48 protein-coding genes (2 of these 48 cut by a window edge) are annotated in these 55,492 nt (G+C 68.3%); 16 read left to right on the top strand and 32 right to left on the bottom strand.

Annotated features, from left to right (window positions below):
- Window positions 1-330, bottom strand: the start of a protein-coding gene (locus tag AC0IZS_RS04365; RefSeq protein ID WP_471634523.1) for a hydroxymethylglutaryl-CoA lyase. Its footprint begins 624 nt before the window's first position; 330 of the gene's 954 nt are visible here — the first part of the coding sequence; it begins with the start codon at window positions 328-330; its stop codon lies beyond the left edge, outside the window.
- A 132-nt stretch (window positions 331-462) separates the two neighbouring features.
- On the opposite strand from AC0IZS_RS04365, the gene AC0IZS_RS04360 reads away from it, so the two are divergent.
- Complete coding sequence (locus AC0IZS_RS04360; RefSeq protein WP_471634522.1) at window positions 463-1,383, top strand: LysR family transcriptional regulator; 921 nt, start codon at window positions 463-465, stop codon at window positions 1,381-1,383.
- On the opposite strand, the gene AC0IZS_RS04355 is transcribed toward AC0IZS_RS04360, so the two are convergent.
- Both AC0IZS_RS04355 and argC read right to left on the bottom strand, forming a co-directional pair.
- The gene (locus AC0IZS_RS04355; protein ID WP_471634521.1) at window positions 1,378-2,373 is read right to left on the bottom strand and encodes a 2-dehydropantoate 2-reductase; all 996 of its coding nucleotides are present in this window, start codon (window positions 2,371-2,373) and stop codon (window positions 1,378-1,380) included. The genes AC0IZS_RS04360 and AC0IZS_RS04355 overlap by 6 nt on opposite strands.
- A gap of 104 nt (window positions 2,374-2,477) precedes the next feature.
- Window positions 2,478-3,419 (bottom strand): N-acetyl-gamma-glutamyl-phosphate reductase, encoded by a 942-nt coding sequence (argC, locus tag AC0IZS_RS04350; protein WP_471634520.1) that lies wholly within the window; start codon window positions 3,417-3,419, stop codon window positions 2,478-2,480.
- 109 nt (window positions 3,420-3,528) lie between these two features.
- Here argC and AC0IZS_RS04345 point away from each other — a divergent pair, with 109 nt between their 5' ends.
- The gene (locus AC0IZS_RS04345) at window positions 3,529-4,419 is read left to right on the top strand and encodes a LysR family transcriptional regulator (protein WP_471634519.1); all 891 of its coding nucleotides are present in this window, start codon (window positions 3,529-3,531) and stop codon (window positions 4,417-4,419) included.
- Window positions 4,420-4,588: 169 nt separating this feature from the next.
- Here AC0IZS_RS04345 and AC0IZS_RS04340 read toward each other — a convergent pair whose 3' ends face one another.
- The gene (locus AC0IZS_RS04340; protein ID WP_471634518.1) at window positions 4,589-5,089 is read right to left on the bottom strand and encodes an HU family DNA-binding protein; all 501 of its coding nucleotides are present in this window, start codon (window positions 5,087-5,089) and stop codon (window positions 4,589-4,591) included.
- Between the two features lie 171 nt (window positions 5,090-5,260).
- On the bottom strand, window positions 5,261-6,025 hold the full coding sequence (locus AC0IZS_RS04335) for an AraC family transcriptional regulator (protein WP_471634517.1): 765 nt from the start codon (window positions 6,023-6,025) through the stop codon (window positions 5,261-5,263).
- A 110-nt stretch (window positions 6,026-6,135) separates the two neighbouring features.
- Here AC0IZS_RS04335 and AC0IZS_RS04330 point away from each other — a divergent pair, with 110 nt between their 5' ends.
- A complete protein-coding gene (locus AC0IZS_RS04330; protein WP_471634516.1) occupies window positions 6,136-6,966 on the top strand; it encodes a sulfite exporter TauE/SafE family protein in 831 nt (276 codons plus the stop codon).
- Here the strand turns inward: AC0IZS_RS04330 and AC0IZS_RS04325 are convergent.
- The 4 genes from AC0IZS_RS04325 to AC0IZS_RS04310 form a co-directional block, all read right to left on the bottom strand.
- Window positions 6,956-8,758, bottom strand: a complete 1,803-nt coding sequence (locus AC0IZS_RS04325; protein ID WP_471634515.1) for a feruloyl-CoA synthase — start codon at window positions 8,756-8,758, stop codon at window positions 6,956-6,958. The two genes, AC0IZS_RS04330 and AC0IZS_RS04325, sit on opposite strands and share 11 nt — an antisense overlap.
- Window positions 8,759-8,786: 28 nt before the next feature.
- Window positions 8,787-9,728: a 3-hydroxyacyl-CoA dehydrogenase NAD-binding domain-containing protein gene (locus AC0IZS_RS04320; protein ID WP_471634514.1), complete on the bottom strand. Its 942-nt coding sequence runs from the start codon at window positions 9,726-9,728 to the stop codon at window positions 8,787-8,789.
- A gap of 14 nt (window positions 9,729-9,742) precedes the next feature.
- On the bottom strand, window positions 9,743-10,738 hold the full coding sequence (locus AC0IZS_RS04315) for a Bug family tripartite tricarboxylate transporter substrate binding protein (RefSeq protein ID WP_471639462.1): 996 nt from the start codon (window positions 10,736-10,738) through the stop codon (window positions 9,743-9,745).
- Between the two features lie 79 nt (window positions 10,739-10,817).
- Window positions 10,818-11,741 carry a beta-keto acid cleavage family enzyme gene (locus AC0IZS_RS04310; protein ID WP_471634513.1) on the bottom strand — a complete coding sequence of 308 codons (924 nt, stop codon included), beginning with the start codon at window positions 11,739-11,741 and terminating at the stop codon, window positions 10,818-10,820.
- Between the two features lie 129 nt (window positions 11,742-11,870).
- Between AC0IZS_RS04310 and AC0IZS_RS04305 the strand changes: the two genes are divergently transcribed.
- Window positions 11,871-12,563: a Crp/Fnr family transcriptional regulator gene (locus AC0IZS_RS04305; protein WP_471634512.1), complete on the top strand. Its 693-nt coding sequence runs from the start codon at window positions 11,871-11,873 to the stop codon at window positions 12,561-12,563.
- Here the strand turns inward: AC0IZS_RS04305 and AC0IZS_RS04300 are convergent.
- From AC0IZS_RS04300 to AC0IZS_RS04285, 4 genes are all read right to left on the bottom strand, one after another.
- On the bottom strand, window positions 12,544-13,350 hold the full coding sequence (locus AC0IZS_RS04300; protein WP_471634511.1) for an alpha/beta fold hydrolase: 807 nt from the start codon (window positions 13,348-13,350) through the stop codon (window positions 12,544-12,546). The genes AC0IZS_RS04305 and AC0IZS_RS04300 overlap by 20 nt on opposite strands.
- A complete protein-coding gene (locus AC0IZS_RS04295) occupies window positions 13,347-14,894 on the bottom strand; it encodes a benzoate-CoA ligase family protein (protein WP_471634510.1) in 1,548 nt (515 codons plus the stop codon). The genes AC0IZS_RS04300 and AC0IZS_RS04295 overlap by 4 nt, the downstream gene beginning before the upstream one ends.
- A gap of 63 nt (window positions 14,895-14,957) precedes the next feature.
- Window positions 14,958-16,508 (bottom strand): 3,4-dehydroadipyl-CoA semialdehyde dehydrogenase, encoded by a 1,551-nt coding sequence (locus AC0IZS_RS04290; protein WP_471634509.1) that lies wholly within the window; start codon window positions 16,506-16,508, stop codon window positions 14,958-14,960.
- A 31-nt stretch (window positions 16,509-16,539) separates the two neighbouring features.
- Window positions 16,540-17,034, bottom strand: a complete 495-nt coding sequence (locus AC0IZS_RS04285) for a 4-hydroxylaminobenzoate lyase (protein ID WP_471634508.1) — start codon at window positions 17,032-17,034, stop codon at window positions 16,540-16,542.
- A gap of 209 nt (window positions 17,035-17,243) precedes the next feature.
- Here AC0IZS_RS04285 and AC0IZS_RS04280 point away from each other — a divergent pair, with 209 nt between their 5' ends.
- The 4 genes from AC0IZS_RS04280 (at window position 17,244) to boxA (ending at window position 22,996) form a co-directional block, all read left to right on the top strand.
- Window positions 17,244-18,182, top strand: coding sequence for a helix-turn-helix transcriptional regulator (locus AC0IZS_RS04280; protein WP_471634507.1), 939 nt, complete (start codon window positions 17,244-17,246; stop codon window positions 18,180-18,182).
- A gap of 181 nt (window positions 18,183-18,363) precedes the next feature.
- Window positions 18,364-20,037 (top strand): 2,3-epoxybenzoyl-CoA dihydrolase, encoded by a 1,674-nt coding sequence (gene boxC / locus AC0IZS_RS04275; RefSeq protein ID WP_471634506.1) that lies wholly within the window; start codon window positions 18,364-18,366, stop codon window positions 20,035-20,037.
- 30 nt (window positions 20,038-20,067) lie between these two features.
- Window positions 20,068-21,495, top strand: coding sequence for a benzoyl-CoA 2,3-epoxidase subunit BoxB (boxB, locus tag AC0IZS_RS04270; RefSeq protein WP_471634505.1), 1,428 nt, complete (start codon window positions 20,068-20,070; stop codon window positions 21,493-21,495).
- Window positions 21,496-21,721: 226 nt separating this feature from the next.
- Window positions 21,722-22,996 (top strand): benzoyl-CoA 2,3-epoxidase subunit BoxA, encoded by a 1,275-nt coding sequence (gene boxA, locus AC0IZS_RS04265; protein ID WP_471634504.1) that lies wholly within the window; start codon window positions 21,722-21,724, stop codon window positions 22,994-22,996.
- 3 nt (window positions 22,997-22,999) lie between these two features.
- Here the strand turns inward: boxA and AC0IZS_RS04260 are convergent, their stop codons facing one another.
- The 3 genes from AC0IZS_RS04260 to AC0IZS_RS04250 all read right to left on the bottom strand — a co-directional run bounded on the left by AC0IZS_RS04260 (window position 23,000) and on the right by AC0IZS_RS04250 (window position 26,380).
- Window positions 23,000-23,773 (bottom strand): SGNH/GDSL hydrolase family protein, encoded by a 774-nt coding sequence (locus AC0IZS_RS04260; protein WP_471634503.1) that lies wholly within the window; start codon window positions 23,771-23,773, stop codon window positions 23,000-23,002.
- Window positions 23,774-23,901: 128 nt separating this feature from the next.
- A complete protein-coding gene (locus AC0IZS_RS04255) occupies window positions 23,902-25,311 on the bottom strand; it encodes an SPOR domain-containing protein (protein ID WP_471634502.1) in 1,410 nt (469 codons plus the stop codon).
- Between the two features lie 73 nt (window positions 25,312-25,384).
- On the bottom strand, window positions 25,385-26,380 hold the full coding sequence (locus AC0IZS_RS04250) for a YcjF family protein (protein ID WP_471634501.1): 996 nt from the start codon (window positions 26,378-26,380) through the stop codon (window positions 25,385-25,387).
- Window positions 26,381-26,555: 175 nt separating this feature from the next.
- Here AC0IZS_RS04250 and AC0IZS_RS04245 point away from each other — a divergent pair, with 175 nt between their 5' ends.
- Window positions 26,556-27,209, top strand: coding sequence for a DsbA family oxidoreductase (locus tag AC0IZS_RS04245; RefSeq protein WP_471634500.1), 654 nt, complete (start codon window positions 26,556-26,558; stop codon window positions 27,207-27,209).
- 24 nt (window positions 27,210-27,233) lie between these two features.
- Here the strand turns inward: AC0IZS_RS04245 and AC0IZS_RS04240 are convergent, their stop codons facing one another.
- From AC0IZS_RS04240 to AC0IZS_RS04230, 3 genes are all read right to left on the bottom strand, one after another.
- The gene (locus AC0IZS_RS04240) at window positions 27,234-27,716 is read right to left on the bottom strand and encodes a CreA family protein (protein WP_471639461.1); all 483 of its coding nucleotides are present in this window, start codon (window positions 27,714-27,716) and stop codon (window positions 27,234-27,236) included.
- Window positions 27,716-30,295 carry a cyanophycin synthetase gene (cphA, locus tag AC0IZS_RS04235; protein WP_471634499.1) on the bottom strand — a complete coding sequence of 860 codons (2,580 nt, stop codon included), beginning with the start codon at window positions 30,293-30,295 and terminating at the stop codon, window positions 27,716-27,718. The genes AC0IZS_RS04240 and cphA overlap by 1 nt, the downstream gene beginning before the upstream one ends.
- A 72-nt stretch (window positions 30,296-30,367) precedes the next feature.
- On the bottom strand, window positions 30,368-32,575 hold the full coding sequence (locus AC0IZS_RS04230) for a cyanophycin synthetase (protein ID WP_471634498.1): 2,208 nt from the start codon (window positions 32,573-32,575) through the stop codon (window positions 30,368-30,370).
- A 232-nt stretch (window positions 32,576-32,807) separates the two neighbouring features.
- On the opposite strand from AC0IZS_RS04230, the gene AC0IZS_RS04225 reads away from it, so the two are divergent.
- From AC0IZS_RS04225 to AC0IZS_RS04215, 3 genes are all read left to right on the top strand, one after another.
- Complete coding sequence (locus AC0IZS_RS04225) at window positions 32,808-35,096, top strand: cyanophycin metabolism-associated ABC transporter (RefSeq protein WP_471634497.1); 2,289 nt, start codon at window positions 32,808-32,810, stop codon at window positions 35,094-35,096.
- Between the two features lie 30 nt (window positions 35,097-35,126).
- Window positions 35,127-35,621 (top strand): cyanophycin metabolism-associated DUF1854 family protein, encoded by a 495-nt coding sequence (locus AC0IZS_RS04220; protein ID WP_471634496.1) that lies wholly within the window; start codon window positions 35,127-35,129, stop codon window positions 35,619-35,621.
- Window positions 35,622-35,824: 203 nt separating this feature from the next.
- On the top strand, window positions 35,825-36,256 hold the full coding sequence (locus tag AC0IZS_RS04215) for a hypothetical protein (protein ID WP_471634495.1): 432 nt from the start codon (window positions 35,825-35,827) through the stop codon (window positions 36,254-36,256).
- A gap of 78 nt (window positions 36,257-36,334) precedes the next feature.
- On the opposite strand, the gene AC0IZS_RS04210 is transcribed toward AC0IZS_RS04215, so the two are convergent.
- The 4 genes from AC0IZS_RS04210 to AC0IZS_RS04195 form a co-directional block, all read right to left on the bottom strand.
- Window positions 36,335-36,688: an EF-hand domain-containing protein gene (locus AC0IZS_RS04210; protein WP_471634494.1), complete on the bottom strand. Its 354-nt coding sequence runs from the start codon at window positions 36,686-36,688 to the stop codon at window positions 36,335-36,337.
- Window positions 36,689-36,829: 141 nt separating this feature from the next.
- A complete protein-coding gene (locus AC0IZS_RS04205; protein WP_471634493.1) occupies window positions 36,830-37,747 on the bottom strand; it encodes a 5'-nucleotidase in 918 nt (305 codons plus the stop codon).
- A 7-nt stretch (window positions 37,748-37,754) separates the two neighbouring features.
- Window positions 37,755-38,987 (bottom strand): type II secretion system inner membrane protein GspF, encoded by a 1,233-nt coding sequence (gene gspF, locus AC0IZS_RS04200; RefSeq protein ID WP_471634492.1) that lies wholly within the window; start codon window positions 38,985-38,987, stop codon window positions 37,755-37,757.
- Window positions 38,988-39,118: 131 nt separating this feature from the next.
- Window positions 39,119-40,147 carry an LLM class flavin-dependent oxidoreductase gene (locus tag AC0IZS_RS04195; RefSeq protein ID WP_471634491.1) on the bottom strand — a complete coding sequence of 343 codons (1,029 nt, stop codon included), beginning with the start codon at window positions 40,145-40,147 and terminating at the stop codon, window positions 39,119-39,121.
- 201 nt (window positions 40,148-40,348) lie between these two features.
- On the opposite strand from AC0IZS_RS04195, the gene AC0IZS_RS04190 reads away from it, so the two are divergent.
- A complete protein-coding gene (locus AC0IZS_RS04190; protein ID WP_057201687.1) occupies window positions 40,349-40,834 on the top strand; it encodes a CZB domain-containing protein in 486 nt (161 codons plus the stop codon).
- 42 nt (window positions 40,835-40,876) lie between these two features.
- On the opposite strand, the gene ruvC is transcribed toward AC0IZS_RS04190, so the two are convergent.
- Genes ruvC through AC0IZS_RS04175 form a run of 3 tightly spaced genes read right to left on the bottom strand, consistent with a single transcriptional unit; the run spans window position 40,877 to window position 43,168 of the window.
- Complete coding sequence (gene ruvC / locus AC0IZS_RS04185) at window positions 40,877-41,425, bottom strand: crossover junction endodeoxyribonuclease RuvC (RefSeq protein WP_057201688.1); 549 nt, start codon at window positions 41,423-41,425, stop codon at window positions 40,877-40,879.
- Entirely contained in the window at window positions 41,422-42,414 is a 993-nt protein-coding gene (locus AC0IZS_RS04180) for a phosphatidate cytidylyltransferase (protein ID WP_057201689.1), read from the bottom strand. The genes ruvC and AC0IZS_RS04180 overlap by 4 nt, the downstream gene beginning before the upstream one ends.
- Window position 42,415: 1 nt before the next feature.
- Window positions 42,416-43,168, bottom strand: coding sequence for a lysophospholipid acyltransferase family protein (locus AC0IZS_RS04175; protein ID WP_471634490.1), 753 nt, complete (start codon window positions 43,166-43,168; stop codon window positions 42,416-42,418).
- 137 nt (window positions 43,169-43,305) lie between these two features.
- Between AC0IZS_RS04175 and AC0IZS_RS04170 the strand changes: the two genes are divergently transcribed.
- The gene (locus tag AC0IZS_RS04170) at window positions 43,306-44,307 is read left to right on the top strand and encodes a LacI family DNA-binding transcriptional regulator (RefSeq protein WP_471634489.1); all 1,002 of its coding nucleotides are present in this window, start codon (window positions 43,306-43,308) and stop codon (window positions 44,305-44,307) included.
- 160 nt (window positions 44,308-44,467) lie between these two features.
- Here AC0IZS_RS04170 and AC0IZS_RS04165 read toward each other — a convergent pair whose 3' ends face one another.
- From AC0IZS_RS04165 to AC0IZS_RS04155, 3 genes are read right to left on the bottom strand one after another with little or no spacing between them, the layout of a single operon-like run.
- A complete protein-coding gene (locus AC0IZS_RS04165) occupies window positions 44,468-45,544 on the bottom strand; it encodes a GGDEF domain-containing protein (protein ID WP_471634488.1) in 1,077 nt (358 codons plus the stop codon).
- Window positions 45,538-49,167 carry an EAL domain-containing protein gene (locus AC0IZS_RS04160; protein WP_471634487.1) on the bottom strand — a complete coding sequence of 1,210 codons (3,630 nt, stop codon included), beginning with the start codon at window positions 49,165-49,167 and terminating at the stop codon, window positions 45,538-45,540. Before AC0IZS_RS04160 ends, AC0IZS_RS04165 begins: the two co-directional genes overlap by 7 nt.
- A gap of 11 nt (window positions 49,168-49,178) precedes the next feature.
- Window positions 49,179-50,741, bottom strand: a complete 1,563-nt coding sequence (locus AC0IZS_RS04155; protein ID WP_471634486.1) for a methyl-accepting chemotaxis protein — start codon at window positions 50,739-50,741, stop codon at window positions 49,179-49,181.
- A gap of 232 nt (window positions 50,742-50,973) precedes the next feature.
- Between AC0IZS_RS04155 and AC0IZS_RS04150 the strand changes: the two genes are divergently transcribed.
- The gene (locus AC0IZS_RS04150) at window positions 50,974-51,882 is read left to right on the top strand and encodes a LysR family transcriptional regulator (RefSeq protein ID WP_471634485.1); all 909 of its coding nucleotides are present in this window, start codon (window positions 50,974-50,976) and stop codon (window positions 51,880-51,882) included.
- 234 nt (window positions 51,883-52,116) lie between these two features.
- Here AC0IZS_RS04150 and AC0IZS_RS04145 read toward each other — a convergent pair whose 3' ends face one another.
- Window positions 52,117-53,028 carry an AraC family transcriptional regulator gene (locus tag AC0IZS_RS04145; protein ID WP_471634484.1) on the bottom strand — a complete coding sequence of 304 codons (912 nt, stop codon included), beginning with the start codon at window positions 53,026-53,028 and terminating at the stop codon, window positions 52,117-52,119.
- A gap of 74 nt (window positions 53,029-53,102) precedes the next feature.
- On the opposite strand from AC0IZS_RS04145, the gene AC0IZS_RS04140 reads away from it, so the two are divergent.
- On the top strand, window positions 53,103-54,515 hold the full coding sequence (locus tag AC0IZS_RS04140; protein ID WP_471634483.1) for a cytochrome P450: 1,413 nt from the start codon (window positions 53,103-53,105) through the stop codon (window positions 54,513-54,515).
- 66 nt (window positions 54,516-54,581) lie between these two features.
- Here the strand turns inward: AC0IZS_RS04140 and AC0IZS_RS04135 are convergent, their stop codons facing one another.
- Window positions 54,582-54,989 (bottom strand): hypothetical protein, encoded by a 408-nt coding sequence (locus AC0IZS_RS04135; protein ID WP_471634482.1) that lies wholly within the window; start codon window positions 54,987-54,989, stop codon window positions 54,582-54,584.
- Between the two features lie 93 nt (window positions 54,990-55,082).
- Window positions 55,083-55,492, bottom strand: partial view of a monofunctional biosynthetic peptidoglycan transglycosylase gene (gene mtgA / locus AC0IZS_RS04130; RefSeq protein ID WP_471634481.1) — the 3' portion only. The gene runs 325 nt beyond the window's last position; the window shows 410 of its 735 coding nt (coding positions 326-735); the start codon falls outside the window, past its right edge — the gene reads right to left on this strand; it ends in the stop codon at window positions 55,083-55,085.

The raw sequence follows: 55,492 nt of genomic DNA, 5'->3' as shown, positions 1-55,492 counted from the left end.
GCTGGCCGACAGCGGCACGATCATCAGGTCGGCACCGCCCGCGATGGCGCTTTCGGCACCGCGCAGGTTGGGCACCAGCACCGAGGCGAACAGCCCCGGCAGGGTCTTGGCGAAGGCCAGCAGCTCGGCCGTGTCGGCCAGTTGCGGCAGCAGCCGGGCTGGCACGAAGGAGCCCACCTCGATCTCGCGCTGGCCGGCTGCGTGGGCAGCGCGTATCCATGCGCGCTTGTGCTCGGTGGTCAGGATGGTGGCAATGCTCTGCAGGCCATCGCGCAGACCGACTTCGCGGATGACGGCAGTGCGCGGCAGGCGCTCGCTCGTGGGGGGCATGGGGTGTCTCCAAATGGGGCGCACTGCAATGTGGGCTCTCGGATGGGACTGTAGGCATTCCCGATGCATTGATAAAGCGGTATTCTGGAAGCGATAACGTTCCCGTTGGGAACGGCAGGAGCACCCATCCCCATGCGCGACCTGGACCTGACCACCCTGCGGCTGTTCGTGGCCGTCTGCGAGGCGCGCAACATCGCCCGCGCTGCCCAGTTGCACCACATCGTGCCCTCGGCCATCAGCAAGCGCCTGGCGTTGCTCGAGCAGGCCGTGGGCAACACCCTGATCGAACGGCGCCGCCGCGGCGTGGTGCCCACGGGGGCCGGCGAGATCCTGCTGGAGCATGCCCGGGCCATGCTGGCAGCGGCCGACCGCGTGGGGCGCGACATGGCGGCCTACGGCAACGGCATCACGGGGCAGGTGCGTATCCTGGCCACGGTGTCGTCGATCGCGGAGTTCCTGCCCGACGACATTGCCTCGTTCCTGCAGGTGCCCGCGCACCGCGACATCCGCATCGACATCGAGGAAGCGGTCAGCAGCGAACTGGTGCGCGGCCTGCGCGAAGGCGTGGTGCCCGTGGGCGTGTGCTGGGATGCGGCGGACCTGGCCGGCCTGCAGACGCGCAGCTACCGGCGTGACCACCTGGCCATCATCACCCCGCTGTCGCATCCGCTGGCCCGGCGCAGGCGCTGCGCGTTCGAGGACACGCTGGGCTTCGACCAGGTGGGCCTGCCCGCATCGACGGCGGTGCATACCATGCTGGCGCGGGCTGCGGCCATCATCGGGCGGCCCATCAACTACCGGGCGGTGGTCAGCACTTTCGATGCCTCGATGCGCTGCGTGCGCGCCGGCCTGGGCATCGCCGTGGTGCCGCGCGAGGTGGCCGAACCGGTGGCCGCCAGCCTGGGCATCCGCGTGCTGCCGCTCACGGACGACTGGGCGCAGCGGCGCTTTGCCATCTGCTTCAACGATGAAAAGCGGCTCTCACCGGCCGCGCGCATGCTGGTGGAGCATTTGCACCAGCTGGCTGTGGCTGCAGGCGGCAAGGCTTCATGAGGCCTGGGTAGCCTGCGGGTACAGCCCGCGCACGCGGGCGAACAGGCGCACCAGGCCCAGCAGGGCATCGATGTTCGGCGAGGGCTCGGCCACCCGGTGGCCGATCTCCTGCACCGCTGCCACGATGGCGTCGATCTCCAGCGCACGGCCGGCCTCCACGTCCTGCAGCATCGAGGTCTTGAAGGCGCCGAGCTTGCGCGTGAGGGCATGGCGCTCCTCGGGGCTCTGCGCGATCGGGCAGCCGATGCGTGCGCCGATGCGGCCGGCCTCCTGCATGGCCGCCGTGCAGAAGCCGCGCACCAGCTCGTCGTCGAGCAGGCGGTTTACGGTGGCACCGGTGATGGCCGAGACCGGGTTCATGGTCATGTTGCCCCACAGCTTGTACCAGATGTCGTAGCGCACGTCGGCCGAGTGCGTGGCCTCGAAGCCCGCATGCGCGAGCAGGTCGGCCAGGCGCTGCACGCGCTCGCTGCGCCCGCCGCCGGGCTCGCCGAGGACCATGCCGCGCCCCATGCGGTGCTGCACCAGCCCGGGTTCGGGCGTGGAGGTGGCGGCATGCACCACGCAGCCCACCACGTGGTGCAAAGGGATGGCGCTGGCGATGCGGCCGCCCGGGTCCACGCTGGCCAGCGGCTCATCGCCCCAGCCCGGCAGGCCCTGGCAGAACCACCAGGGCACGCCGTTCATGGCGGGCAGCACCAGCGTCTCGGGCCCCAGCAGCGGCGCGATGCCCTGCGCCACGCCTGCCAGCGCCGGGCCCTTGACGGCAATGACCACCAGGTCCTGCACGCCCAGGTCCGCCGGCCGGTCCGTGGCGTGCGCTGGTGCCTGCACCAGCCCGTCCGCGGTCTGCAGGCGCCAGCCGTGGTCCTTGAGCGCGGCCAGCGTGGCGCCGCGCGCCACGGCACTCACCTGGGCACCGCCGGCCGCTGCCAGCCGGGTGCCGATGAATCCGCCGATGGCGCCCGCGCCGATGATGCAGACCTTCATGGATGTTGCCTCTGGTAGTGGATGAGGCGCGCGAGTTTGCCCGGCTTCGCGGCGCCACACAATCAACCATTTCTGGGGGATTGATTAGCACAGCTGAATAGTGCTCAGGCCCTCGCCATGCGCTCCAGCATCAGGTCCAGGTTCTGCACCGCCGCGCCCGAGGCCCCTTTGCCCAGGTTGTCGAACACGGCGGCGAGCAGCACCTGGCCGTGCTGCTGGTTGGCGAACACGGACAGGCGCAACTGGTTGCTGTTGTTCAGCGCCTCGGGGTCCAGGTGTTCGGTGGACGCGGCCTCGGCCAGCCCCGTCACCTCGACATGGCGCTGGCCTGCATAGTGCTGCGCCAGGGCTTGGTGGATCTTCTCGGCGGTAGTGGCTGCGGGCAAGCTGCGCAGCTGCAGGGGAATGGTCAGCACGATGCCCTGGCGAAAGGCGCCATAGGCCGGCAGGAAGAAGGGGCGCGCCGACAGGCCCGCATAGCGCTCGATCTCCGGGGTGTGCTTGTGCGCCAGGCGCAGACCATAGACCTGGAAGGCGGGCGCCTTGGCGCCCGGTGCCTCGTGCTCCTGCACGCGCGCTCGCCCGCCGCCGGAGTAGCCCGACACGGCGTGGATCGACAGGGGATGGTCCGCCGGCACCAGGCCGGCCTGCACCAGCGGGCGCAGCAGCGCGATGGCGCCCGTGGGGTAGCAACCGGGGTTGGTCACGCGCCGGGCATCGGCAATGCGCTCGGCCTGGCCGGCGTCCATCTCGGGAAAGCCGTAGACCCAGCCAGCATCGGTGCGGTGGGCAGAGCTTGCGTCGATCACGCGCACGGCCGGGTTGGTGACCGAGGCGGCCGCCTCGCGCGCCGGGCCGTCGGGCAGGCACAGCACGGCGATGTCGCTGGCGTTGATGGCCTCGGCGCGCCGCGCGGGGTCTTTGCGGTCCTGCTCGGGCAGGGTCAGCAGGCGCAGGTCGGTGCGGCCGTGCAGGCGTTCATGGATCTGCAGGCCGGTCGTGCCCTGGTCACCATCGATGAAGACGAGGGGTGCGTTGCTGTTCATGCGGGATGCTCCTGGTGCGTGCCAAATGGGGGATGCGCAATCTTCCGCCGCTGCATAAAATTTGAAAAGTTGAATTTCACAACCATCAACATCAGGATTTCTGAACGACATGCGTGAACTGAACCTCGACCGATTGCGCACCCTCGTCACCATCGCCGACCTGGGATCGTTTGCCGAAGCCGCGCGCGTGCTGCACCTGGCGGCCCCCACGGTGAGCCTGCACATGGCCGACCTGGAGGCGCAGGTGGGCGCGCCGCTGCTGTTGCGCAAGCGCGGCGAAGTGCGCGCCACCGGCGTAGGTGAGGCCCTGGTCGAGCGCGCTCGGCGCCTGCTGGCCGATGCCGATGAAACCTTGGCCATGGTGCAGCGCCAGGTGCAGGGCCTGGCGGGTCGCGTGCGACTGGGGGCGTCCACCGGTGCCATCGCCCACCTGCTGCCGCAGGCGCTGGAGGTGCTGGGCCAGCAGCACCCGGACATCGATGTGCAGGTGGCGGTGCTGACCTCGCAGGACACCATGGCCCGGCTGGCCGGCGGCACGCTGGACGTGGGCCTGGTGGCGTTGCCCCAGTCGATCACCGTGCAGGGGGTGCAGGTGGAGCCCTGGCGGCGCGACCCGGTCATGGCCTTCGTACCCGCGAAGTGGCCGGCGCCCACGCGCGCCACGCCGCACTGGCTGGCGGGCCAGCCGCTGATCCTCAACGACGAGGGCACCAGCCTGTCGCGCCTGACCGGTGAATGGTTCGCGCTGGCGGGCGAGCAGCCCACGGCGCGCATAGAGCTCAATTACAACGATGCCATCAAGAGCCTGGTGGCCGCTGGCTACGGCGCCACGCTGCTGCCGCACGAGGCCGCAGTCGGCACGCCGCCCGATCCGCGCATCCGCATGCTGGCCCTGCGCCCGGCGCTGTGGCGGCCCCTGGGCCTGGCCCACCGGGCAGGCCCGATGGAGAAAGCCACGCAGCATGTGCTGGACGTGCTGAGGCTGCAGCGCCAGGTGTGATCGAAAGGGATGGGGACGCTCAAGAAAAAAGCCCAGGCAATGCATTGGCGCATCGCCTGGGCTTTTGATCAGAAACCTGGAGCCACTGCTTCGGGAGCACCCGTTGCAGGCCTCTTTGTTTCTCTGCGTCCGTGCTGCCGGGGCTGCACGGGCGCAGGGAAGGGGCCGATCAGGCCGTTGCGTCCTTGAGCTTCTTGAGCGCGCGGGTCTTGATCTTCACGGCAGCGGGCTTGGCCGGGAACCAACGCTCGGCACCGGTGAAGGGGTCCTTGCCGAAGCGCTTCTTCTTCGCCGCCACTTGCTGCAGGCCGATCTTGAGCACGCCAGGCAGCGTGAATTCGCCAGAGCCCTTCTTGTGTACGGAGCCCAGGATGGCGGCTTCGAGCGCTGCCAGCACGGCCTTGGTGGCCTTGGGTTCCACGCCCGACTGCTCGGCCAGGTGGGCCACCAGGGTCGTCTTGTTGAAGGCGGTCTTGATGGGCTTGAGCGCTGCAGGCGTTGCCGCTGCGGCGGGTGCAGCCTTCTTCGCTGCGGGGGCTGCGGCCTTCTTGGCAGCAGGCGCTGCCTTCTTGGCGACAGGTGCCGCGGCCTTCTTGGCCACGGGTGCTGCAGCCTTCTTCGCTGCGGGGGCTGCCTTTGCGACAGCGGTGGTTTTCTTTGCAGTTGCCATGATGATGATTCTTTGTTTTCGAGAGTTGCAATGGGCCCCCTCGGATGAGCAAGGAGGTGCGCGATTTTAGAAGCACTGCGCGCACGAATGCTATAGGACAAGACCGCAGAACCTCAGCGGCCTTTGCATGGCGTGATTTTTACAACGCTTGCGCAGCCGTTTTGCGCGCCCTCACGCCACCAGGAACTCCGAGGGCGGGCGTCCCAGGCGCTTCCTGAACATGGTGGAAAAGGCACCGGGGCTTTCATAACCGAGGTCCAGCGCGATGGCGGTCACGGCGTCGCCGCGCGACAGGCGCGACAGCGCTGCCAGCAGGCAGGCCTGCTGGCGCCACGCGCCGAACGACATGCCGGTCTGCAGGCGAAAGAAGCGGGTGAAGTTGCGCTCGCTCTTGTGCAACTGCCGCGCCCAGTCGGCGGGCGGTGCATGCACATGCGGCTGGTGCAGAAAGCCCGCACACAGCGCGGCCAGCGCCGCATCGTGCGGCATGGGCGCGAAGAAAGGCAGGGTCGGCGCGCGCTGCAGTTCATGCAGGATCAACTGCGCCAGGGCGCCGTCGCGCCCGCGCTCTTCGTACTTGGCCGGCAGCCCGGCCGAGTCCAGCAGCAGCTGGCGCAGCAGCGGCGAGACCTGCAGCACCTCGCATTGCAGCGCATGCCGCGGTGCGGCGCGCGGCTCGATGTAGAGGCTGCAGGTGCTCACGCCCACCATGCGCACGCGGTGCGGCTTGCCGGCCGGTATCCACACACCGCTGCTGGTCGGCACGACCCAGGCGCCATCGTCTGTGCCGACTTCCATGATCCCCGTGGCGCCGTAGAGGAACTGCGCGCGCCGGTGGCTGTGCGTGTCGAGCAGGGTGCCTGCGGGGTAGTCGGTGGCGATGGCCAGGACCGGGCGGTCCACGGCGTCGACGGTGTGCAGGGGCGTATTGCGCATGCTCCGGGGTGCTTTGGCTGAAATGCAAACATTATTGACCTGGCGGCGAAAGCCGGCCAAGGCCCGCGCCCCTAAGCTGGTCTCCTGTCTTGCAGCAATGGGATGTGCGCATGGAGTTCTACCTTGTCCTGGCCGTGTTCGGCACATTGGCTGGCGTCACCACCGTGCTCTTCGGCTTCGGTGGCGGCTTCGTTGTTGTGCCCGTGCTGTACCGCACGCTGGTGCATCTGCACGGGGCGGATAGCGCCGTCGGCCAGTCGGCCATGCAGGTTGCGGTGGCCACCTCCACCTGCGTGATGATCGTCGGCGCAGGCTTGGCGACATGGCGCCACCACCGCGCGGGCAATGTGGACTGGGCGCAGGTGCGGCCGCTGCTGGCCTGCATCGCCGTTGGCGCGGTGGCGGGGGCGGCTGCTGCCAGCGTGCTGCGCAGCGACTGGGTGCGCTGGGCCTTCGTCGTCTACCTGGTGCTCACCATCCTCGACGGGCTGCTGCGCCCGGGCTTCATCCGGCCGCGCGTGGCGCAGGCGGCGCATGCGGCCAGGCCGCGGCCCTCGGGTTCGCTCACGGCCCTGCTCGGGCTGGCCATCGGTGCGGTGGCTGCGTTCCTGGGCGTGGGCGGCAGCGTGATGACGGTGCCGCTCATGCGCCGGCGCGGCGCCCCCATGGTGCAGGCCACGGCCGCGGCCAACCCGCTGTCGCTGCCGGTGGCGCTGGCCGGCACCGCGACCTACGTGCTGCTGGCCTGGGACCAGCCCGTGCCGCTGGGCGCCTGGCATGCCGGCTTCGTGGACCTGCGGGCCTTTGCCGTGCTGGTCGTGGGCTCCTGGATCGGCATCCGCCTGGGCGGGCGCTTCGTGGGCCGCCTGCCCGACGGGCTGCACGCCAAGGTCTACCTGGCGCTGCTCGCGCTGGTGCTGCTGGCCATGCTCATGCGCTGACGACCACGTCCGCACGCGGCGGTGTCGCGTGCAGGGCGTGTACGTCGTCCTCGCGCTGGGCCAGCACCGCGCCCTGGTTGATGTAACCCTTGTCGGTGATCTCGCCTGCGTCTGCATCGGGCGGCGTGCGCAGCACCAGCGCCCGTGTGGGGCATTGCGAAGAGCCTGCACCCGCATCGCGCCGGGCCTGCATCACGGTGCGCAGGGCCTGCTCGAGCCGCTGGGCGTCGCCCGCGCCGGCGGCCGACGGGAAGACCAGCATGCCGACCTCGTCGCGGTCGTGCCCGGTGAGCACGATGTCCTGCACCAGCGGCGCCAGCTGCGAGACCAGTTCCACGCGCAGCGTGCCCACCGAGACCCAGCTGCCGGTGGACAGCTTGAAGTCCTCGGCCACCCGGCCGTTGAAGACCACGCCGCGCTCAGGCCGCTCGGCGTCGACCAGAGTGCCTGCATCGCCGATGCGGTAGAAGCCTTCCTCGTCGAACGCTGCCGCCGTCTCGCGTGGCGCATGGCGGTAGCCCGGGAACACCGACACGCCCTTGACCCGCATCTCCAGCTTGCCGCCATTGGGCACCAGCTTGAGCGTGAGCCCGGGCAGCGGTGCGCCGATGCAGCCCGCGCCCTGCATGCGCCAATGGGCCGTGGTGATCGCCGGGGCCGTCTCGGTCGCGCCCCAGGAGGTGGTGAGCCACAGCGGCTGCGTGGGCCGGGCGCGCGCGGCCACGGCTTCGAGCCGCTGCCAGGTGGAGGGTGCGAGCGCCGCCGCCGCGTAGAAGGCCAGGCGCAGGCGCGAGAACACCTCGGCGGCCAGGGCCGGGTCGGCCTCCAGCGCGGGCAGCAGCATGTCGAAGCCGCGCGGCACGTTGAACAGCAGCGTGGGCCGCACCTCGCGCAGGTTGCGCACGGTCTTCTCGATCAGGCCGGGTGCGGGCCGGCCCTCGTCGATGTAGAGCGCGCCGCCGTGGCACAGCACCATGTTCAGGTTGTGGTTGCCGCCGAAGGTGTGGCTCCAGGGCAGCCAGTCCACCAGCACCGGCTTCTCGTGGTCGAGAAATCGCCAGGTCTGCGCAATCATCTGCTGGTTGGCGCAAAGCATGCGGTGCGTGTTGATCACCACCTTGGGCCGGCCGGTGGAGCCCGAGGTCAGCAGGTACTTGGCATGGCCGTCGGGCGTGATGGCCTCGAAGGCCTGTACCACCGCGGGCGTTTCCCGGCCCGCGAGCAGTTGCGCAAATCCGAGGGCGCCCGGGACCTCCTGGGCGTTGCGGCTGAAGACCTGAACGGCGCTGCCGCCATGGCCCGAAAGGGCCGGTGCATAGGCGCGGGCATCCGAGGCATAGACCAGGCAGGGGTCGAGCGCCGCCAGCATGCTGTACAGGCGCCCGGGGTCGCGCGAGCGTGCATAGGCGCTCGACAGCGAGCAGGGCGTGCGGCCGACGTGCATGGCGGCCAGCATCAGCACCGCATGGTCCACCGCGTTGTCCGAGAGGATGGCGATGGGCCGGCCCGCGGGCAGGTCCATGTCGAGCAGCGACTGGGCCACCGCGCCCACGGCCTGGCGCAGCTGGGCATAGGTCAGGCGGCGCCAGCCCTCGCCGCTGTCGTCGCGCTCGGCCAGGGCCAGCGCATCGGGTCTCTCGCGCGCCCACCGCTCCAGCCACTCGCCCACGCAGCGCGCGTAGGGGCCCAGCGGCTCGGGCGAGTGCAGGGTGAATGCGCCATCGGCGAGGGGCGTGAGCACGGTGCCGGGTGGCGCCAGCTCGGCAGGGTCGTCGACGAAATCGGGGTGCATCGTGTTGTCTCTGGTGTCGTTCTTGTGTTCAGTCCAGGTGGCCGGATGACTGCTTGGCCCGGATCAGGTCCAGCAGCAGGGCGTCGCGCGTGCGCGCCAGGTCCTCCGTGCTGCGCTCGCCCAGTTCCTCGACCACGCCCTGCACCACCTGCTGCTTCAAGGCCTCGGTCATCGCGGGGGTGCCCAGGTCCTGCCACCAGCTCTCGATGGGTCCGCCCAGGTGGGCCAACACATGGGCCACGCCGCCGGCGCCGCCCGACAGGTGCAGGTTCATGAACGGGCCCATCAGCGCCCAGCGCAGGCCGGGGCCGTGGGCAATGGCGGTGTCGATGTCGGCCACCGTGGCCACGCCTTCGTTCACCAGGTGGAAGGCCTCGCGCCACAGCGCGGCCTGCAGCCGGTTGGCGATGTGGCCCTTGATCTCGCGGCGCACGTGGATGGGGCGCTTGCCGATGGCGGTGTAGAACGCCATCGCGCGCTCGATGGCCTCGGGCGCGGTCTTTTCCCCACCGCCCACCTCCACCAGCGGGATCATGTGCGGCGGGTTGAACGGGTGGCCCAGCACCACGCGCCCGGGCCGCGCGCAGGATTGCTGCATGTCCGTGACCGACAGGCCCGATGAACTCGACGCCAGGATGGCGTGCGCCGGTGCGGCGGCATCGATCTGGCGGAACAGCTCGGCCTTGAAGTCGATGCGTTCGGGCCCGCTCTCCTGCACGAAGTCGGCTGCGGCCACTGCATCCTCCAACCGGGCGTGGAAGGCCAGGCGGTCCAGGCGGGCGCCCGGCGCCAGCCCCTGGCGCTCCAGCGTGGGCCAGTGCGCGGCCACGGCCTCGCGCAGGCGCTCTTCGGCACCGGGCGAGGGGTCGGTGGCGTCCACGTCCAGCCCGCGCGCCAGGAAGTAGGCGGCCCAGCTGGCGCCGATGACGCCGGTGGCCACCACGGCGACGCGCTTCACGGTCGAATCCATGCGGGAGGCTCCTTTCAGGATTCGGCGGTGAAGCCGATTTTCTTGACCAGAGGACCCCAGCGCTCGAACTCGGCCTGCTGGGAGGCCGCCATTTCTGCTGCGGTGGAGCCCTGGGCGATGAGCCCGACCACGGCCAGGCTGTCGATGACCGACTTTTCCTTGATGGCCGCGTTGATCGCGGCATTGGCCGCGGCCACCACGGCAGCCGGCGTCTTGGCTGGCGCGTAGAAGCCGAACCATTCCTCGGTGGTCAGTTCGGGGAAGCCCTGTTCGGCAAAGGTCGCGACCTCGGGCGAGAACGGCGAGCGTGCCTTGCCCGAGGTGGCGATCAGGCGCAGCTTGCCGGCCTTGTGGTTGGGGATGAAGTCGCCGCTCGGCGTCACCATCGAGGCGATCTGTCCGCCCACCACGTCGGTCACGCCGGGGATGGAACCCCGGTAGGGCACATGCTTCAAATCCACGCCGTTGTTCAGGCCCAGCAGCGCGCCGATGAAGTGCGGCGTGGAGCCCGCTGCGGGCGAGCCGTAGTTGGCCTGGCCCGGATTGGCCTTGGCCCAGGCCAGGAAGTCCCGCACGTTCTTTACCGACGCCGGCACCAGCGGCCCCACGGCCAGGCCGTGGTGCATGATGGCCGCGATGGACACCGGCACGAAGTCCTTCACCGGGTCGTAGCTCAGCTTGCTGTAGATGTGCGGGTAGATCGAGGTGCATGAGAACGGCGAGAGCGCGAGCACGCTGCCATCGGCCGGCGCGCCGCGCAGCGACTCCAGCGCGATGCGGCCACCCGCGCCGGGCTTGTTTTCCACCACCGCCGCGTTGCGCGTGTAGGCCGAGCCCGCGAGCTTTTCGCCCACGCGGCGCGCCACGCTGTCGCCCGAACTGCCGGCCGGAAAGCCATAGAAGATCTTGACCTGCTCCAGCGTCTGCGCCAGCGCTGCCAGCGGTGACAGGGCGCCCAGCGCCGCTGCGGCGCCCACGTGGCCCAGGAACTGGCGGCGGGTGTTCGTCATCGTCATCGTCATCTTGTGCATCTGTGTCTCCTCGATGGGGTGGGAAAGTCGGCGTATGGTGGAGCGGGAATCGCTGCGGTCAAGCTGGGGCAAACTCGGGGCGCGGGCCGCCCACGCGCGGCAGGCCCATCAGCGCGCGGGCTTCTGCCGGTGTGGCGGGCTCCATGTCCAGCTCGCGGATGATGCGCACGATGCGTTCCGTGAGCTGCACGTTGGTGGCCAGCTCGCCGTGGCGAAAGTACAGGTTGTCCTCCAGCCCCACGCGCGCATGCCCGCCCAACAGCAGGGCGGCGACGTTGGCTTCGAGCTGCGAGGGGCCGATGCCGCTAACGCAGAAAAGGCTGTTCCTGGGCAAGGTGTCTACCATCATCTGCAGAAAGCGCGGCGAGTAAGGCATGGCGTTCTGGAAAGCGCGGTGTACGTTCATCACCAGGTTGATGAAGTGCGGGCCCTCATCGTCGTGGCCCTCCTCGATCAGCGTCGTGGTGTCCTGAAGGATGTGCGTGGGGCTGAACACCTCCCACTCGGGCTTGATGCCGCGCGCCTTCATGCCGGCGGCCAGCTCACGGCCCCGGCTCAGTGGCGTGTCCATCAGGATCTCGCGGCCGTCGAAGCTCAGGTTCAGCGTGGTCGCGTCCAACGTACACATCTCGGCCCCGGCATCCATGCCCTTGACGCGTTCCTCCCAGGCGATCTCCCAGCGGCCGCCGGGCAGGGGCTTGACCATGTCGCCGTGTACGCCGCCACCCGTGGAGTTGTTGAGCACAATGCTGCAGCCCTTGGCGCGGATGCGGCTGTTGATGTCGCGGTAGACGTCGGGGTTGCAGGTGGCGCCGTCGTCGGGCCGGCGTGCATGGATGGCCACCACGCTGGCGCCGGCGTTCCAGCAGCGCTCCACGTCGTCGGCGATCTCGGCCGGCTGCGTGGGCAGGTGGGGGTTCTGCGACTTGTGGGCCATGCCGCCCGTGGGGGCGATGGTGACTATGACTTTGCGCTTGCTCATCGGGGTCCTGGTGGAGAATTGCGGGGTGCTCCGCATTGTTTTTCTGGGCACCTTTCCACTCAGTCATCGCGATGACATTTGAGGGCAGGGTATACGCGGGGCCAGTGTTTTTTCCGGGAGAAACCCACTTTGTCACCCCCTGCGACACGGCCTTCCACCACCAGCCTGCTGGCTGCGTCGGCCTGGTTCCCGCTGCTCGATGCACCCGCGCAGCAGCGCGTGCTCGACGACGTGCGCGAGGTGGAAGTGACCGCGGGCGGTGCGCTGTGCCGCCGCGGCGATGTGCCCCTGCACTGGTACGGTGCCATCGAGGGTCTGCTCAAGTGGTCCGTCACCTCGCCCGATGGCCGCGCCGTGACCCTGGGCGGCCTGTCGGCCGGCAGCTGGTTTGGCGAGGGCACGCTGCTGCGCGCCCTGCCGCGCACAGCCGACATCATCGCCCTGCGGCCCAGCCGCGTGGCGGTGTTGCCGGTGGAGACCTTTGCGTGGCTGCACGCCACAGAGCGCAGCTTCGACCACTTTCTGCTGCGCCAGATCAACGAGCGCATGCACTGGTTCCTGGGCACCTTCACGGCCCACCACCTGCTCGACACCGACAGCCAGGTGGCGCGCGCGCTGGCCGGCCTGTTTCACCCGTTTCTCTACCCCGGCATGGACCGGCACCTGCAGATATCGCAGGAGGAGATCGCCAACCTCACGGGCGTCTCGCGCCAGCGCTGCAATGCGGCCTTGAAGCGGCTGCAGGAGTCGGGCATTTTGCAGATCGAGTACGGCGGCATCACCGTGCTCGACCTGCCGGGGCTCAGGCGCTACGTGGAGTGAGCAGAAAGTCCGTGGCCGCGGCGATCACGGCCTCGGGCTGGTCGCGGTGCGGCGAATGGCCGCAGGTGGGCAGCTCCAGCAGCGTTGTGCCCGGCACCCGGCGCGCGATCCCGCGGATCTGTTCCAGCGTGCCGTATTCGTCGTCCACGCCCTGGATGGCGAGCACCGGCGCGCGGATGGCACCGATCTCGGCCTCGATGTTCCACTGCCGAAAGGGCGGGTGCAGCCAGATGCGGTTCCAGCCCCAGAAGGCCGAGTCCGCGTCGTCGTGGTAGCGCCCCAGCTTTGCGGGCAGGTCGGTGTTCCGATAGGCCTCGCGTGCCAGCTCGATGTTCGTGATGGTCACGTCTTCCACGAAGATGTGCGGTGCCATCAGCACCAGGCCGCGCACGGCTTCGGGAAAGCGTGCCGCGTAGAGCAGCGCGATCGATCCGCCATCGCTGTGGCCCAGCAGCCAGGGCGCCTCGGTTATTCCCAGCGCGTCGAAGAACGCCGGCAGCACCTCGTGCGCCTGGCGGTGCATGAAGTCCACGTCCCAGGTTTCGTCGGTTTCGCGCGCCGTGGAGCGGCCATAGGCCGGGCGCGAGAACACCAGGCCGCGAACACCGGCGGCGGCGCACAGGCGCTCGGGGAAATCCTTCCACATCGCCACGGAGCCCAGGCCCTCGTGCAGGAAGACGAGCAGCGGGGCATCGCTGCGCTCGGGCGCGATCCACTGGTGCTCGATTTGCACCGTGCGACCACGCCAGGTGATGGTGGCGAATTGCGTGGTGGCCGCCTGCGTCACGCGCGCGCCTCCTTCTCGCGCAGGCGAAAGCGCTGGATCTTGCCGGTGGCGGTCTTGGGCAGCTCGTCGATGAACTCGATGTAGCGCGGGTACTTGTAGGCCGCCAGCCGTTCCTTGACGAAAGCCTGCAGGGACTGCGCGTCCACCTGCTGGCCCTGCTTGAGCACCACGTAGGCCTTGGTCTTGGTCAGGCCCTCGCCGTCCTGCACGCCGATCACGGCCGATTCGAGCACGGCGGGGTGCTGCATCAGCGTGGCCTCCACCTCGAAGGGCGAGACATAGATGCCGCTGACCTTGAGCATGTCGTCGCTGCGGCCGGCATAGGTGTAGTAGCCGTCGGTGTCGCGCGTGTACTTGTCGCCGCTCTTGGTCCAGCCGCCCTGGAAGGTCTCGCGCGACTTCTCGCGGTTGGCCCAGTACATCAGCGCCGCGCTCGGGCCGCGGATGTACAGGTCGCCCACCTCGCCGTCGGGCACGGGCCGGCCGTCCTCGCCGCGCAGCTCCACCTCGTAGCCCTCCACCGGTTTGCCGGTGGTGCCATAGCGCACATCGCCCGGGCGGTTGGAGATGAAGATGTGCAGCATCTCGGTGGAGCCGATGCCGTCGATGATCTCGCAGCCGAAATGCGCCTTGAAGCGCTGGGCGATCTCGCCGGGCAGCGCCTCGCCGGCCGAGGAGCACATGCGCAGCGCCACCGCCTCGCGCGCCGGCAGCGCGGGCGAGGCCAGCATGCCGGCAAAACCCGTGGGTGCGCCGAAGAACACCGTGGGTCGGTGCTGCGTCCAGCGGCGGAAAGTGGCATCGGGCGTGGGCCGCTCGGCCATCAGCACCACGGTGGCACCCACCGAGAGCGGGAAGGTCAGCGCATTGCCCAGGCCGTAGGCGAAGTACATCTTGGCGGCCGAGAAGCAGACGTCGTCCTCGGTCAGGCCGAGCACCGGCTTGCCATAGAGCTCGGCCGTCCACCACAGGTTGGCATGGGTGTGCACCGTGCCCTTGGGCTTGCCGGTGGAGCCCGAGGAATAGAGCCAGAAGCCCGGGTCGTCCGCTGCGGTGTTCACCGGGGCTGCGAGCGGCTGGGCCTGCGCCAGGGTGTCCTCGAAGTCCCGGGCACCTTCTGGCAGCGGCCCGGTGGGCTGGGAGACGAGCAGCGTGCTCACCTCGTGCGGCGCGCGTCCCATGGCGTCCTGCAGCACCGCCAGCAGCGCGCCCGAGACGATGGCCGCCTGCGCGCGGCTGTGGTCCAGCATGTAGGCGTAGTCGTCCGCCGTGAGCAGCGTGTTCACCGCCACCGGCACCACGCCGGCAACCAGGCAGCCCAGGAAGGCCACGGGCCAGTCGCTGCTGTCGTGCATGAGCAGCAGCACGCGCTCTTCACGGCGCACGCCAGCGCTGGCGAGGGCCGATGCCAGGCGCCGGGCGCGGTCTTCGAGCGCGCCGTAGCCGAGGCTGCCGCGGTCATCGATGTAGGCCGTGCGCTGCGCGCGGTCCCGGTTCAGTTCGAACAGGTGCTGGGCAAAATTGAATCGTGGGGGCAGGCTCATGGTGTTGTCTCCTTGGGGCCTCTCGGGTCGGGTGCGCGTTGCGTGTCGCGCCTTGTGGGGATGTCAGAGTCCCAGTGCCGCCAGCACGCCGGGGCTGGCCTGCACGGCAGTGCGCTGGTGGTAGAAATCGAGCGCGCGCAAGCCGCCCAGTTCGGCACCGCCACCCGCACGGCCCGGGCCGCCGTGCTGCGACATGGGCATCACATTGCCGTGGCCGCTGTGCGCCTGCGCCACGTCGGGCGTGACCATGTGCACGCGGCCATGGCTGGCGGCCACGGCCAGGGCGGTGCGCGCCAGTGCGGTCTCGTCACTGCCATAGAGCGAGGTGACCAGCGAACCCTGGCCCCGGTGCGCCAGCGCGATGGCATGCGCGCTGTCGCGGTAGGGCAGCAGCGTGGCCACGGGGCCGAAGACCTCCACCTCGTGCACCGCCTGCGCCGCATCGGCATCGCGCGCGCCCAGCAGCACCGGGCCGATGCAGGCGGCCACCGCCGGGTCGGCATCCACCAGCGGTCGGTCGCGCCCGTCGTGCAGCACCTGGGCCTGTGCCTGCAGCGCGGCCAGGCCTTCGCGCACGGCCGCCAACTGTGCTCGGCTCACGAGCGAGCCCATGCGCACGCCCTCGTTGCGCGGGTTGCCCACGCTGATGCCAGCCAGTTTGGCGCCAATGGCCTCGGCTGCAGCGTCGTACACCTCGGCCGGCACCAGGATGCGGCGGATGGCCGTGCACTTCTGGCCCGACTTCACCGTCATCTCGCGCACCACCTCGCGCACCAGCAGGTTGAAGGCCTCGCTGCCCGGGGCCTCGCCCGGCAGCAGCACGGCGCTGTTGAGGCTGTCGGCCTCGATGTTGGCGCGCACCGAGCGCTGGGCCACGGCCGGGTGCGAGCGGATCACGCCCGCCGTTTCGGCCGAGCCGGTGAACGACACCACGTCGAAGGGCTGCAGCTGGTCCATGAGCCCGGCCGAGCTGCCGGCGATGACCGACAGCGCGCCCGCGGGCAGCACGCCCGCGTCCACGACATCCTTGACCATGCGCTGGGTGAGCCAGGCCGTGGCCGTGGCGGGCTTGACGATGACCGGAACGCCCGAGAGCAGGGCCGGCGCGGCTTTTTCCCACAGCCCCCAGGACGGGAAGTTGAAGGCGTTGATGAACAGCGCCACGCCCTGTGTGGGCACCGACAGGTGCTGCGACTGGAAGGCCGGGTCCTTGCCCAGCCGGGTCGCATCGCCGTCGCGCAGGGCGCGGGCATCGCCCAGGGCGTCGCCCCATTTGGCGTACTGGCCCAGGGTGAAGATTGCGCCGTCGATGTCCACGCCCGAATCGTTCTTCACCGTTCCCGCATTGGCGGTGGCGATCTCGTAGTACGCCTCGCGGTGGGCGAGCAGCACCTTGACGATGGCGGCCAGCAGCGCGGCGCGCTCACGGTAGGTCAGTGCGCGCAGGGCCGCTCCGCCTTGCTGGCGGGCAAAGGTGAATGCCTCGGCCAGGTCGAGCCCGGTGGCGTCCACCCGCACCAGTTCGTTGCCCAGCACCGGGTCGAACAGCGGCACGCCGTTGCCGGTACCTGCCTGCCAGCGGCCGGCAGCGTAGTTGGAGAGAAGTTCGGTCATGGGTATATGGAAGAGGATGGGCGAGCGGATTTCAGGTGCGCGTGAACTGGATCTGGCCTTCGGGCAGCAGGTAGAGCACCAGGGCGCGGCCGAGGGCCACGGTAGGGCGGTGGGCGGTGCCGGGGCCGTAGACGCACCAGCCTGCGGGCCGGCCATCGAAGGTGGCGCTGCTGCCCTCGGTGGGCATGATCAGGTCGATCTCGCCGTTCGGGTGCGTGTGGTGCGGGCCCGCCAGGTCCTGCATGTCGACCACGTCGACCGAAAAGCGGTGCAGCGCGTCCTCGGCCTTGAACACCCGGCCATACCGGATGCCACCGCCCTCGCGCTCGCACAGCCAGCCCTCGGCCACCCCGGTGAGGCAGGCGTCGCGCAGTTGCGCATAGGTGGGACTGCCGGCACCGTGCGTGGTGTTGAGCCACTGGTCCAGCGCCGCATCGAGCGGGCGGCCTTCGAGCTGCGCGGTCAGGTCGGCCAGCAGGGCATGGAAGGCATCCTTGCTGGAGGGGGCGGTGGCGGGCGTCATCATGGTGGCGGGCTTTCAAGGGAAAGGCGGGCTGGGCAGGGCGTGTGTGCGCCGCTTGCCATGGAAAATGATTGCCTTGCAGGAATGTGTGACGTGCAGTATCTTGCGTGCATCTGGAAGATAAACCCCTGGATGATCTTCGTCAAGCACTATAGTGCATATTTATCGGGCTGCCGGACCGCAGACAATCGGTGGTGTGAACAAGGACGCGCATGAATGAGCAAGACGACGCAGTGCTGGCCACTGCGCCCATCGACGGCAACGGCGCTGCGGCGCCGGGCGGCGAAGCCCGCAACCCGCTGCTGACGGCGCTGGGCGAGCGCGTGCGCAACCTGCGCGCGCAGCGCGGGCTCACGCGCAAGGCCGTGGCTATCGCGGCCGACGTGTCCGAGCGCCACCTGGCCAACCTGGAATACGGCACGGGCAATGCCTCCATCCTGGTGCTGCAGCAGGTGGCGGGCGCGCTGCACTGCTCGCTGGCAGAGCTGGTGGGCGATGTCACGACCAGTTCGCCCGAGTGGCTGCTGATCCGCGAACTGCTCGAAAACCGCAGCGAGGCCGACCTGCGCCGTGTGCGCCTGGCGCTGGGCGAGTTGCTGGGCACGGCCTCGGTCGACCCGGCCCGGCACAGCCGCATCGCCCTGGTGGGCCTGCGCGGCGCGGGCAAGTCCACGCTGGGCCAGATGCTGGCGGACGACCTGGAGCTGCCCTTCGTGGAGCTGAGCCGCGAGATCGAGAAGCTCGCCGGCTGCAGCGTGCGCGAGATCCACGACCTCTATGGCACCAATGCCTACCGCCGCTACGAGCGCCGCGCGCTGGAGGAGACCATCCAGATCTACAGTGAGGTGGTCATCGCCACCCCGGGCGGCATCGTGTCGGACCCGGCCACCTTCAATGAGCTGCTGGCCCACTGCACCACGGTCTGGCTGCAGGCCGCGCCCGAAGAGCACATGGGTCGCGTGGCCGCGCAGGGCGACACCCGCCCCATGGCTGCCAGCAAGGAGGCCATGGACGACCTGCGCCGCATCCTGAGCGGGCGCGCTGCCTTCTATTCGAAGGCCGACCTGTCGGTGGATACCAGTGGCAAGAGCCTGGCCCAGGCCTTTCAGGGCCTGCGGTCCGCCGCCAGGCAGTCGATGAACGCTTCCTGAGCGTCTGACCCCGCCGCTCGCGGGGCGGAGTCGCCACATCTTTCGCAACGAAAAAAAGCATTCCAGGCATTGACGCGTCCGTAAACATGCATCATGATGCATGTCATCGAAATCAAAAGCTGCATTATTTTTCTTGTTCTGAGGTTTGCAGCCGCTACTACCGGCCCCACAGGAGACATCCATGACTGCCACCACCACCAGCGCCCCGGCGCGCGTCGACTACCGTACCGAACCGGGCCAGTACCGCCACTGGTCGCTCAGCGTTGACGGGGCCATCGCCCGCCTGTCGCTCAACATCGCCGAAGACGGCGGCATCCGCCCCGGCTACAAGCTCAAGCTCAACAGCTACGACCTGGGCGTGGACATCGAGCTCAACGATGCGGTCAACCGCGTGCGCTTCGAGCACCCTGAAGTGCGCACCGTGGTTGTCACCAGCGGCAAGGACCGCATCTTCTGCTCGGGCGCCAACATCTTCATGCTGGGTGTCTCCAGCCACGCCTGGAAGGTGAACTTCTGCAAGTTCACCAACGAGACGCGCAATGGCCTGGAAGATTCGTCGAAGCACTCGGGCCTGAAATTCCTGGCCGCCGTCAATGGCGCCTGCGCCGGCGGCGGCTACGAGCTGGCCCTGGCCTGCGACGAGATCCTGCTGGTGGATGACCGCTCGTCGGCCGTCTCGCTGCCCGAGGTGCCGCTCTTGGGCGTGCTGCCCGGCACCGGTGGCCTGACCCGCGTGACCGACAAGCGCCATGTGCGCCACGACCTGGCCGACATCTTCTGCACCAGCGTGGAAGGCGTGCGCGGGCAGCGCGCGGTGGAATGGCGCCTGGTGGACGCGGTGGCCAAGCCCGCCCAGTTCGCCGCGGCCGTGCAGGACCGTGCCGTACAGCTCGCCGCGGGCAGCGACCGCCCGGCCGGTGCCAAGGGCGTGGCCCTGACCCGCCTGCAGCGCGAGGACGGTGCCGACAGCCTGGGCTACTCGCATGTGCAGGTGCAGATCGACCGTACCAAGCGCACCGCCACGCTCACCGTGAAGGCACCCAGCGGCGCGCAGCCTGCCGACATCGCCGCCATCGAGGCGGCCGGTACCGCCTGGTGGCCGCTGGCCCTGGCGCGCGAGCTCGATGACGCCATCCTGAACCTGCGCACCAACGAACTCGACATCGGCACCTGGCTGCTCAAGACTGAGGGCGATGCCAAGGCCGTGCTCGCCTCCGACGCGGTGATGCTGGCCCACCAGGACCACTGGCTGGTGCGCGAGACCATCGGTGCGCTGCGCCGCGCGCTGGCGCGCCTGGATGTGTCCTCGCGCACCCTGTTCGCGGTGGTGCAGGAGGGCTCGTGCTTCGCTGGCACCCTGGCCGAGCTGGCCTTCGCGGCCGACCGCAGCTACATGCTGGCCCTGCCCGACGATGCCGACCGAGCGCCAAGGCTCACGCTCAACGAATTCAACTTCGGCTTCTTCCCCATGGTCAACGACCAGAGCCGCCTGCAGCGCCGCTTCTACGAAGAGGCCGCGCCGCTGGACGCCGCGCGCGCCGCGGCTGGCAAGCCGCTCGACGCCGACGAGGCCCTGGCCCTGGGCCTGGTCACCGCCGCGCCCGACGACATCGACTGGGACGACGAGCTGCGCATGGCCATCGAGGAGCGCGCCGCCATGTCGCCCGACGCCCTCACCGGTCTGGAGGCCAACCTGCGCTTTGCCAGCAAGGAGAACATGGCCACGCGCATCTTCGGCCGGCTCACCGCCTGGCAGAACTGGATCTTCAACCGCCCCAACGCCGTGGGCGACAAGGGTGCGCTCAAGGTCTACGGCACCGGCGAGAAGGCCGGCTTTGATCTCAACCGCGTCTGAACCGCAGTCCGAACCATCCAAGGAGCAACGATGAGCACGATCAACTACAGCGAGAAGATCCCCAACAACGTCAACCTCGGCGAAGACCGCACGCTGCAGCGTGCGCTCGAAGGCTGGCAGCCCAACTTCATCAACTGGTGGGACGACGTGGGCCCCGACGGTTCGACCAACCACGAGGTCTACCTGCGCACCGCCGTGAGCGTGGACCCGCAGGGCTGGGCCCAGTTCGGCCACGTGAAGATGCGCGACTACCGCTGGGGCATCTTTTTGAACCCGGGCGACGCCAACCGCGAGATCCACTTCGGCGACCACAAGGGCGAGAAGGCCTGGCAGGACGTGCCCGGCGAGCACCGCGCCAACCTGCGCCGCATCATCGTCACGCAGGGCGACACCGAGCCCGCGTCGGTCGAGCAGCAGCGCCACCTGGGCCTCACGGCGCCCAGCATGTACGACCTGCGCAACCTGTTCCAGATCAACGTGGAAGAAGGCCGCCACCTGTGGGCCATGGTCTACCTGCTGCACAAGCACTTCGGCCGCGATGGCCGCGAAGAGGCCGAGGCCCTGCTGCAGCGCACCTCGGGCGATGAAAACAACCCGCGCATCCTGGGGGCCTTCAACGAGGCCACACCCGACTGGCTGGCGTTCTTCATGTTCACCTACTTCACGGACCGCGACGGCAAGTTCCAGCTCTCGGCGCTGGCCGAGAGCGCGTTCGACCCGCTGGCGCGCACCACCAAGTTCATGCTGACCGAAGAGGCGCACCACATGTTCGTGGGCGAGAGCGGCGTCTCGCGCGTGCTGGCCCGCACTGCCCAGGTGATGAACGAGCTCAAGACCGACGACCCGCAGAAGGTGCGCGCCGCCGGCGCCATCGATCTCGGTACCGTGCAGCGCTACCTGAACTTCCACTACAGCGTCACCATCGACCTGTTCGGTGCCGACCAGTCCAGCAACGCCGCCATCTTCTACAGCTCGGGCCTCAAGGGCCGCTACGAAGAAGGCAAGCGCACCGACGACCACGTGCTCAAGGGCCAGACCTACAAGGTGCTGGAGGTCAAGGACGGCCAGCTCGTCGAGAAGGACGTGCCCATGCTCAACGCGCTCAACGAAGTTCTGCGCGACGACTTCATCAAGGACTCGGTCGCCGGCGTGGGCCGCTGGAACAAGGTGCTCGAAAAGGCTGGCATCCCCACCCGCCTGGTGGTGCCGCACAAGGCCTTCAATCGCCAGATCGGTGCGCTCGCGGGCATCAAGATGTCGCCCGAAGGCCGCGTGGTCAACGAGATGGAGTGGGCCGCCAAGAAGGACGAGTGGCTGCCCAGCCCCGAGGACTTCGCCTTCGTGGCCTCGTTGATGGGCCGCGTGGTCGAGCCCGGCCAATTCGCCGGCTGGATCGCGCCGCCGGTGATGGGCATCAACCGCCAGCCGGTCGATTTCGAGTACGTGCGTTTCGGCTGATGGACAACGAAGCGCCCTCGGCGTATGAACGAGGGCAGGGATGAGGGCAGGCCCCACGAAGACCACCCGCCCCATCCCGACCCCCTGGTCGGGGGTGATTAAGAGCGGATAACAAAACTCAGCGAAGCGGTTCTGGCTAGGCGCTGCGCCGCAGGCAGTACGTTAGTACGACAAGGCGCAGCAACGACGCTAGAAGAGTTTTGTTAGCCGCTCTAAGGAGAACCATATGGACATGGCCGTTGAAGCCGGGGTCATCAAGCAGCACCTGATCGACCCGGAAATCTGCATCCGCTGCAACACCTGCGAGGCGACCTGCCCCGTCAATGCGATCACCCACGACGATAACAACTATGTCGTGCGCGCCGACATCTGCAATGGCTGCATGGCCTGCATCTCGCCGTGCCCCACGGGCTCCATCGACAACTGGCGCACCATGCCGCTGGTGCGTGCCTATTCGATTGAGGAGCAGCTGACCTGGGAGTCGCTGCCCGCCGAGCTCAGCCCCGAGGAACTGGCCGTCGCCGGTGCTGATGCCGAGACCACGCAGGCACCCTCAGCGGTATCTGTTGCCGTAGCCACCGCCGAGCCCGGCGTGCAGCTCCAGCCGCCCCTGCACCGGGGTGCCACGGTGCCACCCTGGTCTGCCGCGCACGCCTACACCAACCTCTACCCGCCCAAGGCGCCGACCACGGCCACCGTGGTCGGCAACTTCAACTGCACCGAGGCGGGCTTCGAGAGCGAAACGCACCATGTGGTGCTCGACTTCGGTAGCCTGCCCTTCCCCGTGCTGGAGGGGCAGTCCATCGGCATCGTCCCCCCGGGCACCGACGCCCTGGGCAAGCGCCACCATGCGCGCCAGTATTCGATTGCCAGCGCGCGCAATGGCGAGCGGCCGGGCTACAACAACCTGGCGCTCACCGTGAAGCGCGTCACTTCCGACCATGACGGCACACCCGTGCGCGGAGTGGCCTCCAACTACATCTGCGACCTCCAGGTGGGCGACAAGGTGGAGGTGGTGGGGCCGTTCGGCCACTCCTTCCTCATGCCCAACCACCCCAAGTCGCATGTGGTGATGATCTGCACCGGCACCGGCAGCGCGCCCATGCGCGCCATGACCGAGTGGCGCCGCCGCCTGCGCAAGAGCGGCAAGTTCGAGGGCGGCAAGCTCATGCTGTTCTTTGGCGCGCGCACGCAGCAGGAGCTGCCGTACTTCGGTCCGCTGCAAAGCCTGCCCAAGGACTTCATCGACATCAACCTGGCCTTCTCGCGCACCCCGGGCCAGCCCCGGCGCTATGTGCAGGACCTGATGCGCGAGCGTGCGCCCGATCTGGCCGAATTGCTCAGGGACGGCAACAGCCACTTCTATGTCTGTGGCCTGAAAAGCATGGAGGAGGGTGTGGTGCTCGCCCTGCGCGACGTGGCGGCCGATGCAGGCCTGGACTGGGAGGCCCTGGCGGCCACCCTGGCGCGCGAAGGGCGCCTGCACCTGGAGACTTATTGAGGCCTACGTGTCTGTCAAGCTGGCCAGGCCCTCCTGCCGGACCAGCTCCTCGTACCACTGCTGGTAGCCCGCGCTGCTCGGGTGCAGGCCGTCGGCGGCGTTGAGTTCGTCGGCCCGCTGCACGAAGGGGTCCTGCGCGCGCGGTTTGAGCAGTCGGATATAGCGCACGCCGCTGTCGAGCGCCACCGTCTGCGCGGTGGCATGCAGGCGCTTGGAGCGGCTGTCCATGAACCACGAGACCGGCGGCACGAAGAGGGGGGCGTGGCCGACGTTGCCGCAGGGCATCAGCACCACCTGCTTGCCGCGCGCCTTGGCCGTGCGGATGGCCTGCTCCATGTGGCCGTGCAACTGCTGCTCCGAAGTCAGCCGGATCACGTCGTTGCCGCCGGCCAGCACCAGCACCAGGTCGTAGCCGGTGTTGGCACGCTCCAGTTGCGCCTGCACGTCCTCGAACTTGGCGCCATTGGCGGCCAGGTTGTCGATCTGCCAGCGCGGATGGGCGGCGCCGATGCGCCCCGCCAGGCTGTCCTCGGGGCGGGCCGCACCAGTCCCCACCGCCGTGCTGTCGCCGACCACCAGGATGCGCCGCTCGGGCTGGGCCGGCTGCGCGGTGTAGGGGCGCGATGCCTTGGCCAGGTCCGACGCCGTCACCAGGCGCCAGGGCGCGCAGCCCGTGAGCAGCAGGGCGCCGGCCGCGATGGCCGCAAGGGTCCACCCACGGGGCCGCATGCCGTGGACGGGGGGCTGGTGTGCAGGGGTGGGCTGGGGCAGGGGCATGGGGCGGCTTTGCAGGAGACACAGGTCGGTACTGCAGAGTACGCGCCGAAACCGGCGCTGGATGTCGGCTGCCTCAATGCCTGCGCGTAGGACGCGGGGCCATGCGGGTTCGCTCTTGCGCGCAGGGCCTATTTCTTGAACACCACGGCCTCCAGCCCCATGCGCTGGATGGTCTGCGCCGCCGTGTCAGCCTCGGCCTTGGAGTCGAAGGGGCCCACGCGCACGCGGATGCGGGTGCCCTTGGCGCTTTCCAGCGGCTGGCGGAAGGCCGGCAGGCCCTCATTGAGCAGGCGCGACTGCGTCTTGCGCGCATTGGCCTCTTCGGCGAACAGGCCCACGTTGATGTAGAAGCCCGGTGCGCTGCCCACCATGGCGAGTTCGGGGTCGCTGGCCACCGATGCGGGCGGCTGGGTCGGTGCCGGCGTGGATGCCGGCCTGGCGGCCTTGCTGGCGGCGACGGGCGCGGCGGGTTTGGACGCCGGGGTGGCCGGGCTGCCAGCCTTGGCCTTGGTGCCTGCAGCGGATGTGGCTGCCGCGGACGCTGGATCGGCCGACGGTGCCGCTTTGCTGGCGGGGGCGGGGGCGGCCGGTGCCATCGCCTTGGCGGCGGAAGCGGCAGCGGTCGCCGGTGGCGCGGCTTTGGCTGCCGGCAGCGCCGCTGGCACGGGCGGCGCAGTGGCGACGGGGCTGCTGGCCGGCTGGCGGCGTGATGCCGCGGCGGGCGCGGCCACGGGAGCGGGTGCGGACGCCACGGCGGTGCTGCCCGCGGGCGCGGAGGAGGCTGCCTGCGCGCTGGCGGGGGCAGCGGCGCTGGGCGGTGCCACTGCTTCCGATGGGGCGGGCGGCGCGGATGCCGTGCTGCGCAGTACCGACACGGCGGCCAGCCCGGAGGTGGGGTTGGATGCCGGGGCCGCAGGAGAAGGAGGGGCCGATGTGGCCGGGGCGGCCCTGCCGGCAGGCTCCGCCGTGCTACCCGGCGGGAACAGCATGTAGGCCAGCAGGGCCGTGGCCACCACCACCACATGGCCGATGACCACGGTGCTCAGCCGTTGGCGCGAACTGGCCTGGCGCTCCAGTAGCGCCGCAGCCTCGGGCACGGTGCGCGATGCCGACAGCGCGCGCGCGATGCGCTTGCGGATTTCGGTGTGCAGCACGGCATTGGCGAACAGCCCCGGCACTGCGCAACTGAACAGCGCGATGGCGCCCAGGATGCCCCATTCCACCGGTTGGGGCCAGTGAAGGAACTGCCGGCCCAGGCCGAACACCAAGAGCGCCAGGCCCTCGGCCGCAGCCACGTAGACCAGGGCGGCACCCCAGAGCTGGCGAAACACCAGCCAGCTCAGCGTGGTCAGCGCGGCCGGCCAGTTCCAGGTGGTGGTCGTGCGCCCTGCGTCATCGAAGCGCGCGAAGATCGGCAGGTAGTGCTCGGCATTCACCGGGCCCAGGGCCACCCGGTACAGCGCGGTCATGGCGTTGTCCGACGGAGAGTCCAGCGACATGGGTGCAATGGCGTTGGCAGGGTCCAGTGTCAGGGGCATGCCCGATTCTGGCACGGGCTGCGGGCTGCGCAAAAGGGGGAAGTGGCTGCCTGAATCACCCCACGGGTGCCGATCAGACGCCTCCGCGCACCATGGACATGACCTTGGCCGCATCGAGCGTGGCGGCCTTTTCGCGGATCTGCGGCAGGTACTGGGCCTGCAGGTCCTTGGCCGGGCCGAGCATGCTCTGGAAGCTCTCGCGCAGCACGGCCGTGCTCATCATGCGGCCGCCTGCGTAGTAGCGTTTGGCCACCTGGCCCAGTGCGTAGGTGGTGGCGAACGAGAAGGCCATGCCCGTGGCCGCCTGGCCGATGCCGCCGATGGTGCGGCCCGCCACCTTGCCCAGCAGGCCGCCGAGCAGCTTGCGGCCGAACTGCTCTATGTACTGCGAGGCCATGCCCACGCCGGCCGCGGCGATGAAGTCCTTGATGTGGCCCTGGTCCAGCTCCACGCCATGGGCCTTGCCGACGGCGTAGACCATCTTGACCTGCATGGGGATGATGGCCATCGACGCCCAGGACTGGGGCAGCAGCTCCAGCGCGCCGCACAGCAGCGCGTAGTTCAGGATGCTCTTGTCCAACTCGGCGTCGGAGACCTGTGCCGCAGCGCCGCGCACGGGCAGGGCCGCCGCGGCCGCCGTGCCCACAGCCACGGGCGCCAGGCCGCGCGCGATGGGGGCCGCGCGCTCGGCCACTTCCACGAGGGCATCGGCCTGCTGCTCGAAGGCGGCGGTTTCGCCTTCGCCCAGCTGCAGCCAGCCCTTGAGCTGCGCCAGGAAGGCGCGCTCGGCCTCGGTCTGGCGCCCGTCCACATCGCAGACGCAGACCGCCATTTCGTAGGCCAGCTGGCGCAGGCCCGGCTCGGCCAGCGCGGTGGCAGCGGCCTGGGCGCTGGTGCGTTGCAGCAGCACGTCCTGGACCAGGCGCGGCAGGTCGATGGCCGGTGCGTCGTGTGCCAGCGATTGGGCGATGCGCCGGATCTCCTCGCGCTCGCTGTCGCCCTTGTGGCCGTCGGCGAAGGCGGCGAACAGGGCGATGGTGAGGATGGCTTGTTGCTGGTCGAGTTGCATGGTGGCGTGGCTCCTGAGGAAGCCATGGGTGGCGGGACAGGTGTGCAGTGTGGCAAACAAGGGCTTTTCCATCGCGCCGGTGGGGGCTTGCGGGATGGTCAATGGCCGTACCGCTGCAAGGGCGCGCCAATCGTCCTAGGATGTTGGCCATCCCATTTGACGTCCTGGTGACCGCATGACCACAGCCCTCAAGATCGATTTCGTCTCCGACGTTTCCTGCCCCTGGTGCATCATCGGCCTCAAGTCGCTGGAGCAGGCGGCCGAGCGCCTTGCGGGCGAAGTCGCACTCGACCTGCACTTCCAGCCCTTCGAGCTCAACCCCCAGATGGCCCCCGAAGGCCAGGACATCGCCGAGCACCTGCACGAGAAATACGGCGCCACGCCCGAGCAAAGCCAGAAGAACCGCGACGCCATCGCCGCGCGCGGTGCGGCCCTGGGCTTCACCTTCAACATGGCGCAGCGCAGCCGCATCTACAACACCTTCGACGCCCACCGCCTGCTGCACTGGGCCGAGGAAGAGGGGGACAAGCAGCCCGCGCTCAAGCACGCACTGTTCAAGGCCTACTTCACCGACGGCCAGAGCCCTGGCGACCACGAAGTGCTGGCCCGCGTGGCCGCCGGGGTGGGGCTCGACGAGGCCGAGGCCCGGGCCGTGCTGGCGTCGGATCGGTATGCCGACGAGGTGCGTGAACGCGAGCAGTTCTACCTGCAGCAGGGCATCCACTCGGTGCCGGCCATCATCATCAACGACCGCCACCTGATCTCGGGCGGCCAGCCGCCCGAAGTGTTCGAGCAGGCCTTGCGGCAAATAGCTTCCGGCAAGGCATGACAAAGGGCGCCGCGGCGCCCTTTGTCATTTCAGCGGGATCGGTGTTGCCCGGTCCACCGGCACGGCCGTCACGCTGTTCTGCGGCGAGCCGTCCACCAGCTTTTCGGAGTAGGTCAGGTAGACCAGCGTGTTGCGCGCCGGGTCGACCATGCGCACCACGCGCAAGCGCTTGAACAGGATGGACAGGCGCTCGCTGAACACCTCCTCCTGCTTGCGCAGCGGCGCGGGGAAGCTCACCGGCCCGGTCTGGCGGCAGGCGATGGAGGCTTCGGAGCGGTCCTCGGCCAGGCCCAGCGATCCCTTGATGCCGCCCGTGCGGGCGCGCGAGACATAGCAGGTCACACCCGCCACGGCCGGGTCGTCGTAGGCCTCGACGATGATGTCGTGGTCGCGGCCCAGCAGCTTGAAGGCCGTGTCCACCGTGCCGATCTTGTCCGGTGCGGCCGCAGCAACGCCTGCCAGCAGGGCAAGGGCGGCCAGGGCCGCCATGCGCAAGGCGCCGCGCATCATGCGGTGGCCCCGGCGCCGGCGCAGCGCTTGGCCAGATGGGCCAGGGCTTCCTCGACCTGGTCGACCAGCACCAGGCACAGGTCGCCCGGTTGCAGGCGGGAAAGGGCCGTGTCGATGGCGATGAACTCGCCGCGGATCTCTTCCACATGCGTGGTGCGTGCCGCGCCGGCCAGGCCTTCGCGCAGCAAGGCCATCACTTCGCCGTCGCCACGGCCGCGCTGGGCCGCGTCCTGGTACAGGATCACGTCGTCGAACGCAGCCCCCAGGATCACGGTCTGCTCGCGGATGTCCTCATCGCGCCGGTCGCCGGCACCGCTGATGACCACGCTGCGGCGCTTGCCGGGCAGGGCGTCCACGGCGGCCACCAGGGCGCGCATGGCGTCGGGGTTGTGGCCGTAGTCGGCGATCACCGTGGCGCCGTTGTAGTCCATGATGTTGAAGCGGCCCGGCGCGTTGTCGCTGTCGTTCACGAAGCCCGACAGGCCGCGGCGGATGGTCTGCCACGGCAGGCCCGCGCCCCAGGCGGCGGCCACCGAGGCCATGACGTTCTCCACCTGGAAGCCGATGCGGCCGTTGCGCGTGATGGGCACGTCGCGCAGGTGGATGGTCTCGCGCCACGAGCCTTCGGAGGCCACGATGGAATCGCCGTCCACATACACGGTGCGGTTGCCCTGGGCACGGTGCGTGGCCATCACGGGGTGGTGGCGGTCGGTCGCGAAGAAGATGATCTTGCCCGGGCAGGCCGGCGCCATGGCCGCCACGATGGGGTCGGCGGCATTGAGCACGCCATAGCCGTCGGTGGCCACGTTCTGCACGATCACGCGCTTGAGCACGGCCAGGTCTTCCACCGTGGTGATGTAGTTCAGCCCCAGGTGGTCGCCCGCGCCGATGTTGGTGACCACCGCCACCTGGCAGCGGTCGAAGCCCAGGCCCTCGCGCAGGATGCCGCCGCGCGCGGTCTCGAACACGGCCGCATCCACCTCGGGGTGCAGCAGCACGTTGCGCGCGCTCTTGGGGCCACTGCAGTCGCCGCTGTCGATCTGGCGGCCGTTGACGTACACGCCGTCGGTGTTGGTCATGCCCACGCGCAGGCCCTGGGCCGTGAACAGGTGGGCGATCAGGCGCGCCGTGGTGGTCTTGCCGTTGGTGCCCGTGACGGCCACCGTCGGGATGCGGCCATCGTCGCCATGGGCGTACAGGCGGTCCACCATGGCCTGGCCCACGTTGCGCGGCTTGCCGTACGACGGCGCCAGGTGCATGCGCAGGCCGGGCGCGGCATTCACTTCGACGAAGCCGCCGCCTTGTTCTTCCAGCGGGCGCAGCACGGTCTCGGCGACCATGTCCACGCCGCAGATGTGCAGGCCGACCATCTGCGCAGCGGCGATGGCGCGCGCCGCCACCTCGGGGTGTACGTCGTCGGTCACATCGGTGGCGGTGCCACCGGTGGACAGGTTGGCGTTGTTGCGCAGGATCACGCGCTGGCCCTTGGGGGGCACGGATTCGGGCGTCAGGTCCTGGGCCGCCAGGCGGGCCACGGCGATCTCGTCCAGGCGGATCTTGGTCAGCGAGGTGGCATGGCCTTCGCCGCGGCGCGGGTCCAGGTTGACCTGCTCGACCAGCTCGCGCACGGTGTGCTGGCCGTCGCCCAGCACCTGGGGCGGCTCGCGGCGCGCTGCGGCCACGAGCTGGTCGCCCACCACCAGCAGGCGAAAGTCGTGGCCGGGCAGAAAGCGCTCGACCATCACCGTGCCGTACTCGGCGGCATTGCGGTAGGCGGCGTCGAGCTGGGCGCGGTCGGTGATGTTCACCGTCACGCCCTTGCCCTGGTTGCCGTCCTGCGGCTTGACGACCACGGGCAGGCCCACCTTCTGGGCCACTTCCCAGGCCTCGTCCAGGCTTTCGACGGGCTTGCCCAGGGGCACGGGCACGCCGGCCGCATGCAGCAGGCGCTTGGTCAGGTCCTTGTCCTGGCCGATGGATTCGGCCACCGCACTGGTGGAATCGATCTCGGCGGCCTGGATGCGGCGCTGCTTGGAACCCCAGCCGAACTGCACCAGGCTGCCGCGCGTGAGGCGCCGGTAGGGAATGCCGCGTGCGACGGCTGCGTCCACGATGGAGCCGGTGCTCGGGCCCAGGCGCTCGTCCTCGTCGAGCTCGCGCAGGGCGGCCACGGTCTTGTCGGCATCGAACGTGCCCTGGCCGAGGGCGGCCTGGATCAGTTGCTGGGCGTCCTCGAAGGCCTGGCGGCCCACGGCCTCCTCGCTGTACTCCACCACCACCTGGTAGATACCGGCATCGGTGGTGGCCGTGGTACGCGCAAAGGTCACGGGGCAGCCGGCCTGGGCCTGCAGCGCCAGCGCGGCGATCTGCAGCACGTGGGCCAGCGAGATGTCGCCGTCACCGCCTTCGGGGTGCAGCGCACCGATGGCGGGGAACAGGGCGCGCAGGCGCGCTTCGAAGCCGTCCATCCGGCGGATGGCGCGCTCGCTCTCGGCGCAGGCCACGACGGCCTCGATGGCCATGTGGCGGCTCCAGAGGTTGGGGCCACGCAGGGCCCGGGTGCGGGATACATCCATGGAAATTCTCTTTCTCAGTGTCCGTCGGGGCGTGCAGGCCCCGGAGTCATCGCGGTATTCGGTTTCTCGGGCTCAAGTGCGCAGACCGGGTGGTGGCGGCAGGTCCGGCTCGAAGGTCTTGATGCCCGCGCCGATCAGGTCGGGCGCGATGTCCAGGGCCCAGGCGGCGCCCACGGCGGCCAGCAGGGCCTCGGTGTCGGGCACCACGCCATTGCGGCCGAAGGTCAGCTCCGCCAGCGTGCCCAGCACATGCTCGGCGCTGCCGGTGGCCAGCACCACGCGGCCGTTCTTCACCAGCACGGCACGACCGTTGTCCTTGGCGCGGTGTTCGGCAATCGCGGGCAGGGCAGGGTCCTGCGCGTACAGCACCACGTCGCCATCGCACAGGCGGGCCAGGTCCACCACCTGTTCCACGGCGGCGTTGAGCACGGCCGCGCCATCGGCGAGCACCACGTCCACCTGGGTGCGCAGCACCTTGGTCATCTGGTCCTGCTCATGCACGTCGAATTCGGCCAGGCTGGCCACGCCGTCCATGTCGGTGACCACACCCACCTTGCAGCGGTCGTAGGCCAGGCCGTCGCGCAGGATGGTGCGTGCGTCGTTCTCGATCACGGCGGCCTGCACCATCTGGTTCATCAGCAGGCGGTGGGCGGCCTCCCAGTGGGCGCTGTCGGTGGTGTCCACGTGGCGGCGGTCCAGGAACAGGCCGTCGCGGCAGGCCACGCCGGTGTGGCGGCCGCCCAGGTGCAGCAGCCAGGCCACGAGGCGGGCGATGGTGGCGGTGTTGCGCGTACCGGCCACGCCCACCACGGGGATGCGGCCGGCCGTGCCTTCGGCATGGTCCTCGGCCGGGAACAGGTGCTCGACGATGGCCTGGCCCACGGGGCGGGGGGCGCCCACGGCGGGTTTGAGGTGCATCAGCAGGCCGGGGCCGGCGTTGACTTCGACGATGGCGCCACCCTGCGCGTGCAGCGGCTTGGAGATGTCGAGCGCCACCATGTCGATGCCCGCGATATCCAGGCCCACCACCTTGGCGGCGAGCTGGGCGATGTAGGCGACCTCGGGGTGTACGTCGTCCGTGCAGTCCACGGCCACGTTGCCATTGCGTTGCACCACGATGGTCCGGCCGGCGGCAGGCACGGAGCCCGCATCCAGGTCCTGGCGCTTGAGTTCCAGCTGCACCTTGGTGTCGGTGGCCAGGTCGATGATCTCGAGCGGGTACTCCTCCTCGTAGCCGCGGCGCGGGTCGGAGTTGAGCTGGCTGTCGATCAGCTCCTTGACCGTGGAGCGGCCGTTGCCGGTGATGCTGACCACTTCGCCGCGCGCGGCGGCCACCACCTTGCCACCGACCACCAGCAGGCGGTGTTCATCGCCGGGGATGAAGCTTTCGACCATCACGTCGCTGCCCTCGGGGTAGGCCACGTGGTAGGCCGCCTCGATGTCTGCCTGCTTGCTCAGGTCCAGCGTCACGCCGCGGCCATGGTTGCCGTCCGAGGGCTTGACCACCACGGGCAGGCCGATGTCCTGCGCCGCTTCCCAGGCTTCTGCGGGGCTGTTGACCACCTGGCCTTCGGGGATGGGCACGCCGCAGGCCTTGAGCAGGCCCTTGGTCAGGTCCTTGTCGCTGGCGATGCCTTCGGCGATGGCGCTGGTGAATTCGGTCTCCGCCGTCCAGATGCGGCGCTGGCTGGCGCCGTAGCCCAGCTGCACCAGGTTGCCGTCGTTCAGGCGGATGTGGGGGATGCTGCGGTCGGTGGCGGCCGTGACGATGCAGGCCGTGCTGGGGCCCAGGTACTGGTCGTCCACCTCGGTGCGCACGCGCGCCACGGCGGCAGCCACGTCGAAGGGCTCGTCGTTGATGGCCGACATCAGCAAGCGGTGGCCCTGGGCCAGGGCCACGCGGGCCACCTGCTCGTCACGCGCCCGGAACACCATGCGGTACACGCCGCGCTGCGAGGTGCTGCGCGTCTGGCCGAAGCCGGTGGGCATGCCGGCCAGGTTGAGCAGCTCGATCACGATGTGCTCCAGCACGTGGCCGCACCAGGTGCCTTCCTCCAGGCGCTGCAGGAAGCCGCCGCGCTCGCCCACGCCGCAGTGGTGCTCGATGAGTGCCGGCAGCCAGGCCGTCAGGCGGTCGTTCAGGCCGGGCAGGGTGTGGGAGGGGTGGTCTTCCAGCACACCCAGGTCCAGCCAGACTTCCAGCACGGGCCGGTAGGTCCAGATGTTGGGTCCACGCAGGTAATTGATGCGAAGCAGTTGGATGTCGTTGAATTTCGCCATGGATTGCAGCGGGTAGGGGGTTCCGGCCTTTCGGGGCTGTGCGGGGGAGGACAACGAGAATATGGGGGAACATTGTGCTCCACTCGGATGGCAGCGGCAGCTGTCAGCCAAGGGGCAGTCGCAGACGTTACAGGTGGATGCCTTGGCGTCCTTGCGTGCAGTATCGGGGAGAATTCGCGCTGTGGCGCAATCGGTGACCGCTGGCTGCCAGGGGCGCAAATACCAATCCAACATGCAACATCACCATTCTGTGGACGCCTCCGGTGTCTTTTCCGGCCCCCAGGGGGCCGATCTGTGGGCCATGCTCGCTTCCCAAGAGAACGTGCTGGCCACGTTACAGGTTGACCTGAGCGGTGAACTGCGCTTCGCCACGGGCTGGGTGGTGGTGACTTCCGAGCGCCTCTTGGCCTGCGAGCCCGGGACCAGCGCCTGGCGCGTATGGCCGCGCGCCCCGGGCCTGACGCTGCGCATGCAGGACCACGGGGGCATCGGCTCCCTGGAGCTGCACGATGCCGATGCGCGCCTGGCGTTGTGGCGCTTCACCCTGGGCCAGCATGCCCAGGCGCTGCGCCTGGTGCAGCGCTTCGAGCAGCCCGCCGGCGCCGCGCAAGCGGACGAAGCCACCTGCCCGCAGTGCCACGCCCCCCTGCCGCCCGATACCGAGGAGTGCCCGGCCTGCGCGCGCGCCCAGCCGCCCCAGACCTCCACCTGGGTGCTGCTGCGCCTGTGGCGCTTTGCCCGGCCCTACCGCAAGCAGCTGGCCGCCGGTTTTGGGCTGACCCTGGCGTCCACGGCGGCCACGCTGGTGCCGCCCTACCTGACCATCCCGCTGATGGACGACATCCTGATCCCGTTCCAGAACGGGCAGAAGATCGAGCCCAGCCTGGTGCTGCTGTACCTCAGCGGGCTGCTGGCGTCGGCCCTGGCGGCCTGGGGCCTGTCCTGGGCGCGCACCTACATCCTGGCGCTGGTGTCCGAGCGCATCGGCGCCGACCTGCGCACCACCACCTACGAGCACCTGCTGCGCCTGTCGCTCGACTACTTCGGCGGCAAGCGCACCGGCGACCTGATGGCTCGCATCGGCTCGGAGACCGACCGCATCAACGTTTTCCTTTCGTTGCATGCCCTGGATTTCGTGACCGACGTGCTCATGATCATGATGACGGCTGCCATCCTGTTCTCCATCAACCCCTGGCTGGCGCTGGTCACGCTGGTGCCGCTGCCTTTCATCGCCTGGATGATCCACACCGTGCGCGACCGCCTGCGCACCGGCTTCGAGAAGATCGACCGCGTCTGGTCCGAGGTGACCAACGTGCTGGCCGACACCATCCCCGGCATCCGTGTGGTCAAGGCCTTCGCCCAGGAAAAGCGCGAGGCCCAGCGCTTTCGCGACGCCAACCAGCACAACCTGGAGGTCAACGACAAGCTCAACAAGACCTGGTCGCTGTTCACCCCCACGGTGTCGCTGCTCACCGAAATCGGCCTGCTCGTGGTCTGGGGCTTTGGTATCTGGCTGGTCTCGCGCAACCAGATCACGGTGGGGGTGCTCACCGCCTTCATCGCCTACATCGGGCGCTTCTACAGCCGGCTCGACTCCATGAGCCGCATCGTCTCGGTCACGCAGAAGGCGGCCGCCGGCGCCAAGCGCATCTTCGACATTCTGGACCACGTGAGCAACGTGCCCGACCCGGCCCAGCCGGTCAAGGTGGACAAGGTGCAGGGCGCCATCGCCATGCGCAACGTGGGTTTCCGCTACGGCAGCCGTGCCGTCATCAAGGGGCTGGACCTCGATATCCGCCCCGGCGAAATGATTGGTCTGGTGGGCCACAGCGGCTCGGGCAAGAGCACGCTGGTGAACCTGATCAGCCGCTTCTACGACGTGAGCGATGGCTCCATCCAGGTCGATGGCGTGGACATCCGCCGCTTTGCCGTGGCCGACTACCGGCGCCACATCGGCCTGGTGCTGCAGGAGCCGTTCCTGTTCTTCGGCACCATTGCCGAGAACATCGCCTACGGCAAGCCCGAGGCCACGCGCGAGGAGATCGTGGCCGCGGCCCGCGCGGCCCACGCGCATGAATTCATCCTGCGCCTGCCGCACGGCTACGACTCGCTGGTGGGCGAGCGCGGCCAGGGCCTGTCGGGCGGGGAGCGCCAGCGCATCAGCATTGCGCGCGCGCTGCTGATCGACCCGCGCATCCTGATCCTGGACGAAGCCACCTCGGCCGTGGACACCGAGACCGAGAAGGAAATCCAGAAGGCCCTGGACAACCTGGTGCAGGGCCGCACCACGATCGCCATCGCCCACCGCCTGTCCACCCTGCGCAAGGCCGACCGCCTGGTGGTGATGGACCGCGGCGAGGTGGTGGAGGTGGGGCCGCACGACGAACTCATGGACAAGCAGGGCGCCTACTGGCGCCTGTATGAAGCCCAGGCCCGCCGTGCCGAAGAGGACGCCCAGGCCGCCGGCGTGATCATCGACAGCAGCCTGCTGCACCCGGCCCACCCTGCGGGCAGCGCCTGAGCGCCCCCTTCGACGGACAACGACACCGCCATGACCGATCTGACGACCCCTTCCCCGACCCGCCCGCTGCAGCTGCTCCGCAACGCCCATGGGCGCCTGGTGCTCACCCTGCCGGACGGCACCGTACACGAGGGCGTGGTGCCCGTGCGCGCCTTTCCCATCGCCGCCCCGGCCGAAGGCCTGTCCCTGGTGGGCAGCGACGGCCACGAACTGGTGTGGCTGGACCGCTTCGACCAGTTGCCCCCGGCCGGGCGTACCCTGGTCGAGGAAGAGCTGGCGGTGCGGGAGTTTGTGCCCACTATCGAAAAAATAGTTGCGGTATCGAGTTTTTCGACCCCCAGCACCTGGGATGTGGAAACCGACCGCGGCCCCGTGCGCCTGGTGCTCAAGGCCGAAGAAGACATCCGCCGGCTCGGCGGGCGCACCCGGCTGCTCATTGCCGCGGGCGAGGGCGTGCAGTTCAAGGTACCCGACACCACGCTGCTGGATCGGCAGTCGCGCCGCTTCCTCGAGCGCTTTCTCTGAGGCCTGTCGCGCCAGCCCGCCGCCTGCTTTTTGCGGGCGGCGGGCTTTTTTTTGCCTGAAGAACGCTTAAAAACTAGGGGTAAACCCTTGGTTTTGGGCTTAAGGGCAAAAAAGACCTCAATTTCCCCTTTTGTTTGCCGTTATGAATGTACGAAGAGTCCGGAAGTGCCTCTGTTCGTTCCATCCACAACCTGGGGCCAGCCATGCAAATGCCACCTGTCGATCGATCGCCGACCTGGCGTCCTCCGGGCGCCGATTTGTATTCCACCGGCGCCTCGGGGGCGCCGCCGATACGCCCTGTCAACGCACCACTGCCCGTCGAGTCCATGGACCGGCTGGGGGAGGGGGCCATCGTGCGCGAGCCGGACAAGCCCTCGGCACCCGACGCACCGAACCGCGACTGGACCGAGGTGAAGAAGAAGGAAACGGTGGAAGAGCCGCCCGAACCGCCGCCGGAGCCCATCTACAAGCAATTGCTCGAATTCATCCAGTCGATGTGGCGCGCCAGCGGCAGCGCCGTGGAAATGGCGCAGGACATCAACAAGGTGACCCTGCAGGAGCGCCTTGCCCAGCAGGTCAAGAACGAACCCCTGACCTACTCGGACCCCAAGGTCAAGCGCACGGCAGGGTTGTGAACCGGGTGGCGGGCTGAGGCGCAGCGACGGCGCCAGGGGTCATTGGGTATTTTTGCTACCGAAACGGTAGCGGTTGGGTCAGGGAGCGCTGGCTGCAGGAGCGGGTGCAGCGGGCGCCTGTTGTTTGGCGCGGTCCCGTTCGGCGCGGTACTTGGCCGCAAAAGTGCGCACTTCCTCGTACGAAACAAAACCATCGCGGTCGGTATCGGCCTCATCGAAGGCATTGGACAGGCGCGGGAACAGTTTCACTTCGGTCCGGCTGAGCTTGCCGTCGCCGTTGAAATCCAGCATCTTGAACTCGCGGATGGCCTTGGCTTCGCCCTTGGACAGGCCTTCGGTGTCCGCCGGTGGCGGCGCCACCGGTGCCTGGGCCAGGGCCATGCTGCTGCCCAGCAGGGCTGCTGCGCCCCATGCCAATAGGTTCATCTTCATGCGTTCTGTTCTCTGTTCCTGTTGCGGGACCATGCTCGCACAGATGCGGGCGCACGGTGTTCATTGCAACCGGTCAGAGGCCTTCTTTCGCGGCAAGTTGCACACCATTGCACAACTTTGCATGCCGCTGGGGGCAGCCCTTCAATCCGCCAGCAGCGTGACGGGGTTGGACACCCCGCTGTTCACATGGCCCGCGGGCACATGCAACGAGGCCGAGGTGACATGGCCGGTCTGGTCGTCGAAGAAGAAGTCGGGCTCGAACTCGCGCAGGAACTCCCCCTTCTGCAGGCCGCCGAGGAACATCGCCTCATCGACCGCGATGTCCCAGTCCATCAGCGTTCGGATGGCGCGCTCGTGGGCGGGCGCGCTGCGCGCCGTGACCAGCGCGGTGCGGATGCGCATGCCCGTGCCGCCCGCATGCTGCAGCCGGTGCAGGGCGGCCAGCAGAGGCTTGAAGGGGCCGTCGGGCAGGGGCTGCGCCGCCTTGTCGCTCTCGTGCCGCTGGAAGGCAGCCAGCCCTTCGGCCTGGTAGACACGCTCGGCCTCGTCCGAGAACAGCACGGCATCGCCGTCGAAGGCAATGCGCACTTCATTCGGGTTGGAGTCGCCGGCGCGCACCGACTCGGTCAGCACGCGCGCCGCCGGGTAGCCCAGGTGCAGGGCCTGGCGCACGTCGGCTTCATTGGCCGAAAGGAACAAATGCGCCCCCAGCGGGCGCAGGTAGCGGAACGGGTCGCGCCCCTGGGTGAAAACGCCGCGCTGCACCATGGGCAGCCCATGGGCCAGGCAGGAGCGGAAGACGCGCATGCCGCTGACCGGGTCATTGCGCGAGAGCAGCACCACCTCCACCCACTGGTGCTCGGTGGTGTTGAAGGCCAGCAGCTTGCGCACCAGAGAAAAGGCCACGCCCGGTGCTGCCGGAATGTCGATGCGCTGGCGCTGCATGGCCACGTAGGCGCGGTCGTCCTTGTCGTCGAAGACGCGGTTCTCTTCCTCGAAATTGAACAGCGCCCGCGAGGAGATCGCGACCACCAGCTTGTCGTCCAGGGTGACGGCCATGGCGTGTCTACTTGACGAACTGGTTGAGCTGGATGATGGGCAGCATCACGGCCAGCACAATAGCCATGACCACCAGGCCCATGGCCACGATCAGCAGCGGTTCCAGAATGGTCGCCAGCTGCATGGAGCGGCGCTGCACCTCCACCGACAGCTGCGTGGCGGCGCGCTGCAGCATCACCGGCAACTGACCCGTCTGCTCGCCCAGGCGCGCGAACATCGACAGCAGGCCCGGAAAACGCTTCTTCTGCGCCAGGGCCGAGGCCAGCGGCGCACCCTCGCGCACCAGCACCAGGGCATCGAGTGCGTCGGCGCGCAGGGCGCGGTTGTTCAGGGTTTCGGCTGCGGCCTGCAGGGCGCGCAGGATGGGCACGCCAGCGCTGGCCAGCATGGCCAGCGTGCTGGCAAAGCGCGCCGCGTTGTAGCCGCGCGCCAGCTTGCCCACCAGGGGCAGGTTGAGCCAGGCGGCGTCGAAGCGCTCGCGCACGCTCTCGGACTTCAGCGACCAGCGCAGGCCCAGGGCCCCGACGACCATCACACCGAACATCGCCAGTCCATAGTTGCGCACCAGGGCGCTGATGCCCAGCATCACCGTGGTGATGAAGGGCAGGGCGCGCTTGGAGCCTGCGAACACGCTGGCCACCTGGGGCACTACATAGCCCAGCAGGAACATCACGATGGCGATCGCCACCAGGGTCACGATGGCCGGGTAGAGCGCGGCGCCCACCAGTTTGGCCTTGAGGGCCTGGCGGTCTTCGAGATCGTCGGCCAGGCGTTCGAGCACCAGGCCCAGGTTGCCGCTGTGCTCGCCGGCGCCGATCACGGCGCAGTAGATGTCGGAAAACTCGCGCGGGTGCTGGCCCAGCGCACGGGCGAAAGTGGCGCCGGCATTCACCTCGGCGCGCAGTGCGGCCACCAGGTGGCGCTGGCGGTCATCGTCGGCCTCGTCCGAGAGGGCGCTCAGGGCGCGCTCCAGCGGCAGGCCCGAGCTCACCAGCCCGGCGATCTGCCGCGTCCAGATGGCCAGGCCGGTGGCGTTGAACACCGGCCGGGTGAACAGGCTGCGGTTCCAGCCCTGGGCAGAGCCGTCCCGGGACTGGCCGGTCTGGACCTGCTCCACTGCAATCGGCACCAGGGCCTGCGCGCGCAACTGCGTGCGGGCGGACTTGGCGGTGTCGGCCTCCATCAGGCCTTTGCGGGTCTGGCCCTGGGCGTCCAGGGCTTCAAAGGAAAAAGCGGGCATGCAGGTGGTGGGTGGGCGGTTGCGAAGTGCACAAATGCACCGTCATCAGCCCACGATGGTAGCGGCAACCGGCACTCGCTACCGTGACGCACCACCCCCGAGGGTTACAAGTCGGCTACCCAAGCCGATTCTCAGGCCGCCACGGCGCTGTCCAGCGCCGCATGGGCCTGCGCCGCGATCTCCAGCGAACGCAGCCGCAATGCGGGGTCGTAGACGTCGCTCACCAGCATCAACTCGTTGGCCCCGGTCTCGCGCACCAGGTCGGCCAGGCCGGCCTGCACCGTCTCGGGCCCGCCGATCACCGCCGCCGCCAGGAAGTCGCCGATGGCGGCGCGCTCCTGCGGCTGCAGGCGCGCCGCGAAGTTCTCCACCGGCGGCAGCAGCAGGCGCCGGTCGCCGGTGAGGATGCCCAGCACGCGCTGGTAGGTGCTGCTGGCCAGGAACTCGGCCTCCTCGTCGGTCGGTGCTGCGATCAGCGGCACGCCGATGGCCAGGTAGGGTTGGGGCCATGCGGCCGAAGGGCGGTACAGGTTGCGGTACAGGTCGATGGCCTGGTGCAGCAGGCGCGGCGCGAAATGCGAGGCAAAGGCGTAGGGCAGGCCGCGCTCGGCAGCCAGCTGCGCCGAGAACAGGCTCGAACCCAGCAGCCAGATGGGCACGTTGGTGCCGGCCCCGGGGGTGGCCACCAGGCGCTGGCCGGGTTCGGCCGGAGAGAGCAGGCGCTGCAGCTCGGCCACGTCCTGCGGAAAATCGTCGGCCGTCTCCACGCGACTGCGGCGCAGGGCGCGCATGGTCGCCGGGTCGGTGCCGGGCGCGCGGCCCAGGCCCAGGTCGATGCGACCGGGGTAGAGCTCGGCCAGGGTGCCGAAGGCTTCGGCCACCACCAGCGGCGCATGGTTGGGCAGCATCACCCCGCCCGAGCCCACGCGAATGCGCGAGGTGCCGCCTGCGATATGCCCGACCAGCACGGCCGTGGCCGAGCTGGCGATGCCGGCCATGTTGTGGTGCTCGGCCAGCCAGTAGCGGGCAAAACCGAGCTTTTCGGCATGCTGGGCGGTGCGCAGCGCGATCTGCAGGGCCTCGGCCACAGTGCCGCCGTCGCGGACGGCCACCAGGTCCAGCATGGACAGGGCGGTACGGGGGGAAACAGGTTCAGTCATGCGTGCATTGTGGTCCGGCCCGGCCGGCGGCGCTTGCTCCGGGGCCGAGAGCCGAGGCTGGCAGCAGGGCTGCAGTGCACTCGCCGGCAGGGATATGGCATTTTTTGGTAGCCAAAACGCAAAACGCTACACAGAATGTTTCAAATGGCGTGGCGTTCCTTGCTCGAGGGGCCCCGCCCGCACACCAGGACGGGATCGCACATGGGTTTTTTCAGCCGACTGTTCAAGATGCGGGAGCAGGACCCGACCAGTCCAGACACGACCTGGGCCATGGAAGACAACGGCAGCGAACTCGTGCTGGATGCCGAGTACGCCACCATGCTCATGACCGAGATCGATATCGACGCGGCCATCGCCAGCCATGAAGGCTGGCGCCTGCAGCTGCAGGACATGGTCAATGGCCGCTCCAACGAGGTCATGCGGCCCGAGCGCATCTGCCAGGACGACCGCTGCGACCTGGGCCGCTGGCTCAACGGCACCGGCCGGGTGCGGCTGGGCCACTACCCCGCGTTCAGCATGCTGGTGGCGCGGCACAAGTACTTCCACCAGCAGGCGGCTGCCGTGGTCATGCTGTTCCAGGCCGGTGAGCAGCAGCAGTCGGTGCAACTGCTCAACAGCAGCTGCCGCCATGCGTCCAACCAGGTGCTGCTATTGCTCAAGGAGCTCAAGCGGGGTGTGGGGCGTTGACCGACCGCACCTCCTGAGGCGCGAATCGGCCAGGGCGGCTAATTAATAACTCCGGCCGCCCTTGTACATGGCGTGCTGGCGCCGCTGCAGGGTGCCTGCTTCGCCCAGGCGGGCCATGGCGGCGCCTGCATGGGCGTGGGTGATGGCCATGCCCAGGCCGTCGGCGGCGTCGGTGCCGGGCAGGCCGGGCAGGCTCAGCAGGCGGCGCACCATCTCCTGCACCTGGCTCTTGGCGGCGCGGCCGTGGCCGACCACGGCTTTCTTCATCTGCAGCGCGGTGTACTCGGCCACGGGCAGGTTGCTGGCCACCAAGGCCGTGATGCAGGCACCCCGCGCCTGGCCCAGCAGCAGGGTGGACTGCGGGTTCACGTTGACGAAGACGATCTCGACCGACGAGGTGTCGGGCTGGTAGCGCGCCACCACCTCGGTGATGCCGTCGAACAGGATCTTCAGGCGCCCGGGCAGGTCACCCAGGGCCAGCGTGGTGGTGCGGATGGTGCCGCTGGCCACGTAGCTCAGCTGGTGGCCATCCATGTCCACCACGCCGAAGCCGGTGGTCTGCAGGCCGGGGTCGATGCCCAGGATTCTCATAGCCCGAAGTACCAGCGCACCGAGTGGAAGAACACCGGCGCCGCGAAGCACAGCGCGTCCACCCGGTCGAGCAGCCCGCCCGCGCCGGTGACCGACATGCCCTGCATGCCCCAACTGGTGATGCCGCGGTCGCGCTTGAGCGCCTTCATCACCAGGTGCCCCAGGCTGCCCGCCACGCAGGCCAGCAGGGCCATGCCCAGTGCCTGGCCGGGCTTGAAGGGGGTGATGAAGGTGAGCAGGCCGCCCACCAGCCCGCCTACGGCCACGCCGGCGAGCCAGCTCACCCACTGGAAGCTCTGGCTCACCTGGGGCGCCACGGGCTTGTGCGGAAAGCGCCGGCCCAGCAGGTGCTGCACCACCATGCAGGTCTGCACCACGAACACCAGGAAGAACACCAGGAAGGCGCCCTTGTCCTTGTAGCCCGGAAAGTCCAGCAGCAGCAGCGCCGGCACATGGCTCATGCCGTACACGCAGACCATGATGCCCCACTGCAGCTTGGCATTGCGCTCCAGGAAGCGCTGTGGGTCGTTGGCCAGGGCGCTCACCACGGGCAGCGCCAGGAACACGTAGACCGGGATGAACACCGTGAACAGGTCGAAATGCCGGCTGCCCACGATCCAGAACTGCAGCGGCAGCACCACGAAGAAGGCCAGCACCAGGCTGCGGTGGTCGCCCCGGCGCGTGGGCGAGAGCGTGATGAACTCGCGCAGCGCAAAAAAGCCGACGATGGCGAACAGCACGGTGGCCACGGCATCGCCCAGCGCCCAGCCGATCCAGAACACGGTGGCCATGGCCCAGGAAGTCTTGAGCAGGCCCCAGAAGCGCTTGGCTTCGAGCGCATCGGCTTCGGCCTGGGGGTCGTCGCTGGACTGCTCGCGCAGCATGCGCACATAGGCCCAGATGGTGACGATCGACAGCAGGCCGAACACCACCAGGAACAGGGCACCGATCTGCTGGGTAGCCGTCAGGTTGCGAAGGAAGGCATTCATCTCACACCTCCCTCAATGCGATGACCGCACGCCGTGCGCGGTCGAGGAAGGGGCGGCGCTCCTCGTCCGGTGCCAGCTCGATAGGCGCGCCGAAGGTCACCGAGCACAGGATGGGCACGGGCACCACTTCACCCTTGGGCATCACGCGCTGCACGTTGTTGATCCAGGCCGGCACCAGTACCACCTGCGGGAACATCTGGGCCAGCTTGAACAGGCCCGACTTGAAGGGCTGGGGCTCTTCGCCATGGCCGCGCGTGCCTTCGGGAAAGATCACGATGGAATCGCCGCTCTGCAGCGCCTTTACCAGGGGCGCAAGCGGGTCGTTCTCGGGCAGTGCCGCGCGCAGTTCCTCGGGGGTCGGGGCCTTGGGCGGCGCCTCGGGGGCCGGGTCCGGCCCGCCGGCGGAGGCGGTTTCCGTTTCGGGCAGGGCGGCACCGGCAATCACAGGCTCCACGGGTGCCGGGCGTGCCGGCGTGGCCTGCCGGTCCACGTACACGGCGTTGAACACGGCGGTGGTGATCCACTGGCGAAACGGCGTCTTGGTCCAGTAGTCCTTGGCGGCGATGGGGCGGGTGATGCTGCGCAGTTCCTCGGGCAAGGCCGCCCAGATCAGCACCATGTCGGCATGGCTCTGGTGGTTGGCGAAGTAGATGCGCTGCTCCGCCTTCGGGGGGCAACCATACCAGCGGGCCTGGGAGCCGGTCAGGAACCGCACTATTCCCAGAAGGAGGAGACTCATCAACTTGGCAAGCATGGCGCGGATGATACGGGCGAACCCGCGTGACCTTGCCGAGCAGCGCAGGAGGCACCTGCCCTGGGGTGCGGGGGGCTGCCGGCGGGCGCATGGGGGTGCGCGTTCCCGCGCATACTGTCTGGCATTTGCGCCGCCCCATGAAAAAGCCCCAAGTCTTCACCGTTCACGACATCGCCCGCATGGCCGGTGTGTCCGCCATGACGGTGTCGCGTGCGCTGAACACCCCGGAGCGGGTGGCACCCGCCACGCTGCTCAAGGTGCGTGAAGTGGTCAGCCAGACGGGCTTCGTCCCCAACGGCATGGCGGGCGGCCTGCGCTCCTCGCGCGCCCGGCTGGTGGCCGCGGTGCTGCCGACGCTGACGGGCCCGGTGTTCCAGGAAACCGTGCGCGCGCTGAACCAGGCCCTGGACGAACGCGGCTACCAGCTGATGATCGGCCAAAGCGGCTACGACGCCTCGCGCGAGGACGCGTTGCTCGATGCCATCATCCGGCGCCGGCCCGATGGCATCGTGCTCACCGGCATCATGCATTCCGTAGAGGGCCGGCGCCAGCTGCTGGCCGCGGGCATCCCGGTGGTCGAGACCTGGGACCTGACGCCCACCCCCATCGACATGCTGGTCGGTTTTTCCCACGAAGGCATCGGCGAGGCCGTCTGCCATTTCCTGTACCAGCGCGGCTACCGGCAGCCCTTGCTGCTCGGCGCCAACGATGACCGGGCGCGCCTGCGCATGGGCGGGTTCCGGCGCGCGGCGCGCGAGCTGGGCCTGGCGGCCGAGGTGCCTGCGGTGCTGGTGCCGGCGCCCACGACGCTGGGGTCGGGGCGCAGCGGGCTGGTGGAGGCGCTGGCTGCCCATCCCGGGACCGATGCGGTGTTCTGCAGCTCGGACATGCTGGCCCTGGGCGTGCTGATCGAGGCCCAGGCACGTGGCCTGTCGGTGCCCGGGCAACTGGGCGTGGTGGGGCTGGGCGATCTGGAGTTCGCCGCCAGCCTGCAGCCGGCCCTGACCACGGTGCGCATCGACGGCACGCGCATCGGCCGCACGGCCGCGCAGTTCATCGACGACCGCGCGGAAGGCCGCACGGTCGATCAGCCCATCGTCGACATCGGCTTCGAGATCGTGTCGCGCGCAAGCGCATGAGCAGTGCTGCGGGTCGCGCCCGCAGCGGGCAGACATGGCTGCGCTCGCTCGTGACAGGTGGCAAGCACGGGCATGGGCGGCTTCGGTGTGCGGCCGAAACCACGCCAAGGCAAGCCCGGATTCCCCGTGCGCCCCAGGTCGTTCCAGTCCGCCCGACCCGCTAGGCCCATTCTGGCGTCTCCTCGAAGCGCCGGGGGTGAGGTTGTTCGCAGACCTGGTTGCGCCCCTGGGCCTTGGCCGCGTACAGCGCTTCATCGGCAGCGCGGAGCAGGGCGTCCGGCGAGCCGCCATGGCTTGGGATCACGGTGCTGATGCCGATGGAAATAGTGATATGGGGTGCTGCGGATGAGTGGGCATGCGCGATCCCCAAGTCGGCAATGGCCTGTCGAAGGCGCTCGGCCACCAGGGCCGCTCCCTTGGAGGTGGTGCCCGGCAAGAGCACCACAAATTCCTCACCGCCGTAGCGTGCAACCAGGTCATGCGGGCGGCCCAACTGCTGTTGCATGGCGAGCGCGACTGCCCGCAGGCAGGCATCGCCAGCCACATGCCCATAGCAGTCGTTGAACTGCTTGAAGAAGTCAACGTCGGCCAGCGCCACGGCCAGTGGCAGGTGGTCGCGCGTGCATTGGCGCCACTCCCGGTGAAATTCCTCTTCGAACAGGCGCCGGTTGGCGATGCAGGTCAGCCCATCGCTCTGGGCCATTTGCACCAGCAAGACTTCCTTTTCCTGCAGTTGGACAATGCTTTCCTGCAGGCGCTGGTTCGATTCCTGAAGCGCCCGCCGATCCACATGCTCCTGGGTCATAACCCTCGCATTGATGTAGATCAGCCCACCGCGGGTATCGACCTGAGCCACGATATCGCGGTAGGCGCCTTTCGTATCGCGGATGCGGCACCTTATGTCCACGGCCTGGCCATTGCTTGCCAACTGCTCGCGGACGTTTCGCACGACATGCCTGTCGTCGGGATGGGCATAGATGGCCATGACCTGTTTGCCCACCAGCTGAGCCTGTGTCCAGCCCAGCAGTTCGCTCCAGGCCGCGCTGATGCGCACGCACCGGCCAGTGGGGTCCAGAATCACCAGCAGACTGAGGTGGGATGCGAACAGCTGATCGATCTGGTGGGTTTGGCGCCGCAACTCGTCCTGGGAGCGTTTGCGCTGGATTTTCCAGGCCCACAGGCCTGTCAGGCTGAGGAGACAGGCCAGGGCCAACCAGGCAACATCGACCATCAGCATGCAATGCGTGCGCGTGCGTCGAGAAAGGCCTTGAGCTGGTCGGCCGCAAGCGGCCGGCTGAACAGGTAACCCTGGTAGGCATGGCACCCATGCTCTGCCAGGAACTGTTGCTGGGCCTCATTTTCCACGCCTTCTGCGATAACTTGCAGCCCCAGGCTGTGCGCCAGGGCCACGATGGTCCGCACAATGGCGGCGTCGTTGGGGTCGCTCAACAGGTCACGCACGAAAGACTGGTCGATCTTGAGCTGGTCGAGCGGAAGCCGCTTGAGATAGTAGAGAGACGAATACCCCGTGCCGAAGTCGTCGAGCGAGAAGCATACGCCGCGGTGCTTCAGAGCCGCCATCTTGGTGACAGTCTCCTCCATGTCGCTGACCAGCAGACTTTCGGTGAGCTCCAGCTTGAGGCGGTGGGGGTTGGCGCCGGCGTTGTGCAGCACGTCAAACACCTGGTCCACGAAGTCCGGATGGCGAAACTGCAGCACGCTGACGTTGACGGCGATGGTGAGTTCAGCGGTATCAGCCCGCGTTGCCCATGTGGCGAGCTGTGCACACGCGGCTTCCAGCACCCAGCGGCCCAAACCCAGGATGGCACCCGTTTCCTCGGCCAGCGGAATGAAGATGGCTGGCGATACCATGCCGCGATGGGGATGCTTCCAGCGGAGCAATGCCTCAACGCCCAGCACTTCACCTTGGCTGCCCACCTGCGGTTGCCAATGCAGGAGGAACTCGTTTTGCGAAAGTGCCTGGCGCAGATCGCTTTCGAGCGCGGCACGCGCCGTCACGGCCTGCTGCATGTCCGGGTCGAAGAAGCGCAGTGTGTTGCGGCCTGCCGTCTTCGCCTGGTACATGGCCAGGTCCGCGCGTTTGAGCAGCTCACCCACTCCCTGCGCCTGGCCGAACGGCGCAATGCCAATGCTGCAGGTCGCCCGATGCTCGTAGCCCGTCAGATTGAACGGCTGGTTCAGCGCATTCAGAATGTTCTCTGCGACGGTCCGGCTCTGCATGGCGACCTCCTGCGCACCGGCACCGAGTTGCTCCAGCATGACGACAAATTCATCGCCACCCAGGCGAGCCACTGTGTCAGTTTCGCGCACGCAGGCCGTCAGGCGCCGCGCCACCTGCTGCAGCAGCAGATCCCCCTTGTCATGGCCGAGTGTGTCGTTGAGGGTCTTGAAATTGTCCAGGTCAATGAGCAACAAGGCGCCGCCGCGTTTGCTGCGCGCACTGGCCATCAGTGCGTGCTGCAATCGGTCAACCAGCCGGACGCGGTTGGGCAGGCTGGTCAGGGGGTCGAAGAATGCCAGCTTCTGGATCTGCAGCTCGGTGACCTTGCGCTGCGTAATGTCTGTATTGATGGCCAGAATGGATTTGGGGTCGCCGTGCTCGTCGCGCACCAGCGTCCAGTGCGCCTCGACGGTGAGCGTGCTGCCGTCCTTGCGGTGCTGGATGAATTCGCCGCTCCACTCGCCCAATGCCAGCACGTGGTGAATGGCCTGCTGGTAGACGGTCACATCGTCGTAGAGCAGGTGCGATATGCACTGCCCCATGGCTTCCTCGGGGGTCCAGCCATACAGGCGTTCAGCACTGCGGTTCCAGAAGAGCACCCGGTCTTCGAGGCAGCGCACGACGATGGCGTCCTGCGCCTTGTCCAGCAGCGATGCCTGGTCGCGGATCTGTGCGTCGGCCTCCTGGCGCTCGATTTCGGCCGCCGCGCGCGTTGCAAAAATGTGCAGCGTGGACACCATCGGCGCGTCTTGCTCGCAGGGGCCATCGAACAGAAGGGCAATCACGCCCAGGGGGCGGCCCGACGAGTTGTCCAGGCGGCGCCAGACGCATGTTTGTGCCTGGAGACTGTGCAAGGGTCCGGCCGCAAGCCACTCCACCGAGATCCCTTGTTCCATCCCGTGGGTCTGCCTTGCCGCGAGCGCAAGCGGGGTCCGCTCCAGGGCGAAGTCAAAGCCAGCGATGGACTGGCCTTGTGCCACCACCGCCAGCGTCCGGGCGGTCAGCGGCGCGCCGGGCGTTCCCTCGCCTCCTGGAAGCAGTCGCGCCACAAGGCCGCCCTGGGCGCCCAGGGTCTCGGCGCTGTTGCGCACCAGTTGCTCGAAAAATGCCGTGCCGGTGCCGGCCGAGACCGCTGCCGCAACCTTCACGACAGCAGACTGCAGTGCGTGCTGCCTGGCCTGGGACCGCAAGCCTGCGATGCCGAAAGCCAGGTCGTTGGCCAGATCCTGCAGGAGCTTGGCCTCTTCCGATCCGATCAGCACAGGCTCCTTGGAGCACAGGCCCAGCAGGCCCATGGCATTGTCGGCATGGCCCAGGGGCAGGAACGCAGCGCCGAGAAAACCATGCGCAAGCGCCGATCGGACCCAGGGCTGCGGCGCGGCCTGGTGCTCCAGATTCTCCACCAGGGCCAATTGCCCGCTACCCAATGCCTGCTCCATGATCTGCCGCAGACCCGCTTGGGATGCGTCGTTCCAGGATCCTTCCAGTTCCTTCAGCAGGCCGCTGTGGTCACCCACGTGCGCAGCCAGCTCCAGGCCGCTGCCATCGCTGCGCAGCCAAGCGGCCCAGGCCATGTCGTAGCCACCAATATCCACCGTGATGCGGCAGACTTCCTCAATGATGGCTTGCTCGGTGCGGGCGCGGATCTGCACCTCGTTGCAGGCGCTCAGCATGCGCTGCGCGCGGCTGGCGCGGGCGAGTTCGCGTTCAGCGCGCAAGCGCAGCGTCACGTCGTTGATCAGCACCAGGCGGGCACGCTGGCCGTTGAAATCGACCAGGTCGGCAGAGACTTCGGTGTCGATCACCGAGCCGTCCTTGCGCCGGTGGCGCCGTTTGAGGCCGACGACTTTCTGCACGGCTTCCGTGCTGCGCAGCGACTTTTCCCACTCCTGCCGGTCCTCGGGTAGCCACAGGTCCCTGACATCCATGGCGAGAAATTCCTGCTCGCTGTACCCATAGTGCAGCAAGGCTGCATGGTTCACGGCCAGGATATGGTGGGAGCGCAGGTCGCTCACCCACATGGGAAAGGGGTTGTTGTCGAACAGCAGCCGGTACTGCTCCCCTGAGGCCCGCCACTGCGCAGAGATGCCGTGCCGGAGGATGGCCGAACCGAACGACTCGCCCAGAACCTGCAAACCCAGCAGGTCGCGTTCGGTAAACGCATCGCGGTGGCCGGAGACCAGGTAGACCATGCCGAGGATTTCGTTGGCTGCGCGCAGCGGAACCGCCAGCATGGAACGTGCGTTGCGGAACCAGGGCCGAGAGGCCTCGGCATGGCCATCCTGCGGGATGTCCGTCCGCCGCATCGGGTGAAGTTCGTGCGCGCCGATGCGCCAGGCAAGGGCTTGCAAGTGGTCGCTCCACGCCATGCCATCGCCCATGGGAACGGCCTCGCCTGCCACGCCGCGGCAGACGAGGCTTGTACCTTCCAGGCGGAAGATGGCACAGCCCGGGGCGTCTGCCATGGCACGCGCCCAGCCGGCCATCAGCGGGATGGTTTCACTCAGATCCAGTGCGAGATCCAGTGCCGCTATCTCCTGCTGGATGCGCATGAGGCGGGCCCCGGCTTCGGGGTCCTGGCAGACCAGCCGCAGGAGGTCATCTGTGGGCAGGCCCATGATCGCTCCCTTTACGTTGCGTGGGGCGTGAGCCTGAAGACAGCCACCGCCTGCACCAACTGCAGCGCCTGTGTCCTCAAGCTGTCGGCCGCCGCTGCGCTTTGCTCCACCAGTGCAGCGTTTTGCTGCGTGGCCTGGTCCATCTGCATCACTGCTTCGCCCACCTGTGACACACCCTCGCTTTGCTCGTGGCTCGCGGCGCTGATCTCTCCCATGATGTCCGTGACGCGGCGGATCGCGCCGACCACTTCGGTCATGGTGGCACCCGCCTTGCCCACCAGCGAGGATCCCCGCTCCACGCGCTCCACACTTGCACCAATCAGGTCCTTGATTTCCCTGGCGGCCAGCGCGCTGCGCCCGGCCAGACTGCGCACTTCGCTGGCCACCACGGCGAAGCCGCGGCCCTGATCGCCTGCGCGGGCAGCCTCCACGGCTGCGTTCAGGGCCAGGATATTGGTCTGGAACGCAATGCCATCGATCACGCTGATGATGGCTGCGATCTTCCTGGAGCTGTCGTTGATGTCTTTCATGGTGTCCACGACCTCGGCGACTACCTCACCTCCCTGCGCAGCCACCCTGGAGGCCGCCTGCGCGAGCCCGTTGGCATCGCGTGCGTTGTCTGCGTTTTGCTTGACCGTGGCGCTGAGTTGTTCCATCGATGCTGCAGTTTGTTCCAGTGCGCTGGCCTGCTGCTCCGTGCGTGCTGACAGGTCGTTGTTGCCTTGGGCGATCTCGGCGCTCGCGGTCGCCACTGAGTTCGCCCCCTGCCGCACCGATGCGACGACCTTTGCCAGGCTGTCTTTCATGGCCGACAGCGCATGCAGCAGCTGCCCGGTTTCGTCCCGATTGCGCGTTTGCAACGCGATGTCCAGGTTGCCGGCGGCGATTTCTTCGGATGCGCGGACGGCCTTGGCAATCGGCCTGGTGACCATGTTGGTGGTCCATGTCGCCAGCACCCCTGCCACCGCCACCGCGCAGGCCAGGGCCGCAAAGATGCCGATGCGGCCCTGGGCATACGCAGTGTCCGCCGTGGCGGAGGCCGCCTGGGCGCCATTCTGGTTCAGGTCGAGCAGCGCCTGGACGGTGACCGCCAGCGCGTTGTAGGCTTTGCGCGAATCCCCCAGCATCAGGGCCACCCCTTCCTTGTGCGTTGCATCTGCCCCGCGCGTCAGCTTGCGCAGCTTTTCGTTCTGAGCGTAGTAGGCCTGGATTTCCCTGTGCAGTTTCTCGAACAACTGGCGCTCCTCGTCCGAGACGATCATCGGCTCGTACTGCTGCTCCAGACCCAGGACAACGGTCTTCTGGGCGTCCATGCGCTTTTCGAGATCGGACAGCTCTTTGTCATCAATGCCCAGCAGGCTCTGCCCTTCGAGCCGCCTGACGCTGCTGACTGCATAGCGGATCTCCTGCAGCAGTTGCACGCTGGGCAGCCAGATGTGCGTGATGTCATGGCTCGCCGCTCCCAGCCGTCCGAGCTGTCCCAGCCCCACCGCGCCGAGCGTCGCTGCGAGCAGCAACATGGCAAAGAAAGCGGCACCCAGTTTGGCGCGCAGCCTGAGATTCGAGATTTTCATACTTCTTTCCACCGCCTCGGCGTTGGCGCCGCCACATGGCAATCAAGGCCTCAAGCAGTTCCGCCGGACACAGTGCTCTGTTGGTTTGTCATTGGCACTCGGACTGGAATGTAAGTAATTGCATCACGATTGAAAAGACAAGATTCTTCTGTGGGGGATCAAAAAAATTGATCGTCTCCCAGGGCACGGCAGAGTGCGAATTCCGGCATGCTATGGGCACTGGAGACACGCAGTGGCAGACCCCCTCATCCGATTCAACTTGCGCCAACTGGGCGTCTTCAAGTCCGTGGCGGAGTGCGGGGGTATCCGCGAAGCTGCACGCCGCCTTGGCCTGACCCAGCCTGCTGTCACCCACGCCATGCGCGAACTGGAGCAGGGTCTTGGCGTTGATCTCTTCGTGCGAAGCGTCAAGGGAGTCACCCTCACCACGCCAGGCGAGGCCTTGTTGCTGCGCGCCCGGCGCATGCTGCACGAGGCGCAAAACACCCAATCAGAAATCGAGCAGATGAGCGGCGGTCAGGGCGGGAGGCTGCGCATTGCCCTGAGTGCCGCAGCCGCCAGCACCGTGCTGCCGCACGCTCTGATCGATTTTCGGGCGCAGCGTCCCAGGGTGACACTGGAATTGCGCGAGATGACCTGGGCCACACGCCTTGATGGCTGGAAAGAGGGCGAATACGACTTTGCCGTGCTCGCAGAGGCCGACATCCCGCGCCAGGATCGATTGGAGCGTGAGTTGCTGTTGACCGTTCCTGCCGTTCTGGCAGCTCGCGTGGGACACCCCTTGGCCGGGGCACGGTCCATTCTGGAGTTGGCCGGCGCACTGTGGCTGGCGCCTGGCTATGGAATGGACGCATTGAACATGCTGTTCGAGCAGAGGGAACAGCCGCCTCCGCAGGACATCATCTATTGCCATTCGGTTTCGATCGCTCTGTCCCTGGTTCGGAACACGGATGCCATCGGTCTGGTGTCTTCCCGGATGTTCTGCGATGAAAGCGCGAGCCGTGGCTTGGTCGTGCTCGATGTGGCTGAAGCGTTCCCGCCGGCCCGTATCTCCATCGTGATCAGGCATCGCCAGACGCTGACTCCAGCAGCGAACCTGTTCATCGAGTGCCTGCGCCGGTCGGCTGCCCAGGTTCTGTGATGTGGGATGTCGGATGGCTGCCGCAGGGCTGCAAGCGTGCTGTCGGGCGGTGTGCCAGGAATAAAACGGGCGCTCGGTGGACATGGTGACCTCTGTCGAGATCTCGGATGGGGCGTTTATTTCAGCGACCCGCAAGGCGACCCAGGATCCTGTCGCCGGCGCACAGCGCCTACGGGCCGAAGTCCGCCTGGCGCGTCTTGGCCGCTGCGACGGCGGGGCTGCGAAAACAGGCGCTCAAACCCAGATCCGGTAGACCCAGAACGCCTCGTCGCGCTGAATGCCGTCGTACAGCGCCTGCGGCGCATAGCCGGTGATGCGCCGCGTGACGCGGCACAGGTGCGACTGGTCCGAAAAGCCGGCGCCTGTGGCCACCTCGGCCCAGCGCACCGGGGACTCGGCGGCGTCCGCAGCCAGGGTGTCGAAGAATGCCTGCTCGGCCTTGCCGAAGCCGCGCAGCTCGCGCAGCGGCAGCCCGGCCCAGCGCTTGATGCGCCGCTCCAGCTGGCGCAGGCTGCGGCCGGGCGCCGAATGCGCCGCGCGCTGCGCCAGGTGCGTGGCCCAGTCGGCATAGCGCTGCGTGGCCGTGGCGGGGCCGGGCCTGCAGGCCTGCCAGCGCGGCAGCAGAAACTGCTCCAGGCATTCCATGCGGGCCGCGTCGTCGGGCTGGTGCTGCACCGCCTCGCACATGGCCAGCCAATCGCGTGGCAGCAGCGTGGTGGCGTCCACCGTGCGGTCGGTCAGGTGCTCGGGCGCCAGGCCGGTGAGCAGGTGCAGCGCATCGGGCATGAACATCACCATCATGGCGTGCGTGGGCTCGGCGCACCAGCTGGTCGAGGGCCGGGTCTGCGGGCCTGCCAGCACCCAGCGCCCTGCGAAGGGCTCGCGCGGGCTGTCCAGGTCCGGCATGCTGCCGGGCCGCTCGGGCACCAGGCATTCGCTGCGGCCCGTGAACCACCAGCTCAGGCTGCACAGCGGTGTCGCGGGAAAGCGGTTGATGCGCTGTACATCGCTGAGCGCATGGCCCAGCGTGCTGCGCACGATGGTGCCACGCACGCAGGCCGACAGACCGGCATGGGGCAGCCACAGCTGGCCCGAAGGAATGAGCCCATCGGGATGCCGGGCGGAAGGGGGTGCCTGTATGGCCATGGAGCCGAGTGTAGGGGAGTGGTGGTGTCGCAATCGTTCAATACGCCGGTGGCGGGGCGCACCACCATGCCGGCATGAACACAACCCTTTCCGACGAGCTTGCGCATGCCGCAGCCCCACCCGCCCTGCAGCCATCAGGCCCTTTGTCCCGCTGGTGGGGCCTGCCGCTGCTGCGCCAGATGCGCGCCGACTACCTGGGCTTCGTCACGCAGCTGCAGCGCGAGCACGGCGATCTCACGCGCATGCGGCTGGTCAACGAGGATGCCTGGGATCTCATGTCCCCCGAACTCGTGCGCGAGGCCCTGGTCACCCATGCCGACCAACTCATCCGCTGGGAGCGCGGCATTGCCGTGTTCGAGCAGGTGTTTGGCCAGAGCGTGCTAGTGACCGAGGGCGATACCTGGCAGCGGCAGCGCCGTGTGCTGATGCCCGCTTTCACGCCCAGGCGCGTGGCGGGCTACGCGCAACTGATGACCGATGCCGCACGCAGCGCGCTCGACGTGGCGGTACCAGCAGGCCGGACCGGGTGTCTGGTGTCCATGGACACGCTCTGGACCGACGTCGCCATGGACGTGATCCTGCGCACGCTGTTCAGCGAATCGGCCCAGGCCGATGCCCGGGAAGCCGCCTGGGCCACGCAGACGCTGTCGGCCACCGCGTTCCGCGAGATGTTCATGCCGGTCACGCTGCCCGATTGGCTGCCCTTACCGGGCAAGTCCGCCAAACGGCGCGCGCTCAAGGTGCTCAAGGGCCTGGTGCAGCGCCATATCGATGCGCGCGCGCAGGGAATGGACGATCCGGATGCGCCGCTACGCACCGACCTTTTGCAGATGCTGCTGACGCTGCGCGACGAGGGCACGGGCCAGCCTCTGGCGCGGCAGGAGGTGTTCGATCAGTGCATGGTGAGCTTCCAGGCCGGCCATGAAACCAGCGCCACCACCTTGCTGTGGTGGAGCCGCCTGATGGCCGAGCACCCCGATGCCGCCGGGCGCGCACAGGCCGAAGTGGACGAGGTGCTCCAGGGCGGTGCCCCGGGGCCGGAACATCTCGCACGGCTGCCCTGGCTGAGCGCCACGCTCAAGGAGACCCTGCGCATGTACCCGCCCGTTGCCGCGCTGATGACCCGTCGCACCATTGCCCCCATCACGCTCGGGGGGGTGGCGGTACCCCGGGGCGCCATGCTGCGCATCACCCCCTGGGTGCTGCACCGCGACGAACGCTGGTTTCCCCAGGCCGATCGTTTCACGCCCGAACGCTTTCTGGACGGCGCACCGCCGATCACCAAGGGCGCATGGATTCCGTTCGGCGTAGGCCCCCGCGTGTGCATTGGCCAGCACTTTGCGATGCTGGAGATGACGCTTTTGGCAGCCATGCTGTTGCAGCGGTACCAACTGCGCTTGCCGGTTCCGACGCCGGCGTGTGAGCCGAAGCTGCATGTCACCTTGCGGCCACAAGGGCGGGTCGAGGTGTGGCTTGAGCGACGCTGAAGGTGACTCCTGCTGACCTTCGTTCGTCAATCGGTTCCCGATCAGGGCAAAAGCATGTTTGGCTTCCTAAGCCGTGCCGGGGCAATTTTGGATATGGACGGTGGTGACGGGGGGATTGCCTTCACTCCGAATGGTCCGGGTAGATGTTTCGGGTGCAATGGACAGTATTTCGTAAGTCGGAAAACTCTCTGTCGTCACCACCAATACCCTGATGCAAGCTGTGTCTCCTGATACGTGAAAAGCGGTGTTGCATGTCAGTTTGAACTCACAGCCACTGCTGACAATACGGGCCTGCTGAAACGCGCCGATATGCTCTCTCAGTTCCGGGCTGTTCGACAATGCAGCTTCGATGGATTGGTGCATCCTGTAATTCATCAATGCACCGTAGGCCAATAGTCCAGGCACGATGGCAAATGCAGCGAACAACGCCAAGGTCTTCATGGCATTTTTCGATGTCAACGCGGTATTGAGCATGGTCGGTATCCGTATGGCTCCAGCATGCCGTCATCTGGTTTGCCTGGATCGTCTTCAGTGGGTACGCAGGGGTCAGGCCCGTGGCGCCGTTCGTCACGGCAGCTCCGCACTCCCCATGCGCGCCAGTATCGTCCGCGTTCGCCCCGCGAGATACGCCGATCCCGGCGTCTTTTCGAAGCGCTTGGGGGCCGGCAGCATCACGGCCAGGCGGGCCGCCTCGCTGGGGGCGAGGCGGTTGGCGCTCTTGCGAAAATAGTGCTGGGCGGCGGCCTCGGCGCCGAAGACGCCCTCGCCCCATTCCACGCTGTTGAGGTAGATCTCCAGGATGCGCTCCTTGCTCAGCAGTTGCTCCAGCAGCAGCGTGAGCACGAACTCCTGGCCCTTGCGCAGCAGGGTGCGCTCGCCCGAGAGCAGCAGGTTCTTGGCCAGTTGCTGGGTGATGGTGGAGCCGCCCCGAATCTTGGGCGCGCGCTGGGGCTTTTCCGGGGCGCGGTTCTGGGCCT

Source organism: Acidovorax sp. AC410 (genome assembly GCF_979253235.1).
The sequence above is the reverse complement of the archived record's forward strand: the minus strand, read 5'-3'. Positions and strand labels throughout refer to the sequence as shown.

What these genes read in the sequence shown, in the direction of transcription:
- AC0IZS_RS04360 (WP_471634522.1), top strand. Translation starts at nt 463, where the DNA reads ATGCGCGACCTGGACCTGACCACCCTGCGGCTGTTCGTGGCCGTCTGC.
- AC0IZS_RS04355 (WP_471634521.1), bottom strand. Translation starts at nt 2,373, where the DNA reads ATGAAGGTCTGCATCATCGGCGCGGGCGCCATCGGCGGATTCATCGGC.
- argC (WP_471634520.1), bottom strand. Translation starts at nt 3,419, where the DNA reads ATGAACAGCAACGCACCCCTCGTCTTCATCGATGGTGACCAGGGCACG.
- AC0IZS_RS04345 (WP_471634519.1), top strand. Translation starts at nt 3,529, where the DNA reads ATGCGTGAACTGAACCTCGACCGATTGCGCACCCTCGTCACCATCGCC.
- AC0IZS_RS04340 (WP_471634518.1), bottom strand. Translation starts at nt 5,089, where the DNA reads ATGGCAACTGCAAAGAAAACCACCGCTGTCGCAAAGGCAGCCCCCGCA.
- AC0IZS_RS04335 (WP_471634517.1), bottom strand. Translation starts at nt 6,025, where the DNA reads ATGCGCAATACGCCCCTGCACACCGTCGACGCCGTGGACCGCCCGGTC.
- AC0IZS_RS04330 (WP_471634516.1), top strand. Translation starts at nt 6,136, where the DNA reads ATGGAGTTCTACCTTGTCCTGGCCGTGTTCGGCACATTGGCTGGCGTC.
- AC0IZS_RS04325 (WP_471634515.1), bottom strand. Translation starts at nt 8,758, where the DNA reads ATGCACCCCGATTTCGTCGACGACCCTGCCGAGCTGGCGCCACCCGGC.
- AC0IZS_RS04320 (WP_471634514.1), bottom strand. Translation starts at nt 9,728, where the DNA reads ATGGATTCGACCGTGAAGCGCGTCGCCGTGGTGGCCACCGGCGTCATC.
- AC0IZS_RS04315 (WP_471639462.1), bottom strand. Translation starts at nt 10,738, where the DNA reads ATGACGAACACCCGCCGCCAGTTCCTGGGCCACGTGGGCGCCGCAGCG.
- AC0IZS_RS04310 (WP_471634513.1), bottom strand. Translation starts at nt 11,741, where the DNA reads ATGAGCAAGCGCAAAGTCATAGTCACCATCGCCCCCACGGGCGGCATG.
- AC0IZS_RS04295 (WP_471634510.1), bottom strand. Translation starts at nt 14,894, where the DNA reads ATGAGCCTGCCCCCACGATTCAATTTTGCCCAGCACCTGTTCGAACTG.
- AC0IZS_RS04290 (WP_471634509.1), bottom strand. Translation starts at nt 16,508, where the DNA reads ATGACCGAACTTCTCTCCAACTACGCTGCCGGCCGCTGGCAGGCAGGT.
- AC0IZS_RS04285 (WP_471634508.1), bottom strand. Translation starts at nt 17,034, where the DNA reads ATGATGACGCCCGCCACCGCCCCCTCCAGCAAGGATGCCTTCCATGCC.
- AC0IZS_RS04280 (WP_471634507.1), top strand. Translation starts at nt 17,244, where the DNA reads ATGAATGAGCAAGACGACGCAGTGCTGGCCACTGCGCCCATCGACGGC.
- boxC (WP_471634506.1), top strand. Translation starts at nt 18,364, where the DNA reads ATGACTGCCACCACCACCAGCGCCCCGGCGCGCGTCGACTACCGTACC.
- boxB (WP_471634505.1), top strand. Translation starts at nt 20,068, where the DNA reads ATGAGCACGATCAACTACAGCGAGAAGATCCCCAACAACGTCAACCTC.
- boxA (WP_471634504.1), top strand. Translation starts at nt 21,722, where the DNA reads ATGGACATGGCCGTTGAAGCCGGGGTCATCAAGCAGCACCTGATCGAC.
- AC0IZS_RS04260 (WP_471634503.1), bottom strand. Translation starts at nt 23,773, where the DNA reads ATGCCCCTGCCCCAGCCCACCCCTGCACACCAGCCCCCCGTCCACGGC.
- AC0IZS_RS04255 (WP_471634502.1), bottom strand. Translation starts at nt 25,311, where the DNA reads ATGCCCCTGACACTGGACCCTGCCAACGCCATTGCACCCATGTCGCTG.
- AC0IZS_RS04250 (WP_471634501.1), bottom strand. Translation starts at nt 26,380, where the DNA reads ATGCAACTCGACCAGCAACAAGCCATCCTCACCATCGCCCTGTTCGCC.
- AC0IZS_RS04245 (WP_471634500.1), top strand. Translation starts at nt 26,556, where the DNA reads ATGACCACAGCCCTCAAGATCGATTTCGTCTCCGACGTTTCCTGCCCC.
- AC0IZS_RS04240 (WP_471639461.1), bottom strand. Translation starts at nt 27,716, where the DNA reads ATGCGCGGCGCCTTGCGCATGGCGGCCCTGGCCGCCCTTGCCCTGCTG.
- cphA (WP_471634499.1), bottom strand. Translation starts at nt 30,295, where the DNA reads ATGGATGTATCCCGCACCCGGGCCCTGCGTGGCCCCAACCTCTGGAGC.
- AC0IZS_RS04230 (WP_471634498.1), bottom strand. Translation starts at nt 32,575, where the DNA reads ATGGCGAAATTCAACGACATCCAACTGCTTCGCATCAATTACCTGCGT.
- AC0IZS_RS04225 (WP_471634497.1), top strand. Translation starts at nt 32,808, where the DNA reads ATGCAACATCACCATTCTGTGGACGCCTCCGGTGTCTTTTCCGGCCCC.
- AC0IZS_RS04220 (WP_471634496.1), top strand. Translation starts at nt 35,127, where the DNA reads ATGACCGATCTGACGACCCCTTCCCCGACCCGCCCGCTGCAGCTGCTC.
- AC0IZS_RS04215 (WP_471634495.1), top strand. Translation starts at nt 35,825, where the DNA reads ATGCAAATGCCACCTGTCGATCGATCGCCGACCTGGCGTCCTCCGGGC.
- AC0IZS_RS04210 (WP_471634494.1), bottom strand. Translation starts at nt 36,688, where the DNA reads ATGAAGATGAACCTATTGGCATGGGGCGCAGCAGCCCTGCTGGGCAGC.
- AC0IZS_RS04205 (WP_471634493.1), bottom strand. Translation starts at nt 37,747, where the DNA reads ATGGCCGTCACCCTGGACGACAAGCTGGTGGTCGCGATCTCCTCGCGG.
- gspF (WP_471634492.1), bottom strand. Translation starts at nt 38,987, where the DNA reads ATGCCCGCTTTTTCCTTTGAAGCCCTGGACGCCCAGGGCCAGACCCGC.
- AC0IZS_RS04195 (WP_471634491.1), bottom strand. Translation starts at nt 40,147, where the DNA reads ATGACTGAACCTGTTTCCCCCCGTACCGCCCTGTCCATGCTGGACCTG.
- AC0IZS_RS04190 (WP_057201687.1), top strand. Translation starts at nt 40,349, where the DNA reads ATGGGTTTTTTCAGCCGACTGTTCAAGATGCGGGAGCAGGACCCGACC.
- ruvC (WP_057201688.1), bottom strand. Translation starts at nt 41,425, where the DNA reads ATGAGAATCCTGGGCATCGACCCCGGCCTGCAGACCACCGGCTTCGGC.
- AC0IZS_RS04180 (WP_057201689.1), bottom strand. Translation starts at nt 42,414, where the DNA reads ATGAATGCCTTCCTTCGCAACCTGACGGCTACCCAGCAGATCGGTGCC.
- AC0IZS_RS04175 (WP_471634490.1), bottom strand. Translation starts at nt 43,168, where the DNA reads ATGCTTGCCAAGTTGATGAGTCTCCTCCTTCTGGGAATAGTGCGGTTC.
- AC0IZS_RS04170 (WP_471634489.1), top strand. Translation starts at nt 43,306, where the DNA reads ATGAAAAAGCCCCAAGTCTTCACCGTTCACGACATCGCCCGCATGGCC.
- AC0IZS_RS04165 (WP_471634488.1), bottom strand. Translation starts at nt 45,544, where the DNA reads ATGCTGATGGTCGATGTTGCCTGGTTGGCCCTGGCCTGTCTCCTCAGC.
- AC0IZS_RS04160 (WP_471634487.1), bottom strand. Translation starts at nt 49,167, where the DNA reads ATGGGCCTGCCCACAGATGACCTCCTGCGGCTGGTCTGCCAGGACCCC.
- AC0IZS_RS04155 (WP_471634486.1), bottom strand. Translation starts at nt 50,741, where the DNA reads ATGAAAATCTCGAATCTCAGGCTGCGCGCCAAACTGGGTGCCGCTTTC.
- AC0IZS_RS04145 (WP_471634484.1), bottom strand. Translation starts at nt 53,028, where the DNA reads ATGGCCATACAGGCACCCCCTTCCGCCCGGCATCCCGATGGGCTCATT.
- AC0IZS_RS04140 (WP_471634483.1), top strand. Translation starts at nt 53,103, where the DNA reads ATGAACACAACCCTTTCCGACGAGCTTGCGCATGCCGCAGCCCCACCC.
- AC0IZS_RS04135 (WP_471634482.1), bottom strand. Translation starts at nt 54,989, where the DNA reads ATGCTCAATACCGCGTTGACATCGAAAAATGCCATGAAGACCTTGGCG.